A 56,464-nucleotide genomic window follows, 5' to 3' on the forward strand; every position below is an offset into this window, starting at 1 on the left:
CTGCGCTGCGGTCAGATCGAGGTGCGCCACCTGCCCGGTGGCGTGCACGCCGGCGTCCGTGCGTCCAGCGACGGTCAGGGTGGGCGGCGGGCCGAACCGGCGGAATACCGTCGCGAGCGCCGCCTCGAGCTCGCCCTGAACGGTGCGGATACCGGGTTGGCGCGCCCACCCGGTGAAGTCGGTGCCGTCGTAAGCGATGGCCACGCGCAACCGAGTAGTGGCAGCGGAGGGTTCTAAGGGGTCGACCACTGTGCGATTGTAAGGGAAGGGGGCACCTAGCGCTTCTTCGCCCGTGAGGGCTGCACCCGGGGTGGCTCCCCCGGCATCTTCGGAAAGTCGGGCGGGAAGGGCAGCTCACCGAGTCCATCCCCGAGGTCACGCTCCCACCATTCGAGCAGGGTGGAGATATCGCCCGGATCGTTCGCGAAGTGCTCCCAGGGATCGCCCACGGACGTCAGCCTGCCCGGCACGGTCAGAACCGTGAAGTCCCGTGGATCAGCGGCATCCAGTTCCGACCATTCGAGCGGTGTCGAGACCGGGGCGAGGGGAAGCGGTCTCGCGCTGTATGCGCCCGCCATGGTGCGATCCCGATTCGCCTGGTTGTAGTCGACGAATACCTTCTCGCCGCGCTCTTCTTTCCACCACGACGTCGTCACCTCTGACGGCATCCTCCTCTCCAGCTCCCGTGCCGCCGCGATGACCGCGTGCCTCACATCAAGGAATTCGTGGTCGGGCACGATCGGCGCGAAAACGTGGATGCCCCTGTTTCCTGACGTCTTGATGAACGCCGTGAGCCCCGCTTCCGCCATGACAGCGCGTAACTCCACGGCAACTTTCGAGGCATCCCTGAAATCCGTCCCCGGCTGAGGGTCGAGGTCGATACGGAACTGGTCCGGATTGTCGCTGTCCTCGGCGCGAGACGGCCACGGATGAAACGTGATGGTGTTCATCTGGACGGCCCACACTGCCGCCGCCGGCTCGTCGATGACCAGCTGGGGATGCGAACGTCCGCTGGGATAGACGACGGGGACACTCCGAACGAAGTCGGGTGCACCCTTGGGCGGATTCTTGGAGAAGAACGCCTCGCCATCGATCCCTGCCGAGAATCGCTGAAGGGACACCGGCCTGTCGCCGTTGGCGAGGACGAAGGCCTCTCCGACCGCGATCATGTACTCAGCGAGCTGGAGTTTCGTGATGCCCTGCTCCGGCCATAGCACCCTCGACGGGCTCGAGACGCGGATCTCGCGCTGCCCGTGGGGGCCGGGAACCTGCACCATCATCGCGTCGCTGGCCATGCGTCCAAACTACGCCTGTACCGCCCCCGGCAGGCTCACAAAGCAGCACCTTAACGACGTTCGGCCCCGCTCGAAAGCGGGGCCGAACCTGAAGCGTGGTGCTACTTGGCGTCCTTCGCAGGAGCCTCGTCAGCGGCATCCTCGGCCGGAGCCTCGGTCGCTGCGTCGTCAGTCGTGTCGGTCGAGGCGGCATCGACGATCTCGTCGGCAGCCGCCTCGTCGCCCACAGGCTCGTCAGCAACAGGCTCTTCAGCAACGGTCTCGTCGGCAACTGCAGCGTCAGCCTTGGCTGCTGCGGTCTTCTTCGCGGACTTCGGCTTCGGGTTCACGGGCTCGAGCACGAGCTCGATCTGAACCATCGAGGCGTTGTCGCCCTTGCGGAATCCGAGCTTCGTGATGCGGGTGTATCCGCCGTCACGCAGTTCGACCAGCGGCGCGATCTCGGTGAAGAGCTCGTGGATGACGCTCTTGTCGCCGATGATCGACAGCGCGCGACGACGGTTGTGCAGGTCGCCCTTCTTCGCGAAGGTGATCAGTCGCTCGGCGACGGGACGCAGGCGCTTGGCCTTCGTCTCGGTCGTCTTGATGCTCTTGTGTGTGAACAGGGCTGCAGCCAGGTTCGCGAGCATGAGTCGCTCGTGGGCCGGCCCTCCGCCGAGGCGGGGTCCCTTTGTGGGTGTAGGCATTTTCTAGTTCTCCAGTATCAGAAGTGTGTGGTGAGACGCTTACGCGGGGGTTTCGTCGTCGTAGCCGCCGAAGAAGTGGGCTCCGTCGAATCCGGGAACGCTGTCTTTCAGCGACAGCCCCATCTCGACGAGCTTGTCTTTCACTTCGTCTACCGACTTCTGGCCGAAGTTCCGGATGTTCATGAGCTGCGTCTCCGACAGTGCGACGAGTTCGCTCACGGTGTTGATGCCCTCACGCTTGAGGCAGTTGTAGCTGCGCACGGAGAGGTCGAGGTCTTCGATCGGCATGCTGAGCTCGCTCGACAGCACTGCGTCAACAGGAGCCGGGCCGATCTCGATGCCCTCGGCTGCGTTGTTCAGCTCGCGAGCGAGACCGAACAGCTCGGTCAGCGTACGACCGGCCGAAGCAACGGCGTCACGCGGGGTGATCGCATTCTTGGTCTCGACATCCACGACCAGGCGGTCGAAGTCGGTGCGCTCACCGGCACGAGTTGCCTCGACGCGGTAGGTGACCTTCAGCACGGGCGAGTAGATCGAGTCGACCGGGATCTGGCCGGCTTCGCTGAACTCGCTGCGGTTCTGGGTTGCCGACACGTAGCCGCGGCCACGCTCGATCGTGAGCTCGAGCTCGAACTTCGCCTTGTCGTTCAGCGTCGCGATGACGAGGTCGGGGTTGTGGATCTCGACGCCGGCCGGAGCCGAGATGTCGGCTGCGGTGACCTCGCCCGCGCCCTGCTTGCGCAGGTAGGCGGTGATCGGCTCGTCGTGCTCGCTCGAGACGACGAGGTTCTTGATGTTCAGGATGACCTCGGTGACGTCTTCCTTGACACCGGGAACGGTGCTGAACTCGTGCAGCACGCCATCGATGCGGATGCTCGTGACGGCAGCTCCCGGGATCGAGGAGAGCAGCGTACGACGCAGTGAGTTTCCGAGTGTGTAACCGAAACCGGGTTCAAGCGGCTCGATTACGAAGCGCGAGCGGAACTCGGAGATGTTCTCTTCAGCAAGAGTGGGGCGCTGTGCGATGAGCACTGGTGATTCCTTTCGGCAAAGTGTCCGCTATATGACACTTGAGGCGCGACGAGTGGCTGGCCCGTCGATCTGTTGAGTTGTGAATTATTTATGCGGAAAGCGGGAGCTGATGGCCGCGCGACGAGCATGCTCGTGCGTGCGGCCATCAGCCCAGGAGGTCAAACGCGGCGGCGCTTGGGCGGGCGGCAACCGTTGTGCGCCTGCGGTGTCACGTCGTTGATCGAACCGACCTCGAGGCCAGCGGCCTGAAGTGAGCGGATCGCGGTCTCGCGACCTGAACCCGGTCCCTTGACGAAGACGTCGACCTTCTTGAGGCCGTGCTCCTGCGCCTGGCGTGCTGCCGACTCGGCGGAGAGCTGTGCGGCGAACGGGGTCGACTTACGCGATCCCTTGAAGCCGACGGTGCCCGACGATGCCCAGCTGATGACCGCGCCCGTGGGGTCGGTGATCGTCACGATGGTGTTGTTGAACGTCGACTTGATGTGGGCCTGGCCCAGCGCGATGTTCTTCTTTTCTTTCTTGCGCGGCTTACGAACGGCCGATTTTGGTGCTGCCATGGTGTTCTCCTAAAACGTGTATGGCGACGCGAGCAGTGCTCGCTATCGGGCCTTCTTCTTGCCGGCTACGGTGCGCTTCGGTCCCTTGCGGGTACGAGCGTTGGTCTTGGTGCGCTGTCCGTGAACGGGCAGGCCCTTACGGTGGCGAATTCCCTGGTAGCTGCCGATCTCGACCTTGCGGCGGATGTCAGCGGCAACCTCACGACGGAGGTCACCCTCTACCTTGAAATTGACCTCGACGTAGTCGCGAAGTGCGATGAGCTGCTCATCGGTCAGATCCTTGACGCGGATCTCACCGCTGATGCCGGTGTCGGCGAGGGTCTTGAGGGCCCTCGTACGGCCAACACCGTAGATGTAAGTCAGTGCGACCTCAACGCGCTTATCGCGCGGGATGTCGACGCCTGCTAGACGTGCCATGGTGGCTTCTCCTGTGAGTGAGTGGAGGTGTGGGACAGAACCTGTGCGCCGGCCTCCAACCGGTGGTGTCCGGCGCAATCGTCTGCACGATTGCGCCTTCTGCTTCTGCCGTTCCTGTTCAGTTGTAACTGTGCTGCTGTAACTCTGGCCGAGCTGGTGAGACTGTTAGCCCTGACGCTGCTTATGACGCGGGTTGGACTTGCAGATCACCATGACGTTTCCATTGCGGCGGATGACGCGGCAGTGGTCACAGATGGGCTTGACGCTGGGGTTTACCTTCATTGTCGTTCCTTGCACTCGCTGTCTTCGTACTCGTGGGATGCCACGAGTCGTTACTTTCCAGCGCGATGTCCGTGGGGCACAACCCTTCGGCGATGTCCGTCACGGCACTACTTGTAGCGGCAGGCCTATTTGTATCTATAGGTAATGCGGCCGCGGGTCAGGTCATACGGGCTCAACTCCACAACCACACGGTCCTCCGGGAGGATCCTGATGTAGTTCTGTCGCATTTTGCCCGAGATGTGAGCAAGTACACGGTGGCCGTTGGTCAACTCAACACGAAACATCGCGTTGGGTAGAGCTTCGACTACTGCGCCCTCGATCTCGATGACACCGTCTTTTTTGGCCATAGCCTCTTCGTCGCTAAAAGTTAGTTTTCGCTGGTCTGCGGGGAATTCGATGTTTGCGCACGGCGCAGACACCAAAGATCAAGCTTAGATCATGCGGAGGCGTTTCGCTACCACTATGCGGCGCGTCGATCGACTAGGGAATAGCTCTCGGAGTCACGCCGAACGGAGCGAGCTTCGAGGCGCCACCATCGTCCGAGGTCAGCACCCAAATGCCGTCAGCGTGAACGGCGATCGAATGCTCCCAATGAGCCGCGTCCTGCTCATCGTCGGTGGCGACTGTCCAGTCATCATCGAGGACGTGTGAATCGATGCCACCCATGGTGACCATCGGTTCGATGGCGACCACGAGTCCCGGCCGCACGTCAGGGCTGGAGCCGCGCACCCGGTAGTTGAACACCGGAGGATCCTCATGCATCGACCGGCCGATACCGTGCCCGGTGTAGTCCTCGACGATGCCGTACTCCCAGCCTCCCGTCAACGCATCCTCTATCGCCGCACTCACGTCATTGAGTTTGCGCGCAGAGGCGAGGGCAGCGATGCCGGCCCACAGGGATCCTTCGGTTGCGTCTGACAGTTGCTGCCGCTGCGCAACCACCTCGGGCCGTTGCGGATCAGGGACGACCACGCTGAACGCGGCGTCGCCGTTCCAGCCGCCGACTTCGGCACCGCAGTCGATCGAGACCAGATCGCCCGGCATGATGACCCTGGCCCCTGGCACCCCGTGCACGATCTCGTCGTTCACTGAGGCGCAGATTGTGTGCCGGTATCCGGGCTCCTTCATGAAGTTCGGCACTCCACCACCATCGCGGATGACCTTCTCCGCTATCGCGTCGAGTTCCAGAGTGGTAACCCCGGGCGTGATCGCAGCGCGGACCGCTGTGAGCGCGGCAGCGGTGAGTCGACCGGGTTGCACCATGAGGCGCAGCTCTTCCGCGGTCTTGTAAAGCTTTCGGTTGCCGAACGCCACGACTAGCGGGCTGAGTGGTCCGGCAAGGCGATCCCGCGACCGGCCAGCGCCTCGGTGATGCGCACTGTCACGTCGTCGATCTCGCCGAGCGCATCGATCTTCACCAGTACCCCACGGCCATCGTAGACATCCACGAGGGGTGCGGTCTGGCTCGCATAGACGTCGAGCCTGTGCCTGACGACAGATTCGTCGTCGTCGCTTCGACCCTGGTCATCCGCCCGCTTGCGCAACCGTTCCACCACGACATCGGGATCTGCCACAAGTTCGATGACGACGTCGAGCGCGGTCCCGTGGCTGGCGAGAAACTCATCGAGGTCACGCACCTGGTCGGTCGTCCGCGGGTAGCCATCGAGCAGAAAGCCGGACTCGCAGTCACTCTCGGCAAGGCGGTCTCGGATGAGCGCGTTCGTGAGGGAATCGGGGACGTTGTCACCGGCATCCATGAATGCCTTCGCCTTGGCGCCCAGCTCGGTTTCGTTCTTCACGTTCGAACGGAAGATGTCCCCCGTGGAGATGGCGGGGATGCCGTAGCTCTCGGCCAGCCGAACAGCCTGGGTGCCTTTTCCCGCGCCGGGCGGGCCGATCAGCAGAAGCCGGGTCAACGGAGCAGACCTTCGTAGTGACGCTGCTGGAGCTGTGAGTCGATCTGCTTCACAGTCTCCAGGCCGACACCGACGATGATCAGGATGCTCGCACCGCCGAACGGGAAGTTCGTGTTCGCGCCGACGAGCACGAGCGCGATGAGCGGGATCAGGGCGATGAGACCCAGATACAGCGAGCCGGGGAGCGTCACGCGAGTCAGGACATAATCCAGGTACTCCGCGGTCGGTCGCCCTGCTCGGATGCCGGGGATGAACCCGCCGTACTTCTTCATGTTGTCAGCGACCTCTTCAGGGTTGAAGGTGATCGCGACGTAGAAGTAGGTGAATCCGACGATGAGCAGGAAGTAGAGCAGCATGTAGAGCGGGTGGTCACCGGTGGTGAGGTAGTTCTGGATCCAGACCACCCAGGCGGCTGGCGCTTCGCCGGCGGCCGGAGTGTTGAACTGTGCGATCAGGGCCGGCAGATAGAGCAGCGACGATGCGAAGATCACCGGCACGACGCCGGCCATGTTCACCTTGATCGGTATGTACGTGTTGTTTCCACCATAGGTACGCCTGCCGACCATGCGCTTGGCGTACTGCACAGGGATGCGACGCTGCGATTGTTCGACGAAGACCACGGCCGCAACGATTACGACTCCGACCGCGATCACAGCGATAAACACCTCGACGCCCTGGGCGGAAAGGATGCTGCCGAGCGATCCGGGGAACTGCGCCGAAATCGAGGTGAAGATCAGAAGCGACATACCGTTACCGATGCCGCGCTCGGTGATGAGCTCGCCCATCCACATGATGAGGCCGGTACCGGCGGTCATGGTGATGACCATCAGCATGATGGCGTACCAGGAATCGTCGGTGATCAACTGGCTGCACTCTGCGACCCCGGAGTTCGAGGGGAACAGGGCGCCACTGCGCGCGACCGTGATCAGCGTCGTCGACTGCAGGACCGCAAGAGCAATAGTGAGGTAGCGGGTGTACTGGGTCAGCTTGGACTGCCCGGCCTGGCCTTCTTTGTAGAGGGTTTCGAAGTGTGGGATGACCACGCGTAGCAGCTGCACGATGATCGACGCGGTGATGTACGGCATGATGCCGAGCGCGAAGACTGACAGTTGCAGCAGCGCACCACCGCTGAAGAGGTTGACGAGGTCGTACAGCCCCTGCGTGCCCGCGTTGCTCGCGAGACACAGCTGCACGTTGCCAAAGTCGACGAACGGTGCGGGGATGAACGAACCGAGACGGAACAGCGCAACGATGCCGAGCGTGAACCCGATCTTCCTGCGAAGGTCGGGCGTGCGGAAGATCCGCGCGACAGCTCTAAACACAAGGCCTCCGATTATGTAGTAATGCAGTCGAGTGGGGCTCCCCGGGAGGGAACCCCACTCGTTTACGCCAACACTTACTCTCGCAAGTTGCCGGAAGGTTACTTAATGGAACCGCCAGCGGCGACGATCTTCTGCTCAGCAGAGCTGGAGACCTTATCGACTGCAACATTCAGCTTAACCGCAATGTCACCGTCGCCGAGAACCTTGACCTTCTCGTTCTTGCGAACGGCGCCCTTGGCAACGAGGTCGAGGATCGTGACGTCGCCACCCTTGGGGTAGAGCTCGGCCAGCTTCTCGAGGTTCACGACCTGGTACTCGACGCGGAACGGGTTCTTGAACCCGCGCAGCTTCGGAGCGCGCATGACGAAGTTGACGCCACCACCCTCGAAGCCGACGCGCATCTGGTAACGGGCCTTGGTGCCCTTGGTTCCACGACCAGCCGTCTTACCCTTGGAACCTTCACCGCGGCCTACGCGGGTCTTGTCCTTCTTGGCACCGGGCGCCGGGCGAAGGTGGTGCACCTTCAGCACCTGCGCGCGTGTCGGTACGTCAGTCGACGCAGCCTTCTTCGCGGCAGCGCTCTTCGATGCAGGAGCCTTGGCGGCGACAGCATCATCAGAGCTGGATGCTGCAGCCTTGGCCGGAGCCTTGGCAGCAGGAGCCTTCGTCGCGGCCGTCTTGGCCGGAGCCTTGGCAGCCGGTGCCTTGGCGGCGGCCGTCTTGGCCGGAGCCTTCTTGGGGGCAGCCGTATCGGCAGCCTTCGTTTCGTCAGCCATTAGTCAATCTCCTCGACCTTGACAAGGTGAGCGACAGTGCGAACGTAGCCGCGGTTCTGCGAATTGTCTTCGCGAACCACGACATCACCGATGCGGTGGAGCCCGAGGCTCCGCAGGGTGTCGCGCTGGTTCTGCTTCTCACTGATTTTGGACTTGATCTGGGTTACCTTCAGGCGTGCGGCCATCAGACACCTGCCTTAGCTTCTGCCTCGGCGCGCAGGAGGCGAGCCGGGATGACGTGCTCGGGGGCGAGGCCACGACGTGCGGCAACCGCACGAGGCTCCTCGAGCTGCTTGAGCGCAGCGACCGTTGCGTGCACGATGTTGATCGTGTTCGACGAACCGAGCGACTTGCTCAGAACATCGTGGATGCCGGCGCACTCGAGTACGGCGCGAACGGGTCCACCCGCGATAACTCCGGTACCCGCCGAAGCCGGACGCAGCAGGACGACGCCTGCAGCAGCCTCGCCCTGGACGGGGTGCGGGATCGTCTGGGCGACGCGGGGAACGCGGAAGAAGTTCTTCTTCGCTTCCTCGACACCCTTGGAGATCGCGGTGGGAACCTCGCGGGCCTTGCCGTAGCCGACACCGACGAGTCCGTTGCCGTCCCCGACGACCACGAGAGCGGTGAAGCTGAAGCGACGACCACCCTTCACGACCTTGGAGACGCGGTTGATGGTGACGACGCGCTCCAGGAACTGGCTCTTCTCCGCGTCGCGGCTGTTGCCACGGTCACGGCTGGGGCTGCGCTCACGACCGCCACGACGCGCCTCGCGAGGCTCGTTAGTGACGTCCGTTGCCGGCGCGTCGACGACTGCCGCTGAAGCGACGGCCTCGGCCGTGACTACTGCGGGTGCGTCAGTTACTTCGGACGTCACGTCCTGCTCCTTGTTGGTATTGGTTGCGTCGGTCACAGGTTCAACCCGCCCTCTCGTGCTCCATCAGCGATGGCTGCAACGCGTCCTGCGTAGCGGCTTCCGCCACGGTCGAATACGACTGCCTCGATGCCTGCTGCCTTAGCGCGCTCTGCGACGAGTTCGCCGACCTTGCGTGCCTTGGCCGTCTTGTCACCGTCGAAGGTGCGCATGTCGGCTTCGAGCGTGGATGCCGATGCCAGGGTGAATCCCTTCGAGTCGTCGACGACCTGCACGAATACGTGCCTGGCCGAACGCGTGACGACAAGACGCGGGCGCACCTCGGTGCCGACGACCTTCTTGCGAAGGCGTGTGTGACGGCGGGCCTTGGCTGCCGACTTGCTCTTACCTCGTTTGATTCCGAGAGCCATGATCACTTACCACTCTTTCCGGCCTTGCGGCGGACTACTTCTCCGGCGTAACGCACGCCCTTGCCCTTGTAGGGCTCTGGCTTGCGCAGCTTGCGGATGTTGGCTGCGACCTCGCCGACAGCCTGCTTGTCGATGCCGACGACGGTCACCTTGTTGTTGCCCTCGACCGTGAAGCTGATACCCGCTGGCGGGTCAACCGTGATGGAGTGCGAGTAACCGAGGGCGAACTCGAGCGATGCGCCCTTGGCTGCGACGCGGTAACCGGTTCCGACGACCTCGAGGCCCTTGGTGTAACCGTCGGTGACGCCGACGATCTGGTTCGCGATGAGCGTGCGGGTGAGACCGTGAAGCGAACGGGACTCGCGCTCGTCGTCCGGGCGGGTGACGAGCACCTGTCCGTCTTCGAGTGCAACCCTGATCGGGTTCTTGACGGTGAGCGTGAGCTCACCCTTCGGGCCCTTGACTGCGACGGCCTGGCCGTCGATCTTAATCTCGACCCCTGCAGGCACCGAGATGGGAAGGCGTCCAATACGTGACATGTTGAGTTACCACACGTAGGCGAGGACTTCCCCACCTACGCCCTTCGAGGTCGCCTCTTTGTCGGTCAGCAGACCGGAGGAGGTGGACAGGATGGCCACACCGAGGCCACCGAGGACCTTGGGGATCTCGGTCGACTTTGCGTATACACGCAGGCCGGGCTTCGAGACGCGCTTGATGCCCACGATGGAGCGTTCGCGGTTGGGGCCGTACTTGAGGTCGATCGTGAGGGTCTGGCCCACGCGGGCGTCCTCGATCTTCCACGCCGCGATGTAACCCTCATTCTTGAGCATCTCGGCGATGTGGGACTTCAGCTTGCTGCTGGGCAGCGAAACCGTGTCGTGGTACGCCGAGTTGGCGTTCCTCAGTCTGGTCAGCAGGTCTGCGACCGGATCTGTCATTGTCATGATGGGTGTTTCCATATCTCGCCCGGTTTCGACATCCGTTACGCGAATGCCGACCTGGTCGATCGGTGTTGCCTGGGTGAACTGTGCCGTATGGCGGTGAGTCTGTGGTGAACGACTACTTCGTGTTCTCGGCGGAGCGGAACGGGAAACCGAGCGCCTTGAGCAGCGCGCGACCCTCGTCGTCGGTCTTGGCCGTGGTGACGACGGTGATGTCGAAACCACGAACGCGGTCGATCTTGTCCTGGTCGATCTCGTGGAACATCGACTGCTCCGTGAGGCCGAACGTGTAGTTGCCGCGGCCGTCGAACTGCTTGTCGCTCAGGCCACGGAAGTCACGGATACGCGGAAGCGCGAGCGTGACGAGGCGGTCGAGGAACTCCCATGCGCGGTCGCCACGAAGTGTCACGTGTGCGCCGATCGGCTGGCCTTCACGCAGTTTGAACTGCGCGATGGACTTGCGAGCGTTGGTAACCTGCGGCTTCTGACCGGTGATGGCCGTGAGGTCCTTCACAGCGCCGTCGATGATCTTGCCGTCGCGGGCTGCCTCACCGACACCGGTGTTGACGACGATCTTCACGAGCCCGGGAACCTGGTGCACGTTCGTGAACCCGAAGTCCTTCTTGAGCTGCGCAGCGATCTCGGTGCGGTACTTCTGCTTCAGGCGCGGCTGGGTCTTGCCAGTGGGCGCAGCAGTTGCTGTGTCAGTCATTAGTTTGCGTCCTTCTCGGTTGCGGCGGGCTTCTCAGCTGCTGCTTCCTTCTTGGCCTTGGGGGCTGCCTTGGCGGGCTTCTCGGTTGCCTTCTCTTCGGCAGCCTCGCCCTTCAGTGCCTTCGACTTCTTGGTCTCGACACGACGTGACTTCTTGAAGTAACGCACGCGCGTGGTCTTGCCACGGTCGTCCGTCTCGACGGTGAAGCCCACGCGAGCGGGGAGCTTGGTCTCGGGGTCGACGAGCGCGATGTTCGACACGTGAATCGGTGCCTCCATCGTCTCGATGCCACCGGTCTTCGTGCCACGCTGTGTCTGGCCGACCTTGACGTGCTTGGTGACGAAGTTGACACCCTCCACGATCACGCGGTTCTTCTCAGCGATGACACCGATGACGCGACCCTGCTTGCCGCGGTCTCCGCCGCGATCCTGGGTCGGTCCACTGATGACCTGAACGAGGTCACCCTTGCGAATGTTTGCCATGAGTTACAGCACCTCCGGTGCGAGCGAGATGATCTTCATGAACTTCTTGTCACGAAGCTCGCGGCCGACCGGCCCGAAGATACGGGTACCACGAGGGTCTCCGTCTGCCTTCAGGATGACGGCGGCGTTCTCGTCGAACTTGATGTACGACCCGTCTGAACGGCGGGTCTGCTTGATGACGCGGACGATGACGGCCTTGACCACATCACCCTTCTTGACGTTTCCGCCGGGGATCGCGTCTTTGACAGTGGCGACGATGACGTCACCGAGGCCCGCGTAGCGACGGCCGGAGCCACCGAGAACGCGAATCGTGAGGAGTTCCTTGGCGCCGGTGTTGTCGGCGACTTTGACTCGGGATTCCTGCTGAAGCATTACTTGGCCTTTTCGAGGATCTCGACCAGGCGCCAGCGCTTTGTTGCACTGAGCGGACGGGTCTCGCTGATGAGAACGAGGTCACCGACGCCGGCCTCATTGGCCTCGTCGTGAACCTTGACCTTGGATGTGCGGCGGATGACCTTGCCGTACAGGGGGTGCTTTACGCGGTCTTCGACCTCGACAACGATGGTCTTGTCCATCTTGTTGCTCAGTACATATCCGCGACGTGACTTGCGGTAGCCGCGAGCGAGCTCAGCAGTCTCAGCCGCCGTGGTTGCACCTTCTGTGGGTGCTTCTGTCTTGGCCATGATTACGCCTCCTTCGTCGCGTCTTGAACAGGCGCAGTGGTGACCTCAGCTGCGGGCTTGGCCGCTGCATCGGTCTTCGCTGTGTCTTTCACAGGCTTGGTGGTCTTTGCCTTCTTCTCAGCCTTGGCCGGAGCCTCGACTGCGACGGGCGTTGCGCGGATGCCCAGCTCGCGCTCACGGATGACCGTGTAGATGCGAGCGATGTCGCGCTTGACAGCGCGGATGCGTCCGTGGCTTTCGAGCTGGCCGGTCGCGGCCTGGAAGCGAAGGTTGAACAGTTCTTCCTTCGCCTTCTTCAGCTCTTCGACGAGTCGCTCGTCTTCATAGGTGTCGAGCTCGACTGGGGCGAGCTCCTTGGTTCCGATCGCCATTATGCGTCGCCCTCCTCGCGCTTGATGATGCGTGCCTTCAGGGGCAGCTTGTGAATGGCACGAGTGAGAGCTTCGCGGGCAACCTCTTCGCTGACGCCGGCGAGCTCGAAGAGCACGCGACCTGGCTTGACGTTGGCGATCCACCACTCGGGCGAACCCTTACCGGAACCCATGCGGGTTTCGGCGGGCTTCTTGGTGAGCGGGCGGTCGGGGTAGATGTTGATCCACACCTTTCCACCACGCTTGATGTGACGGGTCATCGCAATTCGAGCGGCCTCGATCTGGCGGTTGGTGACATACGCAGGCGTGAGTGCCTGGATGCCGTACTCGCCGAACGAGATGACCGTTCCACCAGTCGCCTGGCCACTACGGCCGGGGTGGTGCTGCTTGCGGTGCTTGACCTTGCGGGGAATCAACATGGTTACGCCTCAACTCCTGCTGCAACTGGTGCGTCGGCCTTGGGTGCTGCGGTCGAGCCGCCTGCACCGCGGGGCGGACGGCTGTCGCGGCGGTCGCCGCCACGGTCGTCACGACGCTCCGGACGGGATGACTTCTGGTTGGCCTGCTCGCGAGCAAGCTCCTTGTTCGTGAGGTCGCCCTTGTAGATCCAGACCTTCACGCCGATGCGGCCGAACGTCGTCTTGGCCTCGTAGAAGCCGTAGTCGATGTTGGCGCGAAGGGTGTGCAGCGGAACGCGGCCTTCACGGTAGAACTCTGAACGGCTCATCTCAGCGCCGCCGAGTCGACCGGACACCTGGATGCGAACACCCTTGACCGAGCCGACGCGCTGGGCGCCCTGCATGCCCTTGCGCATTGCACGACGGAACGCGACTCGAGCAGCGAGCTGCTCCGCGATTCCCTGTGCAACGAGCTGAGCCTCAGCCTCGGGGTTCTTGACCTCGAGGATGTTGAGCTGGATCTGCTTGCCCGAGAGCTTCTCGAGGTCGGAGCGGATGCGCTCTGCCTCTGCTCCACGACGACCGATGACGATACCGGGGCGCGCCGTGTGGATGTCGACACGGACACGATCACGGGTGCGCTCGATCTCGATGCGGGCGACGCCTGCACGGTCGAGCGATGTCTTGAGCAGGTTGCGGATCTTGACGTCTTCAGCAACGTAGTCGCTGTAACGCTGGCCGGCCTTGGTGCTGTCGGAGAACCAGCGCGACACGTGGTCGGTGGTGATTCCCAGACGGAAACCGTAGGGGTTTACCTTCTGTCCCATTACTTCTTCCCTGCCTTCGTGGCGGTGGTCTTCGTTCCTGTCGAGCGAGCTGACGCCTTCTCAACGTCGGCTTCGGTCGGAGTCGCGAGCACGATCGTGATGTGGCTCGTGCGCTTCAGGATCTGGAACGCGCGGCCCTGTGCACGCGGCTGGAACCGCTTCAGGGTCGTTCCCTCGTCGACGAATGCTTCTGAGACGAACAGGTCCTGCTCGTCCAGGTAGCTGTTGGTGGAGTCCGCCTTGACCTTCGCGTTAGCCATGGCCGCTGCGACGAGCTTGTAGACGGGTTCGCTTGCACCCTGGGGTGCGAACTTCAGGATGGCCAGAGCTTCGACCGCCTGCTTCCCGCGGATCAGGTTGACGACGCGACGAGCCTTCGTCGGGGTGACGCGAATGTGCTTCACGCGAGCGATGGATTCAACCATTAGCGACGACGACCCTTCTTGTCATCCTTCACGTGTCCACGGAAGGTACGGGTGGGGGAGAATTCTCCGAGCTTGTGGCCCACCATGGTTTCGGTGATGAACACCGGGATGTGCTTACGACCGTCGTGCACCGCGATGGTGTGACCCAGCATGGCCGGGATGATCATCGAGCGGCGCGACCAGGTCTTGATCACGTTCTTGCTACTGGCCTCATTCGCCTTGACGACCTTCTGCAGCAGGTGGTCGTCGACGAAGGGGCCCTTCTTCAGACTGCGTGGCATCTTCTTGACTCCTACTTGCGCTTCTTGCCGACATTGCGGCGGCGGACGATGAGCTTGTCACTCGGAAGGTTGCGCTTACGCGTACGGCCTTCCTTCTGGCCCCAGGGGGTAACGGGGTGACGTCCACCGGACGTCTTACCCTCACCACCACCGTGAGGGTGGTCGACGGGGTTCATGGCGACACCACGGACGGTCGGGCGAACGCCCTTCCAGCGCATGCGGCCGGCCTTTCCCCAGTTGATGTTGGACTGCTCGGCGTTGCCGACCTCGCCGATGGTGGCGCGGCAACGGATGTCCACGTTACGGATTTCACCGGACGGCAGACGCAGCTGGGCGAAGGGGCCGTCCTTGGCGACGAGTCGAACCGACGCACCGGCGGAGCGGGCCATCTTGGCGCCACCACCCGGACGCAGCTCGATCATGTGGATGACGGTACCGACCGGGATGTTCTTCAGCGGAAGGTTGTTACCCGGCTTGATGTCAGCGGATGCGCCCGACTCCACGATGTCGCCCTGGTTGAGCTTGTTCGGGGCGATGATGTATCGCTTCGAACCATCGAAGTAGTGCAGCAGCGCGATGCGTGCCGTGCGGTTGGGGTCGTACTCGATCTCGGCAACGCGGGCGTTGACGCCGTCTTTGTCGTTGCGCTTGAAGTCGATTACACGGTACTGGCGCTTGTGGCCACCACCGATGTGGCGGGTCGTGATGCGACCAGCGTTGTTACGACCACCGGTTTTGGGCAGTGGACGGAGCAGCGACTTCTCCGGGGTCGAGCGGGTGATCTCGGCAAAGTCAGCGACCGAGGAACCGCGACGACCGGGAGTCGTGGGCTTGTACTTGCGAATAGCCATTGTTTTTTCTCCTCAGTCCCTAGCCGACAGCAGTGAAGATGTCGATGGAACCGGACTTGATTGTGACGATTGCGCGCTTGGTGTCTTTGCGCTTGCCGATACCGAACTTGGTGCGACGGGTCTTGCCCGTGCGGTTCAGCGTGTTGACCGATCCGACCTTGACATCGAAGATCTTCTCGATGGCGAGCTTGATCTCTGTCTTGTTGGCGCGGGGGTCTACCTCGAAGGTGTACTTGCCGTCATCGATCAGGCTGTAGCTCTTCTCGGAGACGACGGGCGCGATGATGATGTCGCGGGGGTCTTTGAACGTCACGGTGGTCATGCGCTGACCTCTTCCTTGGTCGCCTTGGTGTTCCAGGCCACGAACTCATCGAATGCGCCCTTGGTGAAGACGATGTCGTCACTGATGAGCACGTCGTAGGCGTTCAGCTGGTCGAATGGCAAAACGTGGACCGTCTGCAGGTTGCGGACGCTCTTGTAGCTCGTCTCGTCGTCGCGCTGCAGAACGATGAGCACGTTCTTCGAGGGTGCGATGTCGAGCAGCAGTGACGCCATGGCCTTCGTCGACGGCAGGTTGCCGACCGAGAGGGAGTCGATAACGTGAAGACGGTCGCCGCGGGCGCGGTCGGACAGTGCTCCGCGCAGTGCAGCAGCGATCATCTTCTTGGGGGTGCGCTGCGAGTAGTCGCGGGGGTGCGGACCGTGCACGATTCCACCACCACGCATCTGGGGAGCACGGATCGAGCCCTGGCGAGCGCGACCGGTTCCCTTCTGCTTGAACGGCTTGCGGCCGGCTCCTGACACCTCGCCGCGACGCAGCGTGTTGTGCGTTCCCTGGCGAGCCGCGGCGCGCTGGGCGACGACGACCTGGTGGATGAGCGGGACGTTGGTCTGCACGTCGAACACCTCGGCGGGAAGATCGACACTGCCGACCTTCTTACCCTTGGCGTCGATTACGTCAAGTGCTGTGACGTCGGTTGAGGTAGCCATGGGCTAGGCCCCCTTCACTGCGTTGCGGACGAAGACGATGCGACCACGGGCACCGGGAACGGCGCCCTTGACGAGCAGGATGCCCTTCTCGAGGTCGACCGAGTGGACGATCAGGTTGAGGACGGTAACGCGGTCACCACCCATACGGCCGGCCATGCGCATGCCCTTGAAGACACGGCTGGGGGTCGATGAAGCACCGATGGAACCGGGCTTGCGGTGGTTGCGGTGCGAACCGTGGCTGGAAGAGACGCCCTTGAAGTTGTGACGCTTCATGACACCGGCGAATCCCTTGCCCTTGCTGGTGCCCATGACGTCGACCTTCTTGCCGGCCTCGAACATGTCGACGGTCAGCTCCTGGCCGAGCGAGTACTCGCTCGTGTCATCGGTGCGCAGCTCGGTGAGGTGGCGGCGGGGGGTGACGCCAGCGGCGTCGAAGTGGCCCGTGAGGGGCTTCGTGACCTTGCGGGGGTCGATCTGCCCGTATGCGATCTGCACGGCGCTGTAGCCGTCGATCTCCGGCGTGCGCAGCTGCGTCACGACGTTGGGGGTGATTTCGACAACGGTCACGGGGACGAGCTTGTTGTTCGCATCCCAGACCTGGGTCATGCCGAGCTTCTTGCCCAGCAATCCCTTGATCGTCTTGGTGTTAGTCATGGAGGTTTCCTATTCGACTGAAGTAGCTCGAGCGCGAGCTAGAGCTTGATCTCGATGTTGACGTCGGCAGGGAGGTCGAGTCGCATGAGCGAGTCGACGGCCTTGGGAGTCGGGTCGATGATGTCGATGAGTCGCTTGTGGGTGCGCTTCTCGAAGTGCTCGCGGCTGTCCTTGTACTTGTGAGGGGAACGGATCACAGCGATCACGTTCTTCTCGGTGGGCAGCGGCACCGGGCCCACTACCGTGGCACCCGCGCGGGTTACCGTGTCGACGATCTTGCGTGCCGACGAGTCGATGACCTCGTGGTCATACGACTTCAGTCGAATGCGGATCTTCTGTCCCGCCATGGGTAACTCTCTTTCGTCTTGTAACTCAAACCGTGTACTACTCAGGACTGCAGCGTGGAGCCTTTCGACGCCATATGCTCAGCACTTCTGCTTTCGCACCACTGTTTATCTGTCAATTGCTTGCTTTACTACACAACTCCCGCCCGCGCGGCAACAGAACGATTCCGAAGCGCTTCGGGTGGTGTGGTTGAACCTGGTTCTGCTTCCCGCGGCCTAGCCCGATCTGGATCCTGAACTCTGCAACGAATGAACGCTGCAGGGACCTGAGCTATGCACTGCCTGGAAGTGATTCCGCGCTACGTGAGCGGGAAGTGTTGAACTAGAAGAGTTTGTCACAGAGTTGGCATTGCTGCAACCCGGGCGTGTCGCTTCACGGCGTGTCGCGAAATCGAGGATTTATAGGGGCGACGTCAGCTTACGAGGAGTTCGCGGAGTCGGGTCTCCGGGGAGGTTCGACCCGAGACATCCATCACATGCCCCTTGTCGAACTTGTCGACCACCCGCGGGTCGACATAGCTGGATTTCGCCACGGCGGGGGTGTTTCCGAGCACGCTGGCGACATCCCGCATGGCCTGGGCGACAGCGCGTCTTCGGGCGGTGACAGTTTTCTGGGGGCCCACCGATGCGAGGCTCACTGCGGCAGTCACCGTTCCGTGCAGGGTGCGGAAGTCCTTCGCCGTGAATTCCCCGCCCGTGCGCTCGGCGACGTATGCATTGACGTCCTCCGCACTTAGCGGACGCCAGGACCTCCCATCTTTCCAGGCGAGAAGCCGCGCATCCGGACCGCGCCGCTTGAGCGACCTCAAGACGCTGGCGAGTTCCGCGTCGATGATCACGGAATCCCACTTCTGCCCACTCTTTCCCGGGAAGTCGAGGGAAACTGTATCTCCGGAGACGCTGACATGCGAACAGACCAGGGTCGACAGGCCGTGGCTGCCGTGCTGCTCCGCGTAGCGTTCAGAGCCGACTCGCAATGAGCCGGTGTCGAGCATCCTGAACGCCGCGGCGAGCGCCCTGGACTTCGACGGCTCTGCACTCCTGAGGTCGGCGGTCACCCGTCTGCGCGCAGCAGGCAGCGACTCAGCGAGACTCAGCGCCCTGTCGAACTTGAGGCGGTCCTTCTGCAGCCGCCAGAACGGATGGTAGATGTACTGGGTTCTGCCGGCGTCATCCACTCCTGTCGCCAGGATGTGTCCGTTGGGATGGGGCGAGATCCATACATCCGACCAGGCGGGCGGAATGGCGAGGGCTTCGATGCGCGCCCGTTCATCTGCTGACACCAGCGTGCCGCGATCATCGCGGTAGGTGAACCCTGCCCCGGCGCCTATCCTGCGCAATCCCCTTCCGCTCGAATCACTGCGGCGGAGTCGAGGCATCTGCCCAGACTACGGTCGAGACCAGGATGCTGGCGGGGGCTTGAGAATCACTCTGTGCACGAGTAAGACGGCCAGGACGGAGGCGACCAGGAACGCGAATCCAGCTTCGATGGCGAACTGGATGAACAGCTCAGCCCACACGCCCTGCTGGACGAAGCCGACCACGACGACAGTCCCGAGATTGAGCAACGCACCGACGGTGGCGAGCACGATCGTGAGCCACGCACCGGCCGGCCGGCCGCGGAAAGCGGCGATGGCGAGCATCACCAGCCACGCGAGCAGGCCGATATCCATGAACAGGAACAACCGTTGGGCCGCCTGGGCGGTCGCATCGGCCGGAGCAGCGCCGGCAGTCAGCCGCCACACCACCAGGAGAGCAAGCGCGACGACGACCGTCACGACGACATCGAGAACGATCCTGCGCACCATCGGCCTCATGTCCACAGGGTAGTGGGTGCGTGATCGGGGGCGCCCGGAGCCGATGGCACGGGCACCCCTCCTCGACTGTCCGTGCTGCTAGGGACGCACACTCACCCGACGTCGACTCACCAGCAACAGTCCACCGACGAGCAACAGCAGCCCGATCGCGAGGGGGAGACCCGCCGCGGTTCCGGTGAAGGCGAGGCCAGGCCCGAACGGGCCGAACGGCGGTGCGGCCGCCGGCGCAACGGCATTGAAGGGATCGCTCGAGGTCACAATGAAGGCCGAACCATCCGCCAGTGTGGCGAGCTGTGGCACGCCCAGAAGCGTGCTCGGCTGGCCCGTCGGAATTCCTGCGCCGTCGACCTCGGGGACGATCACGTGCCCCGTCACGGTCACAATATTGGAGTGGGTCTCCCCTGCCTCGAGAGTCAGGGTGCCAGAGGCGTAGAACGACTGGCCCGGTAAAAGGATGCCCGTCCACGGACCACTCGCGGCGAAGTTGTAATCCGATGGTCCGCCGAGCGGTGAGAGATCCGCCGTCCAGTCCGCTCCGACCGATGCGCTGGTACCTGCCAGGTTCGTCAGGGTGAGGTTCGTCATCGCTGTCGACCCCGTGTTGGTGACGACCCAGCGCACTGCCTGCGCCACTCGGGGCTCATAGATGACGGCTGCAGAAATCGTGTCGGCATCGGTGCTCGTCCCTACCGCTGGCTTGCTGGGGATGATCCAGTCGCCTGAACCGGCTTTCACAGCGGGGTCAGGCTGGGTACCGTCGTACTCGATCACCTGGATCGCCCCGGTGAAAGCGTTGTACGGGTCGGTAGCCGTGACATCGGCGCCCGACAGCACCCCGGTTCCTGTGACGGTCACCGTGCTCACGTGCGGCGGGTCGGATGGGTGGAGCGTCAGGGCCGAGATGCCCGTGATCACATCGCCAGGAGCCCAGGCGCTCGTGCCGTCGAAGGAGTTCGGCCATTCGACGACCCATGTCCCATTCACGATGCTGGATGTCGCGGTGGAACCGTCCGGGAACGTCCAGACGATGGGGCCGTCCAGATCGACACCAGACAGCACCTCGCTGATGAGGGAGATATCGCGCAGCGCCTCGGTGCCGGTGTTGGTGACCGTGAACACGATGGGTCGCGTTTCCCCGGGCTGGTACACCTCGGCCTGGGGCATAGTGTTCGCGTCGTGGATGATCGTGGTTCCGGTGCCGTCTCCGAGCTGGATTCCGAGTTGCGGCCCCACCCCGGTCCTGGCGTTGAACGGGTCGCTGTCGGTCACCGTGGCGGGTGCACCGTTCCTGTGGGCCGTGACGGGATCACCGGCGACGTCGAACGTCGGCTCTCCATGGGGAAGGCCACTGCGATCCAGGACGGGAACGACGACCGTCGCCAGGACAGTGACGTCGCCTGCGTGAGTGTCGCTGACGGGAAGCGTCAGGCTGCTTTCAGCGTAGAACGACTCGCCAGGCTTCAGGACGCCTGTCCAGACTGCGCCGCCGCCGAAGTCGAAGTCCGCCGGGCCTCCGAACGCGCTGAGGTCGGCAATCCAGGGACCGTTGAGTGCCGGCCCATCGGTCGTGAGATCCGCGAGCGAAATAGTGGTGAGCGGTGTGGTTCCGGTATTGGAGACGACCATGCGCACACTCTGCGCTGTGTTGACCGGGTAGGTCACGGCATCCGCTGTGCTGTCAGCGTTCTGTGGAGCGGGAACGCTCGACTTCGCCGGAACGCTGCCCGCGCCCGAACCATCGACGATGGCAGGATCAGGCAGGTTACCGTCGTACTTGATGACCTGTATGCCGCCGGTGAAGGCGTTGTAGTCGTTGGAGTCGGAGACGGGAGTTCCCGATCCGGTGCCGACAGCGTCCACGGTCGCTGTGGCAATGTGGGGCTGGTCGCCAAGGTCGACCGTGAGACTCGCGGTTCCTGTGATGACCGCCCCGGGAATCCAGGTGCTGGTCCCGTCGAAGGAGTTGGGCCACTCGACCGACGTGCCAGCCGGCGTCGTGACGGTAGAGCCGTCGGGGAACGTCCAGGTGATGTCGCTCACAGCCGGCCCCGAGTTAGTCGAGTCACCCAGAACGACATCTCTCAGCTCTTCCGTGCCCGAATTCGTCACGGTGAAGACGACGTCGCGGGTTTCACCGGGGGTGTAAACCTCACCGTCCGTGATGGTATCCGCGGCGTGATAACTCGGTCCCACCAGGTCGCCGCGCAGGATCGTCACGGCCGGTGTCACCGTGGTCGGGTTGACCAGGTCCACCGACACGGTCGACGCATCACCTATCGTCAGCGTGGATGTCCCGTCGCCGTTGTCAGTGACGACCCCGGTTCCGCTGCCCTTCGACCATCCCGGCGTATCCCAGCCGACCCCGGCCGGACCGCCCGTCGGCGTTGCCTCGCTAAGAGTCACGATGGTTCCGTAGGGGATCTCATCGGACAGGGCGGACGTGCCCCCCTTGGTCACAGTCAGGGTTTTGGGCGAGGCAAGCCCCGGGTAGGTGTAACTGACGGTGAACGACTGGTCTAGGGGGATGAGAGAGCCCCCCGGCCCCGTCACCGTCTTCGAGATTCTGAACTGCCCCACATCGAACAGGTCGTTGGTCACGGTGAATGCTGTCGGCGCTTCGGCGGAGGCGAGGGTCGGGGTGGCTGGCGTGACCGTCGCACTGCGATACTGGCCGCCGTTCGACTCGGTGACCGTGACCCTCGATCCCACTGGTGCGGAGATGGCGGAGCTCGTGTCTCCTGCCGCAACCGTCACCGGGGAATCGGGCAGCGGTTGTGCGTTACCTCGGAAGTCGACGGCCGTTGCCGCGATGGAGAACACCTGGCCGGCACGTGCCGGTCCGCTGCCCGCCGCCAGTTGCTTGGCAATGGTGAATGACGCATTCGCGATGAAGCCGGCGTCGATCGAGTGGTCGCTCTCTCCCGCGGGGGCAGCGGAGTACGACACGTTGCCGGCAGCATCAGGGTCGGAGTCCGTCTGGTTGCTGCCCGCATCCTGTCTGGTCAGTTCGAGAATGTTCCACGGCACAGTGCCGAACGTCGCCTGGTCGGCGGTGCCAAAGGCCACGTTGCCCGAGGTCGGCGTGACGAACGTGATTATGTAGTCACCACCAGCGGAGGTGAAGCCCGGTGCGTAGAAGGGTGAATCACTGTCGGTCGAGAAGTAGTAGGTGCCGTCTGCGCCGGTGACGACCTCCTTGAGAACCGCACCTCCTTGCCAGAGCTGAACCGTGACTCCGGAGAGCGGTGGCTCGTCGGCATTCTGCGATCCGTCCTGGTCCGCGTCGAACCACGCCCGGTTGCCGATCTCGAGGGGAGCCTGCTCGGCGAGGATCTGGATGCCGCCGAGGCCTCCCCCCTTCTGGAAGGTGCCCTCGACCGAGATTGCTCCGCCAGCGTCGACGTTGTGCTCGTATCCGCCGACAGCTTCACCGGTGGTGGTCGAGAGCCAGGAGAGCCCGGCGAGCCGGATACCGCTCAACGGGTCGTATTGGGTTGCGACAACTTCTTCCGTGCCGCGCATGCTCGCGAGAGCGCCGAGAGCGACCTCCTGGTGAGTATTGCCTTTACCCTGGTTTATGGCATCGGCGAAGAACTCGCCACCACCGGGGCCCTGATTGTTCGTCGCCCTGCCAGCCGGCAACCCGGCGGCGGCGCGCGTGCCTGCCGTTCCCGCTGACTCGATGGTCCATGCAGTACCTGCCGCATTGGGAGCTGCGATCAGGATGTCCCCACTGGAGCCCGTCTCATAGTGCGAGGTATCCGTGGGTTGCGCGGGGTGGTTGCGGTTGCCACCCTGAATTCCCGTTCGGTCTCCGAATCCCAGGGTCAGGAATCCGGCTGCATCGAAGGACAGCCCCTCGAGCACGGCCGACGGGTAGATCTGCCAGCGGCTTCCGGTACCCGTGGTCTGGGCCACCGATCCCGCGGGGACCCCGCCGAGGGCAGGCCAGGTCCAGGAGTCTGCCCAGGTGTTCCAGCGCTGGCTTTGGGGAGCGAGCACGTTCGCGTAGACGTCACCCTTTGCATACCCAAGCGGCGCATTCAGCACACTCTGGAACATCGATGCCGCGGTGACCGGCATATCCGTTGCGATCACACCGGCCGAAAGTCCGGCGGCGGCCGCTGAGACGCCAGGATTGGCCGTCTCCACGCCGCCCACGAGAGTTTCTCCCGTGGTGACGTATCCGACGAACACCTGCCCGGCGCGCACCGTGACAGCCCACGGGCGCTGGCCCGTGGTCAATCCCAGCGACGTGACCGACGCCACTGCTGGCGCGGCGAGGTCGGAGATGTCGAGGGTGACGAGAGTCTTGTCGAAGAGGTTGACGAAGTACAGGCGAGTTCCGTCGAGGCTTGTTGCGACGCCACCGATGCCGATCTTGCCTGCGCGCTGGAATGCATCGATATCGCGCGCTTCGACGTTACCTGCGGACAGGCCGCGGGCTGAGTTGCTGAGGGCTGTGCCCACGTCGATACCGAGGGTCGTGACGTCCAGCCAGGGTTGCACAGTCGTCCCGCTTGTCGAGACCGAACCGTTGGTGACAACGTCGGTGACGCGGTAAATACCGCCGAGCCCCAGCGTCCCGAGGCCTGAATGCCGCTTATAGGTTGCTGCGGCGAAGAGGTCGTTCTCCGCGGCGTTGTAGGCCACGCCCCAGACTGAACCGACCTGGCTGAAGGTAGCCATGGTGGACCTGCCTGGGAACCCGGTTCCCTGGGCTGCCGCCGTGCTGAAATTGGTGGAGTACGCCTGGGCAACGATCGAGGGCTGGTTCGCCGAAGTGGATGTTGGGATCCCCGAATACTGGATTGCTGTGACAACGGGCGGGTTGTTCTGCGAGTATTCCTCCGGAACACCCGCTCCGAAGTCGACACCCGACGCGCCGACAGCGACGAACTGCACGCTCGTGCCGGATCGCGTTCCGGTCGAACTGAAGACCGGCGTCTCTTCGAACCCTGCGGGCAGTCCGGTGAACTCGACACGGAGCTGGTCGGACGGCGACGGGGACGGGGAACCGGTCAAGGTATACGAGCCGTCGGCCGACGAGACTGTTGTCGTTGCGAACACTGTGTCGTCAGAGTCGTACGCCGTGACGACGACTCCGGTGATCCCGGTGTCGACCGACACGCCGCCGTGGGGTGTCGCGATGGTGTCGCGGAGTCCGTTCGCGTTGAAGTCGCGGAAGACGTGGCCAGACACCGTGCCAGCGGCAGCGGCCCTCGCCGCGCTGGTTCCAGCGGCAATGGCGGATCCGGAAAAGACGAGAACTGCGGCGGTCAGAAGGGCGACGGAAGATGGCAGGCGCGAAAGAACACGGCGGGTATGCATGGGATGAAAACCGTTCGGGTTGTTGGAGTGCCGCCGCCAGGTCGCGTGCGGGGCGGTCGCTGCTACAGGCAATCTCGAACAGCTACCAGCCGCAACGATATACCGCAGTTCGGGGTACACATAAGTCCCCAGTACGGTGGACAAGATGGCAGTGTCGCGCGCTCCACGGGTTGACGGCGGGAGACGTTTACACTTGCCGGATGACGCTAAGTCCGACCAGCATCCCCCGGGCACACCCGCGTCGCGTTGCGGGTGTCTCGGCTGTGATCCTGGCGGCGCTGCTGACCATCTCTGGGTGCGCCTCGACGGGATCTGCTCCCGCACCTGTGGGGCGATCCGTCGTCGAAGTACCCGGGGACGCGGCGACAATCAGTGAGGCCATCGAGGCAGTCTCCCCCGGCGGGCTCGTTCTGGTCTCCCCCGGCACCTACCTGGAATCCGTGACCGTCGACAAGGACGACGTGACGGTCAGGGGCACCGACCGCAATTCGGTGGTCATCGACGGGGAGGGACTGCGGCCCAACGGCATCCAGGTCATCGCCGATGGGGTGAGGGTGCAGAACCTCACGGTGACGAACCACACCTTCAATGGTGTGCTCGTGACCGGCCTGCACGACGCCAACGGCGCCCAGGCCCACAGCCTCGATGGATACACCACGCTCGACCCCGAGAAGTTTCCGCCACTGCAGCGATTCGAGGTGAGTAACGTCACCGCGAGCAACAACGGGCTCTACGGGATCTATGCCTTCAATTCCCAGCACGGCGTCATCCGTGACAACTATGCGTCGGGCTCCGCCGATTCGGGCTACTACGTCGGCCAGTGCGCGAACTGCGACATTCTGGTGACCGGCAACGTGGCTGAACACAACGCGATCGGATATGAGAACGCCAACGCCTCGGATTCCGTGCTGGTGGCGGCAAATCGCTTCTCCGACAACCGGGTCGGGCTGACCCTGCTCTCGTGGTATCAGGAAGCGTACCTGCCTCAAAGAGCCGCGACCGTCGTCGGCAACGTTATCGCCGATAACGCTTCGGGTGACTCCCCGGCGCAGGCCAACGGCGCCTTCGGAGTCGGCATCGGCCTGTCGGGGGCGAACCAGAACGTCATCGAACGCAATCTCATTGCGGACAACCCGTCATCCGGAGTGCAATTGACCAACACCGAAGACCTGTCGTCCGAAGGAAACCGACTCATCGACAATGTCTTCGAATCGAATGGCGTGGATGTCGCGGATCTGTCGGCACCTCGAGCGCCAGCCTCGGACAACTGTGTCTCCCCGACCGACACCGTGTCTTTCCTGCCGGCCGGTCTCGCCGCTGCGTGCGGTTCCACCTCTGTGTCCGGCTCGCGTGCGCAGCTGCCAGCTCTCGACGTCCCGCGAGGAGTCTCGTTTCTCAAGATCGCGGCGGGACCACGGCAGCTGGGCATGGCGGGAGACGTTCGGGATGTCCCGGCCGCGTTGCCGGGCACAGTGACGTTTCCCGAGCTCGACACGATCGCCGTGCCAGATCGCTCGTTCCTCGAAGAGTTGACGAGGGGATGAGGCTCGCCGCCCCGGTGCTGGCGTCCGTCATCGTTGTCGGACTCGTCGCCTGCACTCCTGCAGGATCGCCACCGCCTGCCTCAGACCCTGCCTCAGACTCGAGCCAGCAACCCACCGGTCTCAGCAGCGAGCAGGCAGAACAATTGGCCGTCACGCGATTCCGCAACTTCGATGCGGGTATCCGAGCCATCCACCTGTCGATTCCCTCGACGCAGGTCGGCGCCGTCGATCTCACGGGATGGTTCGATTTCGAACAGCACATTGGGTACGGCCTCGTGAAAGATGGCGGGACCCTGTGGTGGTCGGAGAGCACGGTAGCCGTGCGCGACGTGCCGGCCAGCGAGGCGTCTATCCCGCTGCCCACGGATGGTTGGGTCAGCTATCCGCTTGACCCCGGCTCCAATCCGCTCGCAACGGCGCTTACGCTCGTGGGCAGTCTGGGCTCCGACCGACCGGAGAACCCGCAGCTACTGGCCCAGTCCGATGCGCTGTGGGTGCGGTCCGACACGATCGGAGGCGCTGCCGTGGGAGTGTTCATCGGCCCATCCGCCGACGATGCAACCGTCTCGACTGACGGGTCGGAACGGGCACGCTACTGGGTCGACGATCGCGGACTGCTCCTCAGGTTCGAAGCGCCAGTCGGGGCGGAATGGATGACGCTCGACCTCAGCACCGGCTCGGCCGATATCCCGATCACAACACCCGGTGCCCCGTGACGCACGACGACCGCCCGGAGGATGCGGGCACCCCTGAGCCCGATCGGGAGTCTGGACAGCTGCGCCCCACCCGTCGCGGCCTGCTGCAGGGCGCTTTGGGAGGTGCCATCGGGTTCGCGGCGGGAGCCGGCTCCGGAGCCGCTGTCGTGTCGGGCACCGCGGCAACCCCGGCCGCTCGACCCGGCGCAGGCAGGCCGCAGCCCGTCCCCGCGTCGGGTTGCTACCAGGCGGGCATCCACCTCCCTGCCTCGCCCCAGTTGTTCGGTCGCATCGCGGTGCTCGAAATCGGTGGGAGCACTCTGGGGTGGCTCGCGGCTCTGGGGCGGCGCGTTATCCAGCTGACCGAAGACGGAGATGGGGAGATCCTGCCCGATGGTCCCGGCGATCTCACGATCTCGGTCGGGATCGGTCCCCGACTGGTGCGAGCCGCGGATCCGACGATCATCGGAACTACCGATCTGCCCGCCTTTGCGGGAGACGAGGGCATCACCCCCGGGCATGTCGGTGGTGACGTACTGCTCGCCGTCCACTCGAGCGACCCCACGGTACTTGCCGCCGTCGTCGACGACCTTGCGCTGCTCATCCCGGAATCCACCCGTCAGTGGGAACAGGCGACATTCCGGGGCGCAGGCGTGGGAACCAAAGCCCGCAACACTCTCGGTTTCATGGATGGCGTGATAGTCCCCCGCACGAGCGATGAACTGGACCGCGGGGTGTGGGTGACGAGCGGGCCGCTGGCCGGGGGCACAGTGTGTGTGATTCGAAGACTAGCGATCGATACGACGCGATTCCGCACGCTCGACATCGGCGAGCGGGAGGGCGTCATCGGGCGCACCCTGACCGACGGCGCTCCCCTGTCGGGTGGCGGCCCCGATGACCAGATCGACCTCAACTCCAAGACGCCAGAGGGAGAGTTCATCGTGCCTGCACACGCTCACGCGAGGGCGGCGCATCCGTCATTCACCGGATCCGAGCTGATGCTCAGGCGCAGTTACTCCTACGACAACGGTGTCGACTCAGGACTTGTGTTCATCTCGTTCCAGAACGACCTGCGGACATTCGTCGCCACCCAGCAGCGGCTGGACGAGATGGACGCTTTGATGAAGTTCACTCGACCTACAGCGAGCGGTACCTTCCTCGTGCTTCCGGGCTTCGACGCCGTCACACCGTTGGGCGCAGCCTTCGGCTGAGTGCCCTGATGTCGCTCACGCCTCACGGTCACGAGCTCGAGATCCTTCGGCTTAACGACAGCAGGGCCGCACCCGAAGGTGCGGCCCTGCTGGGGTAACACTAAGGGACTACTTGAGTACCTTGACGACCTTGCCTGCACCGACGGTGCGGCCACCCTCGCGGATGGCGAAGCCGAGGCCCTCCTCCATGGCGATGGGCTGAATCAGCTCAACGGTCATTTCGGTGGTGTCGCCGGGCATGACCATCTCGGTGCCCTCGGGCAGCGTGATGACGCCGGTGACGTCGGTGGTGCGGAAGTAGAACTGCGGGCGGTAGTTCGCGTAGAACGGGTTGTGACGCCCACCCTCATCCTTGGACAGGATGTACGCGGTTCCCTCGAAGTTCGTGTGAGGGGTGACCGAACCGGGCTTGACGACAACCTGGCCGCGCTCGACGTCTTCACGCTTGGTTCCGCGGAGCAGCAGACCACAGTTCTCGCCGGCCCATGCCTCGTCGAGCTGCTTGTGGAACATCTCGATACCAGTGACCGTGGTCTTCTGGGTCGGGCGGATTCCGACGATCTCGACGTCCGAGTTGATCGCGAGGGTTCCACGCTCGGCGCGGCCCGTCACGACGGTTCCACGACCGGTGATCGTGAAGACGTCCTCGATCGGCATGAGGAAGGGCTTGTCCTTGTCGCGCACGGGGTCGGGAACGTTGTCGTCCACGGCCTCCATGAGGTCGAGGATGGACTGGGTCCACTTCTCGTCACCCTCGAGAGCCTTGAGGCCGGACACGCGCACCACGGGTGCGTTGTCGCCATCGAAGCCCTGGGCTGCGAGCAGCTCACGGACCTCGAGCTCGACGAGCTCGAGGATCTCTTCGTCGTCGACCATGTCGGACTTGTTGAGTGCGACGAGCAGGTACGGCACGCCGACCTGCTTGGCCAGAAGCACGTGCTCGCGCGTCTGAGCCATGGGGCCGTCGGTAGCGGCAACCACGAGGATCGCGCCGTCCATCTGTGCAGCACCGGTGATCATGTTCTTGATGTAGTCGGCGTGGCCGGGTGCATCGACGTGAGCGTAGTGACGCTTAGGCGTCTCGTACTCGACGTGCGAGATGTTGATCGTGATACCGCGCTGGCGCTCTTCCGGAGCCGAGTCGATCGACGCGAAGTCGCGCTGAACGTTGGTCGCGGACGGGAACTTGTCAGCAAGCACCTTCGAGATCGCGGCCGTCAGCGTGGTCTTGCCGTGGTCGACGTGCCCGATGGTACCGATGTTTACGTGCGGCTTGGTCCGCTCGAACTTGGCCTTAGCCACTGTGGGTCCTCCTCAGGACTCGTTGCTGGGCATCCGATTGTTATCGGATGCTTCGCGGTTTGTGTGTTGTTATGTTACTCGGGCTCGGTGAGCCGCGGGTGCAGGGCTGTTACTCGCCCTTGTTCTTCTGAATGATCTCGTCAGCTACCGCGCGGGGAACTTCCGAGTAGCTGTCGAAGGTCATCGAGTACACGGCGCGTCCCGAGGTCTTGGACCTCAGGTCGCCGACGTAACCGAACATCTCCGACAGGGGCACCTTGGCCGTGACGACCTTGACGCCAGTCGCATCTTCCATCGACTGGATCTGGCCACGACGCGAGTTCAGGTCGCCGATGACGTCCCCCATGTATTCCTCGGGGGTACGGACCTCGACGGCCATGAGCGGCTCGAGCAGCACGGGGTCGGCCTTGCGGGCCGCTTCCTTGAATGCCATCGAACCGGCGATCTTGAACGCCATTTCTGACGAGTCCACATCGTGGGCAGCACCATCGAGGATGATTCCCTTGACGCCGACCATCGGGTAGCCGGCGAGAACGCCCACTGCCATCGACGCCTGGAAACCCTGGTCGATGGAACCGATGTACTCACGCGGGATGCGACCACCGGTGACCTTGTTCTCGAATTCGTAGATCGTGTCAGGAGTCACTTCGAGTGGCTCGAGCGAGATCTGCACCTTCGCGAACTGGCCGGATCCACCGGTCTGCTTCTTGTGGGTGTAGTCGTGCTTGTCGACGATGCGACGAATCGTCTCGCGGTAGGCCACCTGCGGCTTGCCGACGTTCGCCTCGACGTTGAACTCGCGCTTCATACGGTCGACGAGGATGTCGAGGTGAAGCTCGCCCATTCCCTTGATGACCGTCTGGCCGGTGTCCTGGTTCTGCTCTGTGCGGAACGTCGGGTCTTCCTCGGCGAGCTTCTGGATGGCGATACCCAGCTTCTCCTGGTCGGCCTTCGTCTTCGGCTCGATAGCGACCTCGATGACAGGCTCGGGGAAGGTCATCGACTCGAGAACCACCTGGTTGTTCGGGTCGCACAGGGTGTCACCCGTGGTCGTGTCCTTGAGGCCGATGACCGCGTAGATGTGACCGGCGGTGACGCTGTCGACAGGGTTTTCCTTGTTGGCGTGCATCTGGAAGATCTTCCCGATGCGCTCCTTCTTGCCCTTGGTCGAGTTGATCAGCTGAGCACCGGAGTCAGCCTGACCCGAGTACACGCGGATGTAGGTCAGTCGACCGAAGAACGGGTGGACTGCGACCTTGAACGCGAGCGCGGCGAACGGCTCGGTGGAGTCGGGGTGGCGCTCGACGATCTTCTCTTCGTCACGAACGTCGTGTCCCTCGGTCGCCGGCACGTCGAGCGGGCTGGGGAGGTAGTCGACGACAGCATCGAGCATCGGCTGGACGCCGCGGTTCTTGAAAGCTGAACCACAGAGAACCGGGTAGATCTCGCTGTTGACGGTGAGCTTGCGGATGGCCTTCTTGATCTCGGCCACCGAGAAGTCGGTGTCACCCTCCATGAAGCGCTCCAGGAGCGCGTCATCGGTCTCGGCGACGACCTCAAGCAGCGCGGTGCGGTACTCGTTGGCCTTCTCGACGAGGTCCGCGGGGATCTCTTCGACGGCGTACTTGGCGCCCATCTCGACGTCACCCTTGGAGTCTCCACGCCACGTGAGTGCACGCATTTCGACCAGGTCGACAACACCTTCGAAGGTGTTCTCGAAGCCGATCGGCAGCTGGATGACCAGCGGCTTGGCGCCGAGGCGCTTGATGATCGTGTCGACGGTGAAGTAGAAGTCGGCGCCGAGCTTGTCCATCTTGTTGACGAAGCAAATGCGGGGGACGTCGTACTTGTCGGCCTGGCGCCAGACGGTCTCGGACTGGGGCTCAACGCCCTCCTTGCCGTCGAACACTGCGACTGCGCCGTCGAGAACGCGGAGCGAACGCTCCACCTCCACGGTGAAGTCGACGTGGCCTGGGGTGTCGATGATGTTGATCTGGTGCTTGTCCCAGAAACACGTGGTGGCAGCAGAGGTGATCGTGATGCCACGCTCCTGCTCCTGCGCCATCCAGTCCATCGTCGCCGCACCATCGTGCACCTCGCCGATTTTGTGGGTGATGCCCGTGTAGAACAGGATGCGCTCGGTCGTCGTGGTCTTGCCAGCATCGATGTGAGCCATGATGCCGATGTTGCGGACCTTGTTCAGGTCGGTGAGCACGTCCTGTGCCACGGGTTCCTCCGAAAGTTTGTGTAATGAACGCTGGACTCATCGAGCGGGCGGGATCGGAAATCCGGTCCCGCCCGATCAGTGATGAATGGCTACCAGCGGTAGTGCGCGAATGCCTTGTTCGACTCTGCCATCTTGTGGGTGTCTTCGCGGCGCTTGACTGCTGCTCCGAGACCGTTCGATGCGTCGAGGATCTCGTTGGTGAGTCGCTCTGTCATCGTCTTTTCACGACGGCCCTTCGCGTAGCTGGTCAACCAGCGAAGCGCGAGGGTGTTGGCGCGGTGCGACTTGACCTCGACCGGCACCTGGTACGTCGAGCCACCAACGCGGCGTGACTTGACCTCGAGGGTCGGGCGGACGTTGTCGAGCGCCTTCTTGAGGGTGACGACAGCATCCGCACCGTTCTTGGCGGAAACGCCCTCGAGTGCGCCGTAAACGATGCGCTCTGCAAGACCCTTCTTGCCATCGAGCAGGATCTTATTGACGAGCTGGCTCACGATGGGAGCGCCGTAGACCGGGTCCGCTACTACGGGACGCTTCGGTGCTGGACCTTTACGAGGCATTACTTCTTATCCTTCTTGGCGCCGTAGAGGCTGCGGGCCTGCTTGCGGTTCTTGACTGCCTGGGTGTCGAGTGCGCCACGAACGATCTTGTAGCGAACGCCGGGGAGGTCTTTGACTCGACCGCCGCGGATGAGCACCATCGAGTGCTCCTGCAGGTTGTGGCCTTCACCAGGGATGTAGGCGGTGACCTCGGTGCCGTTGGAGAGCTTGACGCGGGCGACCTTGCGAAGAGCCGAGTTCGGCTTCTTCGGGGTGGTGGTGTAGACGCGGGTGCAAACGCCGCGCTGCTGCGGGTTGGACTTCAGGGCGGGAGCCTTGGTCTTGACGACCTTCGGCGAACGGCCCTTTCGCACCAACTGCTGAATGGTGGGCACTAAATAACTCCTTGTTGTTGCTGCACGGTGACAGCGTCTTGATGGTTAGCATTCGCGTGGCCTGCTCCTAGTGACAGGAACCGGGCCGCGCGAGTTCATCTGGACCCGCTGGCTTCCTTGGGAGAAAATTTGCGGGTATGCCGTGGGGGCCGCTCGAAGAACGAACCCTTGGTGCGAGGCGCATGAGCCTGATCTGTGCCATGGCACGATTCAGGCGCACGACAAAGCGCACACCTCGAAAAGAATAGTCCCATCCGGAGCGGCGGTCAAATGATTCCGCTCTCGGAGCGCCCGTCCGGGGGTCGCCCTGAGACAGCTTTCGAGGCAGCAACTACGACCGCCGAGAGCACGGCGGCCCCCGGCACGAACGGCGCGAGCGCGAAGTGGACGGTGGCGGCGGGGATCCACCCGAAATCACCGCGAGTGATGCTGTAGCCCACAGCCCCCACCAGCAGCATCGCCACGAACGCGAGCACTGCGGCTCCGACCACGACGCGGGCGGGCCTGGGGGCGATCGTGACGGTGCGGACTGACGCGAAGGTCACCAGGAGGGCGGCGATCACCATCGACGGGCCGAGCAGCGGGCCGGCATCCACATAGTCAATGACGTCACGATCGACGATGACACTCAGGATGCCCCACAGCGCGATGAGCGCGGCGAGATAGGCCACCGTGGCGAAGACCGCCAGCCCCGTGCGCGCCATCCCGGCGGCGGAATCGTTGCTCGTGACCGCTACCGCGTCTCTCAGCCCTGGGCGCGACGCTCGGCGAGCTCGCGCTCGTACGTCTCACGGGCGTTCGCGTTGCGCGCCTTGACACTCCGGCCGCGACGGCTGATGAGCGCACCGAACCAGAGGGAGACCTCGCGGGCCAGCAGGGCCGAGGCGATGACGAAGGGGTTGGAGAGCTGCGCGGCGAAGCGGGCGTTGGCTTCTGACGGCGTGTTGGAGATGACCCCGGTCGAAAGCAGCCCGAGGCCGATCGTGCCGAAGTACACGGCGAGCGCCACCAGCACGCTGCCGACGATGTACGCCCACCAAGCCCCGCGGTTGACGAGGAGCACAAGCAACACGAACGCCAGCACGAAGAACAGCATCGGGATGTAGAACTGCGTCTGCGTAAGGAAGGCGAAATCGAATCGGCCCGAACCCGCGTACTGGATGATGGCGGTGACGACCGCGAGCAGCGCGACGAAGATGAGGGCGGAGAGTGCGGCGATCAGCGTACCGACGCCACGATTGCCGCGATTGCGCGGTGCGGCCGGCGCCTGAACGTAGACGACCTGCTGCGGAGCGGCGACGGGAGGAACCTCGGTACGGACAGCAGCGGGGTCGGCCGTCGCCGCGATGGGCTCGCTCGCGGACGTGTGAACGACATCCTGTTCGACGACTGTCGAGTCGTCGTCCTCTATGACCAGTTCGTCGTACACGGGCGTCTGCGACGGCTCATCGACGATGACGGCTTCCTGCACAGCATCGTCGTGGGTGTCAGTGTGCGCCGGTGTTGCACCCGGGGTGTGGTTTCCGGAATCCGGGGTGGTTGCGGTCATCGCTGCTCCTCATGCCTATCTGCCAGTCGGCGTCCAGTCTAGTCAGGGGGCGCATCGCAACGCCCCCTGACACTTCGCAAGCAGTTACTTCGCGGCCGTCGGGTCGAACTGGTTGAGCAGTACGTAGATGTATCCGGTGGTGGTGCCGGTGGTGACACCATCTTCGCCGATCTCGCTGGTGAACCCGGTGGCCAGGAACAGACGGCTGCCGTTTTGGACGCCACTGACGAAGTCGAGAACCTGTTCGTATGTACCCTTGGTCTGGATCGTGATCGGGACGAGTACGAAGTTCTCCGTCGTCACCAGCCCGTTGGTCACAGCGGAGGGCACCAGGGGGTCGACTGCGGCAACAGCGGGGGCAGCGGGATCGATAACGGGTTCTGTTGCCGCGGCGTCGGTTGGCGCGGGAGCAGCCGGGGCAGCCGACGCAGGCGGCACGTACGCTTCTGCGTCCGTCAAAACGATGGAACTCACGGCAGCTCCTGTGGCAACCGCGATTCCGTTGAGATCATCGATGAAGGTGGAGGTATCAGCCGTGCGAGGTATGGACCGCTGCAGCACACTCAGGTCGGCCTTCCACTTGGGCAGATCCTTCTCATCGGCAATGAGCTGCGTCACGACCACTCGGAGCGCGTCGTTCTGCCCATCGACCGTGACTCGCTGCGAATCGTCCGTTGCGGCAGCGCTGAGCTGAGGACTGATTCCGAGGAACCATCCTGCGAGGAGCACGGCGACCATGCCGATCACGCTGGCGATGATGAAAATCCGGTTACGCATGATCAGTTGCCGTCCTCTGCTGTCGCTGTAGCTTCCGCGTCAGGGAGCTTCGGAGCGAATCTTCCCGAGTACGCCTCGGCATTGATATGCATCGTGATCGACGCCGTGTATGAGCCGTCAGTTTGCTGGGTGACGCTATTCGGGACCGCATCGACGAATCCCGGGAGGGACTTGAGGCCGTTCAGCCAGGTGGGGATCGACGGGAGCGTGGGACTCGCCGCAGCGAAGACCAATGTGCCGATTCGGCCACCTTCGAGCGGAACTGTGGACTGCGCGAAGTCCGTGACGGGAGACGCTGTATCGGTGTCGACACCGGTCACGATAACGCCGGCCGGCAGGGTTGCCTGGAGCGCCAGCAGGTAGGTCTTCCAGTCGATCTCCGTCGACCCTCCCACTTCCTGGGCAGCTTTCGACACAGCCACGTTGTTCTTCACATCACGCACCTCGGCATGGGCCGCCTGATCTGCCAGAAGCACCACTGTCTCGTCCTGCGATGCAATCAGATTGTTGTGCGCTATGAAGGCAAGGAACCACGCTCCACCAGTCGCGGCCAGCACGATGACAAGCACTCCGAGGATGCCGAGCTTGAGTCCGCGACGTACAGACTTCGCGCGATTACCTTCACCCACCTCCGGCGGCAGAAGGTCTGCGCGAGGAGCGCCGCCGAGTGAAAGTGGCTTAGCCTTCGGTGTCCCGCTGCCGCGTCCACCGATGCTCATGGAGAGAAAGCTCGACGCTTTCTTCTCGTTCTTGTCGTCTCCAGAATCCTGGTCAGGGCGAGTCATTGTGGGGGCGCTCATCACTTACCTCCGATTGTCAGGCCGAGTGCTACGGCGAGATTGGGTCGAGAAGCTTCGAGCAACGCGGAATCGACTGTTCGAGCGATGGTGAATCTTTCGAAGGGATCTGCGTCTGAGACGGGAATTCGCGTGATTTCGCTCAACGCCGTTCCGAATCCTGCGAGTTGGGCACCACCGCCGCCGATCACCAACCGACGGATCGGTGTTGTCGGCCTGGTGTTGATATAGAAGCTGATGGTGTTCCTGACGCTGTTGAGCAGGTCTCCGGTCACCTCGCGGATCGTTTCGATCGCGGGAGCCCATTCCGGGCTCGAATTGTCCTGGGTCAGTCCGAAGCCGCGTTTGACCTGTTCGGCCTGGGCGTCGGCAATATCGAACCTGCTGACCAGGGCTGCCGTCACGTCGTTTCCACCGTTGGGGATGATCCTGACAAACTGCGGGGTACCGCCGGATGCCACCACCACAGTCGTGGTGACCGATCCGACGTGGATCATTCCGACCGTTTCCTTCGCGTTGGCAGCTGAGAGCAGAGCCCTCGACAGAGCGAAAGGAATCAGGTCGACCTCGATCGGGTTCAGCCCGGCCGCCTGCACGGCCTGCACGTTGCTCATCACCGATTCCTTGACGGCGGCGACCAGCAGTCCGTGGATGACGGGGCCGGCCTCGGTGACCGCCTCGGATACCGGGTAGAAGTCGAGCAGGGCATCAGCCACCGGCACCGGCAGCATCTCCTGCACCTGGAACGGCAGCGATTCCCTGATCTGCTGGAGGGGCATCTTCGGCACGGTGAGATCGCGGGCGAGAACGCGTTGGTTCCCCACACCGAGGATCACATCCTTGGACTTGAACCCTCCGCGGGACCACAACTGCTTCAGCGTAGACGCGACCGTATCGATCTCCAGGACCTCACCGCGCTGCGCTGACCCTTGAGGCAACTGGGCTTCGTGGTATCGCAATAGCTTCGGTCGAGGCTTGCTCTGTTCACTCACCTCGGCGGCGCGCACGATGCCCGCTCCGAAGTCGAGCCCCACTACTGATCTCGCCATTTCTTCCCCCTGTTGTCCCTACTGGTCAGTTCAATCCGACGAGCGAGAGATACGCGCCCGCTATGGTGCTGCCCGCAACGATTGCGACCCATGCTCCCCCGAGCATCCAGGGCCCGAACGGAATGCCTGATCGGCGTCCCGCCTTGCGGATGATGATGAGTACTGCTGAAGCTATGCCGCCCAGGATGAACGCGGCGGCGGCTCCGACGATGAGCTGCTCCCAACCGAGGAATCCCAGGAAGATGCCGATGACTCCAGCGAGCTTGACGTCGCCGAGTCCCATTCCCCCGGGATAGGCAAATGCCAGCACCAGGTAGAAAACAAAGAAAATGGCCCCACCCGCTGCCAACCGGATCAGAGCGCCAACGTCACCGACGGTGAGAGCGGCGGCGCCCAGAAGGACCGCGCCGACCAGGTACCCGGGAAGCACTATCCGATCCGGAAGTCGGTGCACATCGAGATCGATTGCCGACAGCGCGACGCTGGTCGCCATGAAGTAAAGGAATGCGACCAGCACAAGCACACCCGAGACGACCTCGGTCACCGAGGATGACGCTGTCAGTGCTGGAAGGAATCGAAGGGCGACGACGATAAACAGGATGCCGGTCACGGCTTCGACGATCGGATAACGCACGGAAATCGAGGTGCGGCAATTGCGGCACTTGCCGCGAAGGGCGACCCACGACAGGACGGGGACATTGTCGCGCGGGCTTATCCCTGACGAGCATCCGGGGCAGGCCGACGGCGGCGCGACGACAGAAAGCCCCAGCGGAACCCGATAGATGACGACGTTCAGGAACGAGCCGATGGCTGAGCCCATGACGGCGACCAGCGCCGTCAGGGCAACCGCGAGCGACAGCGCCTCGGTCATGGGATCTTCGCCCCTTGAGGCGTGAACGCGCTATTCACTGAGGCGTACTGTGTCACGCCGTACGTGGTCGAAACCGGGGTCAGGAACTTCGGGGGCGCGGTGAATCTCAGCCGTTCGTCGTAGGTATACGACTTGGCGTAGCCGTTCACGATGCTTCCACCGCTCGTAGTCGCCACCGTTCCACGGAACTTCTGGGCCAGTGCTCCCAGGACCGTCAGCGTGCCTCGCTGGCCGCCGTACTGGTAGTTCTGCACCATGATCGTGTGCGCCACAGACAGCACCGCTGCCTGGATCGTGCGCCCGCCCGCTGCGGGCAGCACTGCTGTACTGCCGGTGATGGTTCCCGAGCTGTTGTAGGTGAACGCCATCGGGTTGTAGACCCACACAGCGTTCTGCCCAATCAGACCGAGAATCGAGCTCTCGGCGTTCGCGTACTTGACATCGCCGGTCACGTACACGTAGTTCTCGGAACCGATGGTCAACTCGCCAGCCAGCGTGCCCTTGACGAAGGCGTCGCCATTCTTGCAACCGTAGGCCGGGGCGGTTGTCGATGAGGTTGCGGGGCGCGACTCTCCGGCCATCGGAAACGTTGTGCCGCGAAACGACCACGATTGGTCGCGGCCCGAGCCCGAACAAACGAAGTTTGTGGGAAGGCCGGCAGAGTAGTTGACGTCACTGGTGTCGTTGGGCACGTTCTGCACGTAGATCAGGTTTTTTTCCAGCACTGGGATGGTCGCGCCTGCGGCGCTGCGCAGAGCACTGAGGGTTCCGCACTGGGCCGGATTCGCGCTCGAGATGCCGGGAGTCAATGAGATGTTGGTGTACTTGGTCCACGGTGACGACACGGTCATTGTGCCGTCGCTGTTCAGAGTTATTTCCGTCGGACCGGTGTAAAGGCAACCCGGTCGTGGCACGTCGGTGCTGAGGTCGTTTCGTGCCTCTTTGCGGAGCTGAGAGTTCGTGGGTGGAATAGTGATCGCCGAACGGTAAGCCGGCGCCTTGATGACCGCGTTCGCGCTGCCGTTCCAACGGATAGCTGTGCCGGTGCACTCGTTCGAGAATGCGAGGGTCGATGCACTCGTCACGTCTCCGTTGAAGGTAGAACCGCAAATCGACAGTCGGTCGTTGGTGTGAAGTGGACCGTTGATGGTATCAGCCGCACCGAACTGGATTTTTTGGCACGCAACGGGCCTGGCCGGATTCGCCCACGCGTACCTGTCACAATCGGTACCGCCGAAGATGTCCGGGTCGAGAGTCTCGAAATCGGTGAAGTAAAGGAAGTCGAGGAAGCCCTTCTGGCGAAGATCAGCGACGATGGTGCGGGTGACATTGCCGACCTTGCCGGTCACGCGAAGCTTGATAACGCCCGACGTGCCGTACTGGCTGTTGTTGATCTCGTAGCGGTAGCTGGCTCTGTTGTCGCTGCCGGGAACGATGGCCCACGCGTCGGTCGCCAGCACTCCGAATGCGGGATTTGCTGCAGCTCCGGTAGGCAGACTCACCGTGCTGGCAGGCGAACTCGTATACAGAGACGCACTGTTGCCGTACTTCTGGTAGGTACTGTCGTTCGACAGCCTGCTCTGATACTCAGCGACTCCCGCGTAGGCGGCGGCCAGCGCACCGCCGGCATCCTGGTCGTCGTCCGCCTTGACCATGCCGCTTGACGTGACGCTCAGGGAGCCCGTAACCAGCACGAGCATCACCGCAGACAGAATGATCACGGCGGGAAGCGCATAGCCGCTGTCCGAGCGGAACCTATTCAGGAAAGAGAGTCTCACGAGTCGTCCTTGCTCTGTAAGCCGAGATTGGGCATCCCGACCGTGTTCTGGATCGCGACGGGTTGCGCGGTCGCGGATGTGTCGGTGCGCGTTCGAACCGTGAACCTGATGGCAGCGATGGTGCTGCGTTGGGCGAGAGTGAGCCCGGTGCCGGATGGAACCACAACCTGGGAAGCGGAATCCAGATAGACAAAGAGCGGGGCAGTTTCGCTTGCACCCGCGCCAACCGCCACGGATGGGTCGATAAGAGCACCGGGGAAGACCCGGGTGGACGCGGGTGTCGCGCCCAGGGCGGGAAACTCCCATAATCCGGTCGTGGCATTCGTCGTCGCATTCCAGCGCTTCTCGACCAATTGCTTTTTCGCGTCCTGCGAGAAGCTGACGCGAATGGGCCGGACATTGCTGGAAGTGTTGTCCGCAAACGCATAGATCGTGAGAGACGTGTTTGTCGCTGCAACGAGGGCAGGATCCGGTGCAGTCGAACCGACGACCCGAAGAGTGGTAGCCGGCCTGATGACATCGGCAAGCTCGTTCGCGATATTTGAGCCGAGGGCAGTTGTGCTTCGGGACTCGTTTGCTTTGATCGTGGCTGAGGTGATCTGCACGAAGAAGCCGACGACCATCGAGAGCACGAGGGTGGTGAGTGCCATGGACACGATCAATTCCATCAGTGACAGGCCACTGTCGCTACGGTCGGAGGTCCGGAGCCTCCGCCGAAGTGCGGCGATCATTGCGGCACCCGCGGGTCGAGGGTAAACGACGTTGCCGTGGGGGGCGGGCCGCCCAGGAGCGCTCCGACGATGGAGTCGACAACACCAGCCAAGCTACCTGTACCCGAGCTGTTGTTGGATGTCGATAGCTTCCAGGTGCCGTAAGGCAAAGCGAGGTTGTAGTCCTTGTTGTCGTCGAGCTTCTCGCTGAAGACATACCTCATGGGGACGTCACAGCCGGGATCTCCAGAGCCAGCGGAGGGAGCGATCGACTCCGCCACGAAGTATCGGTCGTCGGCCCCCGTGTACCTCAGGGAGAACACACCCATGGGAATGTTCATGTTGGCGGTAAGGCCCGGGCCTGCGGCTACTGCGGGGGATTGTTCGCCGGCAGCGAGATTTACTCCATTGACGGTCCCGGCGGGCCATGAACTTGGATCCGGAGAAAGGCACCCCGCTACGGCAGCGCTCGAAGGGGTGGCAGCGATAGGCGTAACGTATTTGCCAGCGATCGTTGTGTATCCCGAGCTGAAGGGATGTAGCGACAGCATTGATGGCGTGCCGGTCGAGTTCACGAACGAGCCGTAGGTGCTGATGAACGTGGTATCGAGATTGTTTGGCCGCAGCTCGTTCGACACCAAGGGGAAGTTGCTGGCGTAGTTGAGGTTGAACCTCGCTGCCAGGTCGTAGCTGAACTGGGCGCTCAGGGTATCTCCGGCCTTGACCTCGAGGCTCACCGAAGGCGAGCTCTTCTGGTCGGAACTGATGTAGCCGGACTTGTTGATCGACACGACATAGGTGCCCGGGGTGACTTTGAAGGCGTAGCTGCAACCGTCTGAGTCGGTGGGATCCATGGCGACCGCAGCACCTCCTCCGCTGAACGCGACCGAGATCGGAACTCCTGAGGCTCCGGTGCCTGCGGCAGCGAGTACAGACACGAGGATCGTTCCGAAGCTGGGGTCGTTCAGCCGGGAGACCGGAGCTACAAGCGTATTCGCCCTGACCGCCTGGGTCGCTGAAATCTGGGTGGGCCAGGAGACCTTCACGTCGACCTGCTTGTACTGCAGGGCTCCGGTTCCGGTGCCGCAACCCGAGCTGGTGCCGGTGGACGACACCCAACCTGCAGTGCGAGCGATGGTGTACACCATCCCGTTGACCGTCACGGTGCGGGTGTTGCTGAAGAGATCGAGTGGATCGCCGGCGGCCCGAGCATTATCGATTTCGCTGGCCGCGAGGTTTGTAGCAATGACGCGGGACTCGGAGTCGGCGGCGATCCTGAGAGTGGAGATGGCCGAGTACGCGATTCCGATCGCAACCACCATGAAGATGGCGAGAGCGACGATGACCTCGATCATGCCGAGCCCTGCGTCACCGCGTTGCGCAGCGGCGAGCCGAGACCTGAGTGCCTTCATGATGTTCCTCCCCTGAATGGATTGCGAGACGGGCCGACCCGGATGTGCCCGTATGGGGCACTGCCTCAGCAGTGCCCCATACGGCCTGGACTTCTAGGTGTTACGGGGTGGTTGCGTTGAGCACGATGCCCGTGCAGGTACCCGAGACCACTCCACCGGTTTCGGTGGTGGCGAAGGACTTGGTCGTGACGCTGACCGCGGAGATGCAGAACTTACCGACGTCCGTGCCGGTTCCGATGTTGATGGTCGGGATGGAGCCCGGGCTGGCGTAGTTTCCGGCAGCGGCAGGAACGCTGTAGCCGTATTTGGCGTCGAGTCCAGCAACGACGGTCAATGCAGCGGGGTTGGTGCCCTTCTCGGTGAAGTAAGCGACGACAGCGATCTTGGCGTTCGTGACGTCGGACTTGACGCCTGAGTCTTTGGCGTTGTTCTGGACACCGATGTAGATCGGGATGGCGATCGCGGCGAGGATGCCGATGATGATGACGACGACGAGCAGCTCGATGAGCGTGAACCCGCGGTCACCTTCGCGCAGTGCTGCGCGACGGGCCGTGAGTGCATTCTGAATGCGGATCATGATGTATTCCATTCTGAGTATTTGACAAGGAATGCGAGCCGTCCCCCCACGGTTATGACCCGACTGCTAAAACATATTGGGCGACGACACCCCCCGTGCATCCCGCAAGTGGGGGGTTTTTGGAGTATTACTGCCCCCAGTCAGCGGGTCATCGGAGCGGTCTAGTGACGAGGCCGTATGGTCCTGGCGGTCTCAGGCTGAAGCCAGAGGTATCCAGGTGGCGCCCGGGCGCGAAACGCGGAACGACCCCCGGTGGATACGCGGCCTGAACTGGCCGTGAATTCACCGAGGGTCGTCGTGGTGAGCCTGCACCGTGTGCACGTCAGCACGCGCGCACAGCGCTTGTGATTGTTACGGTGTGGTGGCGTTGAGTGTGAATCCGCTGCACGTACCGGAGACCACTCCCCCGGTCTCGCTCGTCGCGAAGGACTTTGTCGTGGAGCTGATGCCGGAGATGCAGAACTTCCCGGCGTTCGTGCCGGTCCCGCTGGTGATGGACGGGATGGTTCCGTAGTTCCCCACGTTCGCAGCCGGCGGGGTGTAGCCGTACTTGGCGTCGAGCCCGGCGGCGAGAGTAAGTGCCGTCGGGTTGGCCCCCTTCTCGGTGAAGTACGCCACAACGGCGATCTTCGCGTTGGCGATATCGGACTTGACGCCTGAGTCTTTGGCGTTGTTCTGGACACCGATGAAAATCGGGATCGCGATCGCGGCGAGGATGCCGATGATGATGACGACGACGAGCAGCTCGATGAGCGTGAACCCGCGGTCGCCTTCGCGCAGTGCTGCGCGACGGGCCGTGAGTGCATTCTGAATGCGGATCATGGTGTATTCCATTCTGAGTATGTGATGTGGGCGCGAGCCGTCCCCCCACGGTTCTGGCCCGTCATTCTCACGCTAAAGGAACTGGACTCTGCCGGTGCATCCCGTAACCGGGGGGTTTTGCCATACCTCGCCACCCCAAAAGGCGGGTCATCGTGGACCGACGCTCGAGCGACTTAACGATGGAATGGGCGCCGCGATCGCGGCGCCCATCCTCAACGCAGGTTCTATTTGATAGCGGTCGCGATCGAGAAGATCGGAAGGTAAAGCGCGACGACCATGCCACCAACGACGACGCCCAGAAAGGCGATCATAAGAGGCTCGATAAGGGAGGTGAGGGCCTCCGTGGATGCTTTCACCTCAGCGTCATAGAAATCCGAGACCTTGTTCAGCATGATCTCCATAGCGCCGGAGTCCTCGCCCACCGCGATCATCTGAACCACCATCGAGGGAAAGACCGGCTCCTTGGCCAGAGGCTCCGCGATGGAGCGTCCCTGGCGAACTGCGTCAGCGATATTTTTTGTTGCCCGTTCGATCACCCAGTTTCCCGAGGTCTCGCCGACGACGTTCAATGCCTGCAGAATCGGCACGCCCGAGCCAATCATGTTGGCGAAGTTGCGGGTGAATCGAGCCACCGCGATCTTCTTCATGAGTCCACCGAAAACGGGCAGTCTGAGCTTCACGGGGTCGATGACTTTGCGGACTCGCTCGGTGTTCTTGTTCGCACGCCACCAGAACGATGAGCCCAAGCCGACAACAATCAGCACTGGTGCAACGATCGGCATAGATTCCGACAGGGTCACCAGAACCTGGGTGGGAAGTGGAAGGGCGCCGCCAAGGCCCTCGAACATCGTCTTGAACACCGGCACGATGAAGATGAGCATCAGCACCACCGCCAACATGGACATGATGAGCACCATGACCGGATAGGTGAGGGCCGACTTCACGGTCGAGCGGAGGTTGGCTTCCTTCTCGAAGTTGTCGGCAAGCGAATCGAGCGCCCGGTCGAGGAATCCGCCGGTTTCTCCCGCCCTGACCATGCTGATCATGAGAGGCGGGAAGTCGACGGGATGTTTCGACAGAGCCTGTGAGAACGAGGCCCCGGCTTCGACATCGGCAGACACCCTGACCATGATGGCGGCGAGCTTCTTGTTCTGGGTCTGGTCGGCGAGGATCGTCAGGGTCTTCAACAGCGACAGGCCGGCCCCTGTCATGGTCGACATCTGACGGGACATCACCGCCAGGTCCTTCAGCCCAACGCCCTTCTCCAGGAAACTGAGAGAGAGATCTTTCTGGAGCCCCGTACCACCGACAGACTCGCGAATGTCGACGGGAGCTAGGCCCATGACTTTCAGCTTCGAGACCACCGCACCTTCGGTGGGAGCCTCGAGCCGGCCCTTGACGAGCTTTCCGGAACTATCGCGGCTCTTGTAATCAAACGTTTTAACGGCTGTTGACATCAGTGGCGTCCCTTCTCGAGCGTGTCTTCGAACCTGTCGCTGGCGTTGAAGTCTTCCGGCGCCGCCGACATATCGACACGGTGGACGAGGCGCTGAAGAGCGTCAGCATCCTGCGCTTTTTCCATCGCCGCTTTGCTCGTGATGAGCCCCTCATTGACGAGTTCGGCGAGGTGCTGGTCCATGGTGTGCATACCGAGCGCGCGGCCCGCCTGCATGGCGGTGGCGATCTGGTAGGTCTTGCCTTCCCGGATGAGGTTTGCCACGGCCGGGGTGGTCACGAGCACCTCGGTGGCGACGACACGACCTCGGCCACTCGCGCGCTTCACGAGGGTCTGGCACACGACTCCTTGCAGGGTCGCGGCCAACTGGGTGCGCACCTGGCCCTGCTGGTGGGGTGGGAAGACGTCGATCATTCGGTCGATGGTCTGGCCGGCATCCTGAGTATGGAGTGTCGCGAACACGAGGTGGCCGGTCTCGGCAGCCGTCAGCGCCACCGAGATCGTCTCGAGATCTCGAAGCTCACCCACGAGGATCACATCCGGGTCCTGGCGCAGAACGTGCTTGAGAGCCGCGCCGAAGGAGTGGGTGTCGTGCCCGACCTCACGTTGGTTGACGAGGGATTTGCGGTTCGTGTGCAGAAACTCGATGGGGTCTTCGACCGTCATGATGTGGTCGGCACGCGTGCGGTTGACGAGATCGACCAGAGCCGCGAGTGTTGTCGACTTGCCGGAACCGGTCGGACCCGTGACCAGGACGAGTCCTCGGGGGAGCTTCGCGAAGTTGCCCACGGTATCCGGGACGCCCAGTTCGTGAAGCTGCTTGATCTCTGTCGGGATGAGTCGGAACGCTCCGCCGAGCGCTTCGCGCTGCTGGTAGATGTTGACCCGGAACCGGGCAGTGTCAGAGAGCGTGTATGCGAAGTCGAGTTCGAGCTCCCGCTCGAAGATCTCATGCTGCGCCTCCGACATGATGCTGTACAGCGCCGCGCGCAGGTCGTCCGGATCCCAGACCGGTGCCTCGGCGATCGGCCTGAGCCCACCGTCGACGCGGATCATGGGTGGAGCTCCGGCAGACACGTGGAGGTCGGACGCGAGAGCGATGACGACGGCATTGAGCGCCTGCACGATGCGGGGATCGCTTCCCTCCTGACCGTCGCCGGGAGCCGGTGCACCAGGCGAGACTGCAGCCGCTGGCGCGACCTCGGCCTGGCGCGGTGGAGCAGGGGGTGCCTGCTGAGGATAGGCCATTGTCGGTGCCTCGGAGCGGGGAGCTGCGACCGGTACTTCCTGCTGCACGGGGGCCGCCTGGCGAGGGAGCTCGGTCGGGAGGGTGGCTTTCGGTGCCGCCGGGGCTGCCGCGAGCACCTGGGTCAGCGCCTCTCGGGTGTTCACACCGGCAGGCGTCCCCTGGACCGGAGCGACCTGCATGGGAGCGACCGGGGCCTGTACGGGTGCAGCGACCGGGGCGGACAGCACTGGCGGTGCGAGGTGCGCAACGGGACTGGCGCTCATCGAAGGCGCGGCGGGAGCGACAGCATCGAGCTCGAAGACGGGTGGAGCCGCAAGTCTGGCGGCAGCGCTCACGCCGGGCGCGGGTGCAGCCATCGGAGCCGGCTGTGCCGCGAAGGCTGGGGCGACGACCGGTGCAGGTGGTGCCGTGTATCCCGGGGCGGGCATATTCACCGGCGGGACTGACGGGCCAGGAGCGGGAGCGGCGGCCGCGGCATCCTGAACTCCCTCTCCCCCACGTGGGCGCATGATCTCATCGAACGACAGCGGCTCGGCGGCAGCACGACGGCGACCACCAGCGTTAGGCCACTCGGCATCGGGCTCTGACGGAATTTCGTACACTGGCTTGCTCATACCACCACTCTCATAATCTCTTCGACGGACGTGAGCCCGATCTTGGCTTTCTCCCAGCCGTCAAGGCGAAGGGTGTGCATCCCCTGGTCGATGGCGACCTTGGTGATTTCAGCACTGGATGCCCGAACCACCGCGAGGCGTTCTATCTCCTCCGTCACGATCATCACCTCGTGCAGTGCGATGCGGCCGCGGTACCCAGTGTTCGAGCAGTTCGAGCAACCGACCGGTCGGAACAGGGTCGGAACGGGCATGCTGCGATCCCACCCGAACCGCAGAGCCTCGAGTTCGTAGACGTCGTGAAGGTACGGTTCGCGGCAGCGCTCGCACAGTCGTCGCGCCAGTCGCTGGGCGACCACACAGTCGATCGCCGAGCCCACGAGGAAGGGCTCGATATCCATTTCGGTCAGTCGGGTGATGGCGCTCGGCGCGTCGTTGGTGTGAAGCGTGGAGAGCACGAGGTGGCCAGTGAGCGACGCTTCGATAGCGATCTGCGCGGTCTCGTGGTCTCGGATCTCACCGATGAGCACGACGTCGGGGTCGGATCGCAGGATGGAGCGCAGCGCACTCGCGAAGGTCAAGCCCGCTTTCGGGTTCACCTGGACCTGGTTGATGCCCTTCATCCTGAACTCGACCGGGTCTTCGACGGTGATGACGTTGATCTCCGGCTTGGCGACGGTGCTGAGGGTCGTGTACAGCGTGGTCGACTTACCCGAACCGGTCGGGCCCGTGACGAGGATCATGCCGTAGGGCTTCGTATACGACGACTGGTATGCCTCGAAGTTGCGCGGCGATAGCGCGAGGTTCTCCATCGCGAGCGTCCCGGCGTTGTTGTCCAGGATTCGCATGACGACCTTCTCGCCCCACACGACGGGCAGCGTCGCGACGCGGAGGTCGATCTTGCGGCCGGCATGACGCACCGAGATGCGGCCATCCTGAGGCTTGCGACGTTCTGCGATGTCGATCTCGGCCATGATCTTGAGGCGGGATGTCACGCCGTTCTGGATGGCCTTGGGCGCCGACTGCATCTCGTGCAGCACGCCGTCGATGCGGTACCGCACATGCATCTCGTGCTCGCCCGGCTCGATGTGGATGTCCGAGGCCTTGTCCTGGATGGCCTGGCTGATGATCAGGTTCACGAACCTGACGATCGGTGCGTCGTCGGCCGTCTCCTCCTGGTTGACGGCAACGACCTCACTGCCGGTCTCCTCCTCGAGGGCGGTCGTCAGGTCGTTGAGTTCGTCGTCTGCACGGTGGTAGCGGTCGATCGCGGCCTTGAGATCGCTGGGCGCGGCCACGACAGCACGGATCTGCATTCGTGCAGCGGCCCGCACATCATCGACGGCGAAAACGTTGCCGGGGTCGACCATGGCGAGAGTAAGAACGCCCTCGATGATGTCGATCGGAAGCACCTGGTAGCGACGGCACATAACGGCTGGCACTCGGGAGACCGCGTTGCGATCGACCGGGTACTCGACGAGTTCCACGAAGGGCAATTCGGCCTGCATCGCACGGGCCGAGGCGAGCTGGACCTCGGTGACGAGCCCTTGCTCGACGAGGTTTTTGACGGAATCTTCATCCTCGCCCCATTCGCCGGAGATGCTGTCGACCTGCTCGATCGGCACCACCCCGCGAAGGATGAGAATTTCAGTTAGTGAAGCCAAGGGGGACTCCTCACGATGGGATTGTCGAGGCCCCCCGGCAACGACATTCATGAGAATTGATGGGGCAGTAAGGCCAAAGTAGTCGGCACCTCGAATGCCCCACCACACCCAGTACGGGGGCACGGACAGGTGTGTCTACCGGGTTAACGCGGGGTGCATCGCCGGGTGAACCCCTTAACTGCAGCGATGCCCCACCACCGAAGTGGTGAGCCATCGCTGACCTGTCAGTCGTGCCTGTGGATCAGTGGCCGGTCCTGTTGTAATCCTCCGGTTCGACCTCGGTGTACCCGACGTCATCCGGGCCCCCTGTGCCAGGGAGCACCTCCACCTTCGAGGCGTCGATGGCATCGTCGGACAGGGCCTCGCTCTCGCCCACCGGCTCGTTCTGCTTCGCTTCGATGTCGCGGTCATTGCCGCCGTCGTACTGTTCTGACGCGCTCTCTGGATTGCTCATACTGTCCAGTCTTGAATCGTGTGTGCATAGCGTCAAGGGCTTGTGCGCCGCTTAAATGCAGGATGGCCCGCCACCGAAGTGACGGGCCATTCTGGGTGAGAACTCTAGTTGTAGGTTCCCGGGGTGCTGTCATCCGAGCTGAAGCTGTCGAAATCGACGAAGCTCAGGTCGCTTTCGCTGAACACCGAGTCATCAGTGAAGATGCGGTTCGGGTAGCGCTCGGCCTTGGCTTCTTCCGTTGCCTCCACAGACACATCGCGGTAGCGCGGGAGACCCGTGCCGGCCGGGATGAGCTTTCCGATGATGACGTTCTCCTTGAGGCCCATCAGCGGGTCGGACTTGCCCTCCATGGCGGCCTGCGTGAGAACACGCGTGGTCTCCTGGAACGACGCGGCCGACAGCCACGACTCGGTCGCGAGCGAAGCCTTGGTGATACCCATGACCTCCTGGCGGGCCGAAGCCGTTGCCTTGCCCTCGGTGAGAGCAGCGCGGTTCAGCTCGTTGTACTTGAGGCGGTCGACGAGCTCACCCGGCAGCAACCCGGTGTCACCGTGGTCGACCACGGTCACCTTACGGAGCATCTGGCGGACGATGACCTCGATGTGCTTGTCGTGGATCGGCACACCCTGCGAGCGGTACACACCCTGCACACCGTCGACCAGGTGGAGCTGCACGGCACGGACACCCTTGACGCGAAGAACTTCCTTCGGGTCGAGGTTTCCGACGTGCAGCTGCTGGCCGAGATCGACGTGCTGTCCATCCTCGATGAGGAGGGTGGCACGGCGAAGCACCGGGTATGCGACAGGCTCGTCACCGTTGTCTGGAGTCAGGATGAGGCGGCGAGCCCGATCCGTGTCCTCGATGGTGATACGACCTGCAGCCTCGGCGATGGGCGACGCACCCTTGGGGGTACGAGCCTCGAACAGCTCGGTCACGCGGGGAAGGCCCTGCGTGATGTCGTCTGCCGACGCAACACCACCCGTGTGGAAGGTACGCATGGTGAGCTGCGTTCCGGGCTCACCGATCGACTGGGCCGCGATGATACCGACGGCCTCACCGATGTCGACGAGCAGTCCGGTTGCGAGCGAGCGACCGTAGCAGACCGCGCACACCCCGACGACGGACTCACATGTGAGCACCGAACGCACCTTGATGTTGTTGACTCCGGCCGACACCAGGGTGTCGAGCAGGACGTCTCCGACATCGGCTCCGGCGGGGGCGATGACCTTGCCCTTCTCGTCGACCGCGTCAGCAGCGAGGCTGCGCGCGTAGACCGAGTTCTCGACGTTGCTGTCGAGCACCCAGTTGCCGGCGGCATCCTGTGCCGCGATCGGCATGTCGAGGCCCTTGCTGGTGCCACAGTCGTCTTCACGGATGATGACATCCTGCGAGACGTCGACGAGTCGACGCGTCAGGTAGCCGGAGTCGGCGGTACGAAGCGCCGTGTCGGCCAGTCCCTTGCGAGCACCGTGGGTCGAGATGAAGTACTCGGCCACGGTCAGGCCCTCCTTGTAGGAGTGCACGATCGGGCGAGGGATGATCTCACCCTTCGGGTTCGACACGAGCCCGCGCATACCGGCGATCTGGCGAACCTGCATCCAGTTACCACGAGCACCAGACGACACCATGCGGTTGATGTTGTTGTCTGAGGCGAAGTTGTCCTGCATGGCGGTGGCGACCTCGGCGGTGGCCTTGTTCCAGATCTCGATGAGCTCCTGGCGACGCTCGGCGTCGGTCGTGAGTCCCTTGTCGAACTGGTCCTGGACCTTCGCGGCCTGCTTCTCGTAGCCGGCGATGATCTCCGGCTTGTTCGGCGGGGTCACGATGTCGCTGAGCGCCACTGTCACACCCGAGCGGGTGGCCCAGTGGAATCCGGCGTCCTTGATGCGGTCGAGTGCTGCTGCGACCTCCACCTTCGGGTACCGCTCTGCGAGGTCGTTGACGATCGCAGAGATCTGGCCCTTGTCGGCCACGGCCTCGATGTAGGGGTAGTCGGCGGGAAGTGCCTCGTTGAACAGTGCGCGACCGAGGGTCGTGTTCATCAGGACGGTCTTGCCCTGCACGAAGCCCTCGGGAGCTTCACCTTCGGCGAAGTGCACGTTCTCGAGACGGATGCGCACCTTCGAGTTCAGGTTCAGCGAGTGCTGGTCGAACGCGAGGATCGCTTCAGCGACGGACGAGAACGCACGGCCCTCACCCTCACCGCCGTCCTTGAGCGTGGTCAGGTGGTGCAGGCCGATGATCATGTCCTGTGTGGGCAGGGTCACCGGTCGGCCGTCTGACGGCTTCAGGATGTTGTTGCTCGCGAGCATGAGCACGCGTGCCTCGGCCTGCGCCTCGACCGACAGCGGAAGGTGCACAGCCATCTGGTCGCCGTCGAAGTCTGCGTTGAACGCAGCACACACGAGCGGGTGGAGCTGGATGGCCTTACCCTCGACCAGCTGGGGCTCGAAGGCCTGGATGCCGAGTCGGTGAAGCGTTGGTGCGCGGTTCAGCAGCACCGGGCGCTCGCGGATGATCTCCTCGAGCACGTCCCAGACCTGCGGGCGGCTCCTCTCGACCATGCGCTTGGCGCTCTTGATGTTCTGAGCGTGGCTGAGGTCGATGAGGCGCTTGATCACGAACGGCTTGAACAGCTCGAGTGCCATCTGCTTGGGCAGACCACACTGGTGGAGCTTGAGCTGCGGGCCGACGATGATGACCGAACGACCGGAGTAGTCGACGCGCTTTCCGAGCAGGTTCTGGCGGAATCGACCCTGCTTGCCCTTGAGCATGTCGCTCAGTGACTTGAGGGCACGGTTGCCGGTACCGGTGACGGGGCGTCCACGACGACCGTTGTCGAACAGTGCGTCAACGGCCTCCTGCAGCATGCGCTTCTCGTTGTTCACGATGATCTCGGGAGCACCGAGGTCGAGCAGGCGACGCAGGCGGTTGTTGCGGTTGATGACACGACGGTAGAGGTCGTTGAGGTCGGAGGTCGCGAAGCGGCCACCGTCGAGCTGCACCATCGGGCGAAGCTCGGGCGGGATGACCGGGACGACCTCGAGCACCATGGCGGCCGGCGAGTTGCCGGTCTGGAGGAAGGAGTTGACCACGCGCAGTCGCTTGATGGCGCGGATCTTCTTCTGGCCCTTGCCGTTGGCGATCTGGTCGTGAAGGTCGACGCTCTCGGTCTCCAGGTCGAACGCCTGGAGGCGCTTCTGAATGGCCTCGGCGCCCATGTAGGCCTCGAAGTAGGTGCCGAAGCGATCCTGCAGCTCCTGGAAGACGGAATCCTCGGGCTTGAGGTCTCCGACCTTCAGGCTGCGGAAGTCGTCCCAGACACGCTCGAGCTGGCTGATCTGCTCGTCGAACGACTTGCGGGCCTGGCTCATCTCCTTCTCGGCGCCATCCTTCACGCGACGCTTCTGGTCGCTCTTGGCGCCCTCGGCCTCGAGAGCTGCGAGGTCTTCCTCGAGCTTGGTGAGGCGGTCGGCGATACGCGTGTCGCGCTGGCCTTCGAGCGTCTTGATCTCGAGACGGATCTCGTTCTCGAGGCCGGGCAGGTCAGAATGACGACCCTCCTCGTCCACCGAAATGATCATGTATGCCGCGAAGTAGATGACCTTCTCGAGGTCCTTCGGCGCCATGTCGAGCAGGTAGCCGAGTCGCGACGGCACACCCTTGAAGTACCAGATGTGGGTTACGGGAGCGGCGAGCTCGATGTGGCCCATGCGCTCGCGGCGCACCGAGGACTTGGTGACCTCGACGCCACAGCGCTCGCACACGATGCCCTTGAAGCGCACTCGCTTGTACTTGCCGCAGGAGCACTCCCAGTCACGGCTCGGTCCGAAGATCTGCTCTCCGAAGAGGCCATCCTTCTCGGGCTTGAGCGTGCGGTAGTTGATGGTTTCTGGCTTCTTGACCTCGCCATGTGACCAGCGACGGATGTCGTCGGCGGTAGCGAGACCGATCTTGATTTCGTCAAACGCGTGAACGTCGAGCAATGTATGTCTTCTCTCTTAGAGCTGCAGTTGTGAAGTGAGAGGTGAGTTCTAGATCTCGTCGATGGACGAGGACTCGAACCGCGTGGAAATGTTGATGCCCAGCTCTTCCGCAGCACGGAAGACCTCGTCATCCGTGTCGCGCAGGTTGACCGTGGAACCGTCGGCCGAGAGCACCTCGACGTTCAGGCACAGCGACTGCATTTCCTTGATGAGCACCTTGAAGGATTCGGGGATACCCGGCTCCTGGATGTTCTCACCCTTGACGATCGCTTCGTAGACCTTCACTCGACCGAGGATGTCATCCGACTTGATCGTGAGGAGCTCCTGGAGCGCGTACGCGGCACCGTATGCCTCGAGCGCCCAGACCTCCATCTCACCGAATCGCTGGCCACCGAACTGAGCCTTACCACCCAGCGGCTGCTGCGTGATCATGGAGTACGGGCCCGTCGAGCGAGCGTGGATCTTGTCGTCCACCAGGTGGTGGAGCTTCAGGATGTACATGTAACCGACCGAGACGGGCTCGGGGAACGGCTCACCGGAGCGACCATCGAACAGTCGCGTCTTTCCGGTGGAGTCGATCAGGCGGTCACCGTCACGAGTCGGCGTTGTCGAGTTGAGCAGCCCCTCGATCTCGGTCTCGAGAGCTCCGTCGAACACGGGGGTCGCGACCTTGGTGCCGGGAGCAGCGCTGCGAGCGTGGTCGGGAAGCGTCTTGGCCCACTTGGGTGAACCGTCGACATCCCAGCCCTGCTTGGCAACCCAGCCGAGGTGAGTCTCGAGCACCTGTCCGAAGTTCATTCGACCAGGAATACCGAGCGGGTTCAGGATGACGTCGACCGGAGTTCCGTCGGCGAGGAACGGCATGTCCTCCACCGGCAGGATCTTCGAGATAACACCCTTGTTGCCGTGACGACCAGCGAGCTTGTCACCAGCGGTGATCTTGCGCTTCTGGGCGATGTAGACGACGACGCGCTGGTTGACACCGGAGCCGAGCTCGTCATCGTTGTCGGCGTTGAACTCCTTGACAGCGATGATAGTGCCGGCCTCACCGTGCGGAACCTTCAGCGAGGTGTCGCGGACTTCGCGGCTCTTCTCGTTGAAGATGGCGCGCAGCAGGCGCTCCTCGGCGCTCAGCTCGGTCTCACCCTTGGGTGTGACCTTGCCGACGAGGATGTCGCCGGGGCGAACTTCTGCACCGATACGGATGATGCCGCGCTCGTCGAGATCGGCGAGCAGCTCCGGGCTGACGTTGGGGAGGTCACGGGTGATCTCCTCCTTGCCGAGCTTCGTGTCGCGGGCATCCACTTCGTACTCTTCGATGTGGATCGACGAGAGGGTGTCGTCCTTGACCAGGTTCTGGCTCAGGATGATCGCGTCCTCGAAGTTGTGACCCTCCCACGGCATGAATGCCACGAGCAGGTTCTTTCCGAGGGCGAGCTCGCCGTTCTCCGTCGCGGGGCCGTCCGCGAGGACTTCGCCCTTCTCGACGCGGTCGCCCGCGCTGACGATGACGCGGTTGTTGTAGCTGGTGCCCTGGTTGGAGCGGTCGAACTTGCGCAGGAAGTAGTCCTGCGTGCCGCCCTCATCCAGTTGGATGGTGACGACGTCGGCCGAGACCTCGGAGACGACACCGGCCTGGTCGGCCGTGATGACGTCGCCGGCGTCGATGGCCGCGAAGCCCTCCATGCCGGTTCCGACGAGCGGGCTCTCGCTGCGCAGCAGCGGGACGGCCTGGCGCTGCATGTTGGCACCCATGAGTGCGCGGTTTGCATCGTCGTGCTCGAGGAACGGGATCAGCGATGTCGCGACCGACACCATCTGGCGCGGCGACACATCCATGTAGCCGATCTGCTCGGTCGGGATCAGGTCGACCTCGCCACCCTTCTTACGGGCAAGCACGCGGGGCTCCGCGAAGGTCGACTCCGCTGTGAGCGGCGCGTTTGCCTGGGCGACGACGTAGTCATCTTCTTCTGACGCGGTCAGGTAGTCGATGGTCGTGGTGACCTTGCCGTTGACGACGCGGCGGTACGGGGTCTCGATGAACCCGAACGCGTTGATGCGTGCGAACGATGCGAGCGAACCGATCAGGCCGATGTTCGGGCCCTCCGGGGTTTCGATCGGGCACATACGGCCGTAGTGCGAGGGGTGGACGTCTCGAACTTCGACGCCAGCGCGCTCACGGCTCAGTCCACCCGGGCCCAGCGCCGAGAGGCGACGCTTGTGGGTCAGGCCCGCGAGCGGGTTGTTCTGGTCCATGAACTGCGAGAGCTGCGACGTTCCGAAGAACTCCTTGATCGCGGCGACGACGGGGCGCACGTTGATCAGGGTCTGCGGGGTGATCGCTTCGATGTCCTGCGTGGTCATGCGCTCGCGGACGACGCGCTCCATGCGGGAGAGACCGGTGCGCACCTGGTTCTGGATGAGCTCACCCACGGCGCGGATGCGGCGGTTGCCGAAGTGGTCGATGTCGTCGACGTCGAGTCGCACATCCACCTTCTTGCCATCGCGGAGTCCCTTGATGGTCGACAGCGCGTTGTCGTGGACCGTCACGTAGCTCGACGACGAGTCATGCAGGGCGACCATGTACTTGATCGTTGCGATGATGTCTTCGATGGTGAGCACCGACTGCTTGATGTCGGTGTCGATTCCGAGCTTGCGGTTGATCTTGTAACGACCGACCTTCGCCAGGTCGTAGCGCTTCGAGTTGAAGTAGAAGTTGTCGAGCAGCGCGCGAGCGGCCTCGGCAGCGACCTGCTCGCCCGGGCGGAGCTTGCGGTAGATGTCCTTGAGCGCCTCTTCCTTGGTGAGGATGTTGTCTTTCTCGAGGGTGAGCTCGATCGACGGGAAGCCCTTGAACTCCTCGAGGATCTGCTCGCTCGTGAGGCCGAGGGCCTTCAGGAAGACTGTGACGCTCTGCTTGCGCTTGCGGTCGATGCGCACGCCGACCTGGTCGCGCTTGTCGATCTCGAACTCGAGCCAGGCACCACGGCTCGGGATGATGCGAGCGGAGAAGATGTCTTTGTCCGACAGCTTCTCGGGGGTGCGGTCGAAGTAGACGCCGGGGGAACGGACGAGCTGCGACACGACGACACGCTCGGTGCCGTTGATGATGAACGTGCCCTTCTCGGTCATGAGCGGGAAGTCGCCCATGAAGACCGTCTGGGTCTTGATCTCACCCGTGAGGTGGTTCATGAACTCGGCGTTCACATAGAGAGGAGCCGCGAACGTCTTGCCGCGCTCCTTGCACTCGTCGATCGTGTACTTGGGCTCTTCGAGCTCAGGACCCGTGAACGAGAGCTGCATGGTCTCACCGAGGTCTTCGATCGGTGAGATCTCTTCGAAGATCTCGTCCAATCCGCTGCGCGACGGCAGGTCGGTGCGGCCCTGGGCCACACCATCCGTGACGCGCTGCTTCCAGATCTCGTTGCCGACCAGCCAGTCGAAGCTCTCGGTCTGCAATGCGAGCAGATCGGGAACCGTCAACGTGTCGGTGATCTTGGCGAACGAAAGCCGCGATGCTGCACGGCCGTTCTTGGGGGACTTGCTGGTGGATGCGTTTTTCGCAGCAGCCAAGGAAATAACCTCCGTGGACCCCGTCGGGCCCTCATGTCGGAAACCCGACGGTCGGTAATGAAATGCTCACCAAAATCAAGGAACGATTTACCCCGCCGCTATACTCGGGGCACGCCAGCTGTCCGCAATATGACGGCATGGATTGATTGGGAGCGCAAGGATCAACTATAGGTCGACTCGACACGCCTTTGCAAGCCGAATCTTGACCTGATTCTGGGAATGAGCTATAAGACTGATGGATTGGCGTGAACTGGCACCCGAGGTGCGGGCGGAGCGAGCCATCCGGATCGTGCTCGTCGGCTCGGAATCGAGCGGCAAGTCGACGCTCGTCGCCTCCCTCGCCGAGCACTATCGCTCACGCGGAGGAGTCTGGGAGCAGACCCTCTGGGTGCCGGAATACGGCCGGGAATACACCGAGCTGCTTCTGGCGCAGCAGGGCGCGGTCGAAAAGGACCCCGACGCCCCGGTGCACTCTGCGGAGTGGACCGCGGAGGACTTCGCCGTTATCGCGGTCGAACAGCAACGACTCGAGGATGCCGCGG

General features: G+C 63.2%; 58 protein-coding genes and 1 pseudogene (2 of these 59 cut by a window edge). 4 read left to right on the forward strand and 55 right to left on the reverse strand.

Annotated elements, in window-relative coordinates:
- The 34 genes and pseudogenes from truA to IWX81_RS10230 all read right to left on the reverse strand — a co-directional run.
- Positions 1 to 249: the start of a tRNA pseudouridine(38-40) synthase TruA gene (gene truA, locus IWX81_RS10065; RefSeq protein WP_199281178.1), read on the reverse strand. It extends 672 nt beyond the left edge of the window; only the first 249 of its 921 coding nucleotides appear in the window; it begins with the start codon at positions 247 to 249; the stop codon falls past the left edge of the window.
- A 26-nt stretch (positions 250 to 275) separates the two neighbouring features.
- Positions 276 to 1,295 carry a non-homologous end-joining DNA ligase gene (ligD, locus tag IWX81_RS10070; RefSeq protein ID WP_199281179.1) on the reverse strand — a complete coding sequence of 340 codons (1,020 nt, stop codon included), beginning with the start codon at positions 1,293 to 1,295 and terminating at the stop codon, positions 276 to 278.
- Between the two features lie 101 nt (positions 1,296 to 1,396).
- Positions 1,397 to 1,981, reverse strand: a complete 585-nt coding sequence (gene rplQ, locus IWX81_RS10075; RefSeq protein WP_199281180.1) for a 50S ribosomal protein L17 — start codon at positions 1,979 to 1,981, stop codon at positions 1,397 to 1,399.
- 39 nt (positions 1,982 to 2,020) lie between these two features.
- Complete coding sequence (locus IWX81_RS10080) at positions 2,021 to 3,013, reverse strand: DNA-directed RNA polymerase subunit alpha (protein ID WP_097060183.1); 993 nt, start codon at positions 3,011 to 3,013, stop codon at positions 2,021 to 2,023.
- Positions 3,014 to 3,171: 158 nt separating this feature from the next.
- Positions 3,172 to 3,570, reverse strand: coding sequence for a 30S ribosomal protein S11 (gene rpsK / locus IWX81_RS10085; RefSeq protein ID WP_097060182.1), 399 nt, complete (start codon positions 3,568 to 3,570; stop codon positions 3,172 to 3,174).
- Between the two features lie 42 nt (positions 3,571 to 3,612).
- Positions 3,613 to 3,987, reverse strand: coding sequence for a 30S ribosomal protein S13 (gene rpsM / locus IWX81_RS10090; protein WP_097060181.1), 375 nt, complete (start codon positions 3,985 to 3,987; stop codon positions 3,613 to 3,615).
- A 165-nt stretch (positions 3,988 to 4,152) separates the two neighbouring features.
- Positions 4,153 to 4,269 (reverse strand): 50S ribosomal protein L36, encoded by a 117-nt coding sequence (gene rpmJ / locus IWX81_RS10095; protein ID WP_199281181.1) that lies wholly within the window; start codon positions 4,267 to 4,269, stop codon positions 4,153 to 4,155.
- A 125-nt stretch (positions 4,270 to 4,394) separates the two neighbouring features.
- Positions 4,395 to 4,616, reverse strand: a complete 222-nt coding sequence (gene infA / locus IWX81_RS10100) for a translation initiation factor IF-1 (protein WP_097060179.1) — start codon at positions 4,614 to 4,616, stop codon at positions 4,395 to 4,397.
- 133 nt (positions 4,617 to 4,749) lie between these two features.
- The gene (gene map, locus IWX81_RS10105) at positions 4,750 to 5,583 is read right to left on the reverse strand and encodes a type I methionyl aminopeptidase (RefSeq protein WP_334593797.1); all 834 of its coding nucleotides are present in this window, start codon (positions 5,581 to 5,583) and stop codon (positions 4,750 to 4,752) included.
- A gap of 2 nt (positions 5,584 to 5,585) precedes the next feature.
- Complete coding sequence (locus tag IWX81_RS10110; protein ID WP_199281182.1) at positions 5,586 to 6,185, reverse strand: adenylate kinase; 600 nt, start codon at positions 6,183 to 6,185, stop codon at positions 5,586 to 5,588.
- On the reverse strand, positions 6,182 to 7,507 hold the full coding sequence (secY, locus tag IWX81_RS10115) for a preprotein translocase subunit SecY (RefSeq protein ID WP_199281183.1): 1,326 nt from the start codon (positions 7,505 to 7,507) through the stop codon (positions 6,182 to 6,184). Before secY ends, IWX81_RS10110 begins: the two co-directional genes overlap by 4 nt.
- A gap of 98 nt (positions 7,508 to 7,605) precedes the next feature.
- Positions 7,606 to 8,283 (reverse strand): 50S ribosomal protein L15, encoded by a 678-nt coding sequence (gene rplO / locus IWX81_RS10120; RefSeq protein ID WP_199281184.1) that lies wholly within the window; start codon positions 8,281 to 8,283, stop codon positions 7,606 to 7,608.
- The gene (gene rpmD, locus IWX81_RS10125) at positions 8,283 to 8,468 is read right to left on the reverse strand and encodes a 50S ribosomal protein L30 (protein WP_097060176.1); all 186 of its coding nucleotides are present in this window, start codon (positions 8,466 to 8,468) and stop codon (positions 8,283 to 8,285) included. Before rpmD ends, rplO begins: the two co-directional genes overlap by 1 nt.
- Positions 8,468 to 9,196 carry a 30S ribosomal protein S5 gene (rpsE, locus tag IWX81_RS10130; RefSeq protein ID WP_334593803.1) on the reverse strand — a complete coding sequence of 243 codons (729 nt, stop codon included), beginning with the start codon at positions 9,194 to 9,196 and terminating at the stop codon, positions 8,468 to 8,470. The genes rpmD and rpsE overlap by 1 nt, the downstream gene beginning before the upstream one ends.
- On the reverse strand, positions 9,193 to 9,567 hold the full coding sequence (gene rplR / locus IWX81_RS10135; protein WP_097060393.1) for a 50S ribosomal protein L18: 375 nt from the start codon (positions 9,565 to 9,567) through the stop codon (positions 9,193 to 9,195). Before rplR ends, rpsE begins: the two co-directional genes overlap by 4 nt.
- 2 nt (positions 9,568 to 9,569) lie before the next feature.
- On the reverse strand, positions 9,570 to 10,106 hold the full coding sequence (rplF, locus tag IWX81_RS10140) for a 50S ribosomal protein L6 (RefSeq protein WP_097060174.1): 537 nt from the start codon (positions 10,104 to 10,106) through the stop codon (positions 9,570 to 9,572).
- Between the two features lie 6 nt (positions 10,107 to 10,112).
- Positions 10,113 to 10,511, reverse strand: coding sequence for a 30S ribosomal protein S8 (rpsH, locus tag IWX81_RS10145; protein ID WP_097060173.1), 399 nt, complete (start codon positions 10,509 to 10,511; stop codon positions 10,113 to 10,115).
- Positions 10,512 to 10,626: 115 nt separating this feature from the next.
- Positions 10,627 to 11,220: a 50S ribosomal protein L5 gene (gene rplE / locus IWX81_RS10150; protein ID WP_199281185.1), complete on the reverse strand. Its 594-nt coding sequence runs from the start codon at positions 11,218 to 11,220 to the stop codon at positions 10,627 to 10,629.
- A gap of 146 nt (positions 11,221 to 11,366) precedes the next feature.
- Positions 11,367 to 11,702: pseudogene (rplX, locus tag IWX81_RS10155) on the reverse strand (50S ribosomal protein L24); the annotation flags it as partial.
- A 3-nt stretch (positions 11,703 to 11,705) separates the two neighbouring features.
- Positions 11,706 to 12,074 (reverse strand): 50S ribosomal protein L14, encoded by a 369-nt coding sequence (gene rplN / locus IWX81_RS10160; protein WP_097060170.1) that lies wholly within the window; start codon positions 12,072 to 12,074, stop codon positions 11,706 to 11,708.
- Positions 12,074 to 12,385 carry a 30S ribosomal protein S17 gene (gene rpsQ / locus IWX81_RS10165; protein ID WP_199281187.1) on the reverse strand — a complete coding sequence of 104 codons (312 nt, stop codon included), beginning with the start codon at positions 12,383 to 12,385 and terminating at the stop codon, positions 12,074 to 12,076. Before rpsQ ends, rplN begins: the two co-directional genes overlap by 1 nt.
- A 2-nt stretch (positions 12,386 to 12,387) precedes the next feature.
- Positions 12,388 to 12,756: a 50S ribosomal protein L29 gene (rpmC, locus tag IWX81_RS10170; RefSeq protein ID WP_199281188.1), complete on the reverse strand. Its 369-nt coding sequence runs from the start codon at positions 12,754 to 12,756 to the stop codon at positions 12,388 to 12,390.
- Positions 12,756 to 13,175, reverse strand: coding sequence for a 50S ribosomal protein L16 (gene rplP / locus IWX81_RS10175; RefSeq protein WP_097060167.1), 420 nt, complete (start codon positions 13,173 to 13,175; stop codon positions 12,756 to 12,758). Before rplP ends, rpmC begins: the two co-directional genes overlap by 1 nt.
- Before the next feature lie 2 nt (positions 13,176 to 13,177).
- Positions 13,178 to 13,981, reverse strand: a complete 804-nt coding sequence (gene rpsC / locus IWX81_RS10180; RefSeq protein ID WP_199281189.1) for a 30S ribosomal protein S3 — start codon at positions 13,979 to 13,981, stop codon at positions 13,178 to 13,180.
- On the reverse strand, positions 13,981 to 14,406 hold the full coding sequence (rplV, locus tag IWX81_RS10185; protein WP_097060165.1) for a 50S ribosomal protein L22: 426 nt from the start codon (positions 14,404 to 14,406) through the stop codon (positions 13,981 to 13,983). Before rplV ends, rpsC begins: the two co-directional genes overlap by 1 nt.
- Positions 14,406 to 14,687 (reverse strand): 30S ribosomal protein S19, encoded by a 282-nt coding sequence (gene rpsS, locus IWX81_RS10190; protein ID WP_199281190.1) that lies wholly within the window; start codon positions 14,685 to 14,687, stop codon positions 14,406 to 14,408. Before rpsS ends, rplV begins: the two co-directional genes overlap by 1 nt.
- 11 nt (positions 14,688 to 14,698) lie before the next feature.
- Positions 14,699 to 15,538 (reverse strand): 50S ribosomal protein L2, encoded by an 840-nt coding sequence (rplB, locus tag IWX81_RS10195; RefSeq protein ID WP_199281191.1) that lies wholly within the window; start codon positions 15,536 to 15,538, stop codon positions 14,699 to 14,701.
- 19 nt (positions 15,539 to 15,557) lie between these two features.
- Entirely contained in the window at positions 15,558 to 15,860 is a 303-nt protein-coding gene (gene rplW, locus IWX81_RS10200) for a 50S ribosomal protein L23 (protein ID WP_199281192.1), read from the reverse strand.
- The gene (gene rplD / locus IWX81_RS10205; protein ID WP_199281193.1) at positions 15,857 to 16,528 is read right to left on the reverse strand and encodes a 50S ribosomal protein L4; all 672 of its coding nucleotides are present in this window, start codon (positions 16,526 to 16,528) and stop codon (positions 15,857 to 15,859) included. The genes rplW and rplD overlap by 4 nt, the downstream gene beginning before the upstream one ends.
- 3 nt (positions 16,529 to 16,531) lie before the next feature.
- Positions 16,532 to 17,182 carry a 50S ribosomal protein L3 gene (gene rplC, locus IWX81_RS10210; protein ID WP_097060160.1) on the reverse strand — a complete coding sequence of 217 codons (651 nt, stop codon included), beginning with the start codon at positions 17,180 to 17,182 and terminating at the stop codon, positions 16,532 to 16,534.
- A 38-nt stretch (positions 17,183 to 17,220) separates the two neighbouring features.
- The gene (rpsJ, locus tag IWX81_RS10215) at positions 17,221 to 17,529 is read right to left on the reverse strand and encodes a 30S ribosomal protein S10 (RefSeq protein WP_009773132.1); all 309 of its coding nucleotides are present in this window, start codon (positions 17,527 to 17,529) and stop codon (positions 17,221 to 17,223) included.
- A 410-nt stretch (positions 17,530 to 17,939) separates the two neighbouring features.
- The gene (locus IWX81_RS10220) at positions 17,940 to 18,905 is read right to left on the reverse strand and encodes a DNA topoisomerase IB (RefSeq protein ID WP_199281194.1); all 966 of its coding nucleotides are present in this window, start codon (positions 18,903 to 18,905) and stop codon (positions 17,940 to 17,942) included.
- Positions 18,906 to 18,914: 9 nt separating this feature from the next.
- Entirely contained in the window at positions 18,915 to 19,343 is a 429-nt protein-coding gene (locus tag IWX81_RS10225) for a hypothetical protein (protein ID WP_199281195.1), read from the reverse strand.
- 78 nt (positions 19,344 to 19,421) lie between these two features.
- Entirely contained in the window at positions 19,422 to 24,674 is a 5,253-nt protein-coding gene (locus IWX81_RS10230) for an SdrD B-like domain-containing protein (RefSeq protein ID WP_199281196.1), read from the reverse strand.
- A gap of 200 nt (positions 24,675 to 24,874) precedes the next feature.
- On the opposite strand from IWX81_RS10230, the gene IWX81_RS10235 reads away from it, so the two are divergent.
- Genes IWX81_RS10235 through IWX81_RS10245 form a run of 3 tightly spaced genes read left to right on the forward strand, consistent with a single transcriptional unit; the run spans position 24,875 to position 28,124 of the window.
- A complete protein-coding gene (locus IWX81_RS10235) occupies positions 24,875 to 26,218 on the forward strand; it encodes a right-handed parallel beta-helix repeat-containing protein (RefSeq protein WP_199281197.1) in 1,344 nt (447 codons plus the stop codon).
- Positions 26,215 to 26,934 (forward strand): hypothetical protein, encoded by a 720-nt coding sequence (locus tag IWX81_RS10240; protein WP_199281198.1) that lies wholly within the window; start codon positions 26,215 to 26,217, stop codon positions 26,932 to 26,934. The genes IWX81_RS10235 and IWX81_RS10240 overlap by 4 nt, the downstream gene beginning before the upstream one ends.
- The gene (locus tag IWX81_RS10245) at positions 26,931 to 28,124 is read left to right on the forward strand and encodes a Dyp-type peroxidase (protein ID WP_199281199.1); all 1,194 of its coding nucleotides are present in this window, start codon (positions 26,931 to 26,933) and stop codon (positions 28,122 to 28,124) included. The genes IWX81_RS10240 and IWX81_RS10245 overlap by 4 nt, the downstream gene beginning before the upstream one ends.
- 108 nt (positions 28,125 to 28,232) lie before the next feature.
- On the opposite strand, the gene tuf is transcribed toward IWX81_RS10245, so the two are convergent.
- The 21 genes from tuf to rpoB form a co-directional block, all read right to left on the reverse strand.
- Positions 28,233 to 29,426: an elongation factor Tu gene (gene tuf, locus IWX81_RS10250; protein ID WP_199281200.1), complete on the reverse strand. Its 1,194-nt coding sequence runs from the start codon at positions 29,424 to 29,426 to the stop codon at positions 28,233 to 28,235.
- Between the two features lie 109 nt (positions 29,427 to 29,535).
- Positions 29,536 to 31,653 (reverse strand): elongation factor G, encoded by a 2,118-nt coding sequence (gene fusA, locus IWX81_RS10255; protein ID WP_199281201.1) that lies wholly within the window; start codon positions 31,651 to 31,653, stop codon positions 29,536 to 29,538.
- An 89-nt stretch (positions 31,654 to 31,742) separates the two neighbouring features.
- Complete coding sequence (gene rpsG, locus IWX81_RS10260; RefSeq protein ID WP_097060155.1) at positions 31,743 to 32,213, reverse strand: 30S ribosomal protein S7; 471 nt, start codon at positions 32,211 to 32,213, stop codon at positions 31,743 to 31,745.
- Positions 32,213 to 32,587, reverse strand: a complete 375-nt coding sequence (gene rpsL, locus IWX81_RS10265) for a 30S ribosomal protein S12 (RefSeq protein WP_097060154.1) — start codon at positions 32,585 to 32,587, stop codon at positions 32,213 to 32,215. Before rpsL ends, rpsG begins: the two co-directional genes overlap by 1 nt.
- Before the next feature lie 266 nt (positions 32,588 to 32,853).
- The gene (locus IWX81_RS10270) at positions 32,854 to 33,291 is read right to left on the reverse strand and encodes a DUF6121 family protein (RefSeq protein ID WP_199281202.1); all 438 of its coding nucleotides are present in this window, start codon (positions 33,289 to 33,291) and stop codon (positions 32,854 to 32,856) included.
- 41 nt (positions 33,292 to 33,332) lie between these two features.
- On the reverse strand, positions 33,333 to 34,136 hold the full coding sequence (locus IWX81_RS10275; protein ID WP_199281203.1) for a hypothetical protein: 804 nt from the start codon (positions 34,134 to 34,136) through the stop codon (positions 33,333 to 33,335).
- Positions 34,137 to 34,220: 84 nt separating this feature from the next.
- Entirely contained in the window at positions 34,221 to 34,913 is a 693-nt protein-coding gene (locus tag IWX81_RS10280; RefSeq protein ID WP_199281204.1) for a hypothetical protein, read from the reverse strand.
- Between the two features lie 2 nt (positions 34,914 to 34,915).
- Entirely contained in the window at positions 34,916 to 35,698 is a 783-nt protein-coding gene (locus tag IWX81_RS10285; protein WP_199281205.1) for a hypothetical protein, read from the reverse strand.
- Positions 35,699 to 35,712: 14 nt separating this feature from the next.
- Entirely contained in the window at positions 35,713 to 36,759 is a 1,047-nt protein-coding gene (pilM, locus tag IWX81_RS10290) for a type IV pilus assembly protein PilM (protein ID WP_199281206.1), read from the reverse strand.
- A 25-nt stretch (positions 36,760 to 36,784) separates the two neighbouring features.
- Positions 36,785 to 37,630, reverse strand: a complete 846-nt coding sequence (locus IWX81_RS10295; RefSeq protein WP_199281207.1) for a prepilin peptidase — start codon at positions 37,628 to 37,630, stop codon at positions 36,785 to 36,787.
- On the reverse strand, positions 37,627 to 39,408 hold the full coding sequence (locus tag IWX81_RS10300) for a hypothetical protein (protein ID WP_199281208.1): 1,782 nt from the start codon (positions 39,406 to 39,408) through the stop codon (positions 37,627 to 37,629). The genes IWX81_RS10295 and IWX81_RS10300 overlap by 4 nt, the downstream gene beginning before the upstream one ends.
- Positions 39,405 to 40,076 carry a hypothetical protein gene (locus tag IWX81_RS10305; RefSeq protein ID WP_199281209.1) on the reverse strand — a complete coding sequence of 224 codons (672 nt, stop codon included), beginning with the start codon at positions 40,074 to 40,076 and terminating at the stop codon, positions 39,405 to 39,407. The genes IWX81_RS10300 and IWX81_RS10305 overlap by 4 nt, the downstream gene beginning before the upstream one ends.
- 59 nt (positions 40,077 to 40,135) lie before the next feature.
- Positions 40,136 to 41,530, reverse strand: a complete 1,395-nt coding sequence (locus IWX81_RS10310; protein ID WP_199281210.1) for a type IV pilus modification PilV family protein — start codon at positions 41,528 to 41,530, stop codon at positions 40,136 to 40,138.
- 100 nt (positions 41,531 to 41,630) lie between these two features.
- Complete coding sequence (locus IWX81_RS10315; protein ID WP_199281211.1) at positions 41,631 to 42,107, reverse strand: type II secretion system protein; 477 nt, start codon at positions 42,105 to 42,107, stop codon at positions 41,631 to 41,633.
- Positions 42,108 to 42,458: 351 nt separating this feature from the next.
- Positions 42,459 to 42,929, reverse strand: a complete 471-nt coding sequence (locus IWX81_RS10320; RefSeq protein ID WP_199281212.1) for a type II secretion system protein — start codon at positions 42,927 to 42,929, stop codon at positions 42,459 to 42,461.
- 224 nt (positions 42,930 to 43,153) lie between these two features.
- Positions 43,154 to 44,386: a type II secretion system F family protein gene (locus IWX81_RS10325; protein ID WP_199281213.1), complete on the reverse strand. Its 1,233-nt coding sequence runs from the start codon at positions 44,384 to 44,386 to the stop codon at positions 43,154 to 43,156.
- Complete coding sequence (locus IWX81_RS10330) at positions 44,386 to 46,248, reverse strand: type IV pilus twitching motility protein PilT (RefSeq protein WP_334593831.1); 1,863 nt, start codon at positions 46,246 to 46,248, stop codon at positions 44,386 to 44,388. The genes IWX81_RS10325 and IWX81_RS10330 overlap by 1 nt, the downstream gene beginning before the upstream one ends.
- Positions 46,245 to 47,909: a GspE/PulE family protein gene (locus tag IWX81_RS10335; protein ID WP_199281214.1), complete on the reverse strand. Its 1,665-nt coding sequence runs from the start codon at positions 47,907 to 47,909 to the stop codon at positions 46,245 to 46,247. Before IWX81_RS10335 ends, IWX81_RS10330 begins: the two co-directional genes overlap by 4 nt.
- 241 nt (positions 47,910 to 48,150) lie before the next feature.
- Entirely contained in the window at positions 48,151 to 48,363 is a 213-nt protein-coding gene (locus tag IWX81_RS10340; RefSeq protein WP_199281215.1) for a hypothetical protein, read from the reverse strand.
- Between the two features lie 104 nt (positions 48,364 to 48,467).
- Complete coding sequence (locus IWX81_RS10345; protein WP_199281216.1) at positions 48,468 to 52,349, reverse strand: DNA-directed RNA polymerase subunit beta'; 3,882 nt, start codon at positions 52,347 to 52,349, stop codon at positions 48,468 to 48,470.
- A 48-nt stretch (positions 52,350 to 52,397) separates the two neighbouring features.
- Positions 52,398 to 55,922: a DNA-directed RNA polymerase subunit beta gene (gene rpoB, locus IWX81_RS10350; RefSeq protein WP_199281217.1), complete on the reverse strand. Its 3,525-nt coding sequence runs from the start codon at positions 55,920 to 55,922 to the stop codon at positions 52,398 to 52,400.
- A gap of 235 nt (positions 55,923 to 56,157) precedes the next feature.
- Here rpoB and IWX81_RS10355 point away from each other — a divergent pair, with 235 nt between their 5' ends.
- On the forward strand, positions 56,158 to 56,464 hold the beginning of the coding sequence (locus IWX81_RS10355) for an AAA family ATPase (RefSeq protein ID WP_199281218.1). The gene runs 362 nt beyond the window's last position; 307 of the gene's 669 nt are visible here — the first part of the coding sequence; it begins with the start codon at positions 56,158 to 56,160; its stop codon lies beyond the right edge, outside the window.

This window comes from Salinibacterium sp. CAN_S4 (assembly GCF_015752305.1).
Classification (GTDB): Bacteria; Actinomycetota; Actinomycetes; order Actinomycetales; family Microbacteriaceae; genus Rhodoglobus.

What these genes read in the sequence shown, in the direction of transcription:
- ligD (WP_199281179.1), bottom strand. Translation starts at nt 1,295, where the DNA reads ATGGCCAGCGACGCGATGATGGTGCAGGTTCCCGGCCCCCACGGGCAG.
- rplQ (WP_199281180.1), bottom strand. Translation starts at nt 1,981, where the DNA reads ATGCCTACACCCACAAAGGGACCCCGCCTCGGCGGAGGGCCGGCCCAC.
- rpsK (WP_097060182.1), bottom strand. Translation starts at nt 3,570, where the DNA reads ATGGCAGCACCAAAATCGGCCGTTCGTAAGCCGCGCAAGAAAGAAAAG.
- rpsM (WP_097060181.1), bottom strand. Translation starts at nt 3,987, where the DNA reads ATGGCACGTCTAGCAGGCGTCGACATCCCGCGCGATAAGCGCGTTGAG.
- rpmJ (WP_199281181.1), bottom strand. Translation starts at nt 4,269, where the DNA reads ATGAAGGTAAACCCCAGCGTCAAGCCCATCTGTGACCACTGCCGCGTC.
- infA (WP_097060179.1), bottom strand. Translation starts at nt 4,616, where the DNA reads ATGGCCAAAAAAGACGGTGTCATCGAGATCGAGGGCGCAGTAGTCGAA.
- rplO (WP_199281184.1), bottom strand. Translation starts at nt 8,283, where the DNA reads ATGGCTGACGAAACGAAGGCTGCCGATACGGCTGCCCCCAAGAAGGCT.
- rpmD (WP_097060176.1), bottom strand. Translation starts at nt 8,468, where the DNA reads ATGGCCGCACGCCTGAAGGTAACCCAGATCAAGTCCAAAATCAGTGAG.
- rplR (WP_097060393.1), bottom strand. Translation starts at nt 9,567, where the DNA reads ATGGCTCTCGGAATCAAACGAGGTAAGAGCAAGTCGGCAGCCAAGGCC.
- rplF (WP_097060174.1), bottom strand. Translation starts at nt 10,106, where the DNA reads ATGTCACGTATTGGACGCCTTCCCATCTCGGTGCCTGCAGGGGTCGAG.
- rpsH (WP_097060173.1), bottom strand. Translation starts at nt 10,511, where the DNA reads ATGACAATGACAGATCCGGTCGCAGACCTGCTGACCAGACTGAGGAAC.
- rplE (WP_199281185.1), bottom strand. Translation starts at nt 11,220, where the DNA reads ATGACTGACACAGCAACTGCTGCGCCCACTGGCAAGACCCAGCCGCGC.
- rplN (WP_097060170.1), bottom strand. Translation starts at nt 12,074, where the DNA reads ATGCTTCAGCAGGAATCCCGAGTCAAAGTCGCCGACAACACCGGCGCC.
- rpsQ (WP_199281187.1), bottom strand. Translation starts at nt 12,385, where the DNA reads ATGGCCAAGACAGAAGCACCCACAGAAGGTGCAACCACGGCGGCTGAG.
- rpmC (WP_199281188.1), bottom strand. Translation starts at nt 12,756, where the DNA reads ATGGCGATCGGAACCAAGGAGCTCGCCCCAGTCGAGCTCGACACCTAT.
- rplP (WP_097060167.1), bottom strand. Translation starts at nt 13,175, where the DNA reads ATGTTGATTCCCCGCAAGGTCAAGCACCGCAAGCAGCACCACCCCGGC.
- rpsC (WP_199281189.1), bottom strand. Translation starts at nt 13,981, where the DNA reads ATGGGACAGAAGGTAAACCCCTACGGTTTCCGTCTGGGAATCACCACC.
- rplV (WP_097060165.1), bottom strand. Translation starts at nt 14,406, where the DNA reads ATGGTTGAATCCATCGCTCGCGTGAAGCACATTCGCGTCACCCCGACG.
- rpsS (WP_199281190.1), bottom strand. Translation starts at nt 14,687, where the DNA reads ATGCCACGCAGTCTGAAGAAGGGCCCCTTCGTCGACGACCACCTGCTG.
- rplB (WP_199281191.1), bottom strand. Translation starts at nt 15,538, where the DNA reads ATGGCTATTCGCAAGTACAAGCCCACGACTCCCGGTCGTCGCGGTTCC.
- rplW (WP_199281192.1), bottom strand. Translation starts at nt 15,860, where the DNA reads ATGACCACCGTGACGTTCAAAGACCCCCGCGACATCATCATCGCGCCC.
- rplD (WP_199281193.1), bottom strand. Translation starts at nt 16,528, where the DNA reads ATGGCTACCTCAACCGACGTCACAGCACTTGACGTAATCGACGCCAAG.
- rplC (WP_097060160.1), bottom strand. Translation starts at nt 17,182, where the DNA reads ATGACTAACACCAAGACGATCAAGGGATTGCTGGGCAAGAAGCTCGGC.
- rpsJ (WP_009773132.1), bottom strand. Translation starts at nt 17,529, where the DNA reads ATGGCGGGACAGAAGATCCGCATTCGACTGAAGTCGTATGACCACGAG.
- IWX81_RS10220 (WP_199281194.1), bottom strand. Translation starts at nt 18,905, where the DNA reads ATGCCTCGACTCCGCCGCAGTGATTCGAGCGGAAGGGGATTGCGCAGG.
- IWX81_RS10225 (WP_199281195.1), bottom strand. Translation starts at nt 19,343, where the DNA reads ATGAGGCCGATGGTGCGCAGGATCGTTCTCGATGTCGTCGTGACGGTC.
- IWX81_RS10230 (WP_199281196.1), bottom strand. Translation starts at nt 24,674, where the DNA reads ATGCATACCCGCCGTGTTCTTTCGCGCCTGCCATCTTCCGTCGCCCTT.
- IWX81_RS10235 (WP_199281197.1), top strand. Translation starts at nt 24,875, where the DNA reads ATGACGCTAAGTCCGACCAGCATCCCCCGGGCACACCCGCGTCGCGTT.
- IWX81_RS10240 (WP_199281198.1), top strand. Translation starts at nt 26,215, where the DNA reads ATGAGGCTCGCCGCCCCGGTGCTGGCGTCCGTCATCGTTGTCGGACTC.
- rpsG (WP_097060155.1), bottom strand. Translation starts at nt 32,213, where the DNA reads ATGCCTCGTAAAGGTCCAGCACCGAAGCGTCCCGTAGTAGCGGACCCG.
- IWX81_RS10270 (WP_199281202.1), bottom strand. Translation starts at nt 33,291, where the DNA reads ATGGCGCGCACGGGGCTGGCGGTCTTCGCCACGGTGGCCTATCTCGCC.
- IWX81_RS10275 (WP_199281203.1), bottom strand. Translation starts at nt 34,136, where the DNA reads ATGACCGCAACCACCCCGGATTCCGGAAACCACACCCCGGGTGCAACA.
- IWX81_RS10280 (WP_199281204.1), bottom strand. Translation starts at nt 34,913, where the DNA reads ATGCGTAACCGGATTTTCATCATCGCCAGCGTGATCGGCATGGTCGCC.
- IWX81_RS10285 (WP_199281205.1), bottom strand. Translation starts at nt 35,698, where the DNA reads ATGACTCGCCCTGACCAGGATTCTGGAGACGACAAGAACGAGAAGAAA.
- pilM (WP_199281206.1), bottom strand. Translation starts at nt 36,759, where the DNA reads ATGGCGAGATCAGTAGTGGGGCTCGACTTCGGAGCGGGCATCGTGCGC.
- IWX81_RS10295 (WP_199281207.1), bottom strand. Translation starts at nt 37,630, where the DNA reads ATGACCGAGGCGCTGTCGCTCGCGGTTGCCCTGACGGCGCTGGTCGCC.
- IWX81_RS10305 (WP_199281209.1), bottom strand. Translation starts at nt 40,076, where the DNA reads ATGGAATTGATCGTGTCCATGGCACTCACCACCCTCGTGCTCTCGATG.
- IWX81_RS10310 (WP_199281210.1), bottom strand. Translation starts at nt 41,530, where the DNA reads ATGAAGGCACTCAGGTCTCGGCTCGCCGCTGCGCAACGCGGTGACGCA.
- IWX81_RS10315 (WP_199281211.1), bottom strand. Translation starts at nt 42,107, where the DNA reads ATGATCCGCATTCAGAATGCACTCACGGCCCGTCGCGCAGCACTGCGC.
- IWX81_RS10320 (WP_199281212.1), bottom strand. Translation starts at nt 42,929, where the DNA reads ATGATCCGCATTCAGAATGCACTCACGGCCCGTCGCGCAGCACTGCGC.
- IWX81_RS10325 (WP_199281213.1), bottom strand. Translation starts at nt 44,386, where the DNA reads ATGTCAACAGCCGTTAAAACGTTTGATTACAAGAGCCGCGATAGTTCC.
- IWX81_RS10330 (WP_334593831.1), bottom strand. Translation starts at nt 46,248, where the DNA reads ATGAGCAAGCCAGTGTACGAAATTCCGTCAGAGCCCGATGCCGAGTGG.
- IWX81_RS10340 (WP_199281215.1), bottom strand. Translation starts at nt 48,363, where the DNA reads ATGAGCAATCCAGAGAGCGCGTCAGAACAGTACGACGGCGGCAATGAC.